The sequence below is a fragment of the Seonamhaeicola aphaedonensis genome (genome assembly GCF_003386195.1).
GTDB lineage: Bacteria > Bacteroidota > Bacteroidia > Flavobacteriales > Flavobacteriaceae > Seonamhaeicola > Seonamhaeicola aphaedonensis.
In genome coordinates this window covers 1-57,671 of record NZ_QRDX01000001.1, presented here as the reverse complement: position 1 = coordinate 57,671, position 57,671 = coordinate 1, and the positions used below count along the sequence as shown (strand labels likewise).

Below are 57,671 nucleotides of genomic sequence, written 5' to 3'. Positions count from 1 at the left end.
TGGAGTAACAATTTATGATTTATTTGCAGTTGATGGAGAGAACTTTAATACAAAGTTGGAAAGGGTTGTCTACAGTTTAAAACCAACAGATTTTTTTACATTTAATCAACAACTTGAGATTGTGTCAGGAGGTTTTGCTTTTGATCCTAGCTACAATAAAAATCAATATATAAGCTTTGGACTTTATCAAGAGGTTGATGCTATTATATATTTTCCTCAAGACTACGCTAAATTAGTTTATGAAGGCAATCAAAACAATATTAATAGACCTTTTCGCTTAGATCATTTAAATGGGACTTCAGAATTAATATCCGTCTTACATATTGGATATAACAAGGTTGTTAATGATAAATTTACTTATGGCATCAGAGGTAAAGTGTATAACAGCATTACTAATATAAATTCATTGAATAATAAAGGTACTTTCATAACAGTAAACGGAGACAATAATGTTTATGACCATATTTTTGATTTAGATTTAAGTCTTAAAACTTCCGGATTGGTTAATTTGACTACGGATTCAGATTTTGAAACGAAAGATATTACCAAGCAAATTTTATTTGGAGGTAATTTAGGCTTGGGGGTTGATTTAGGATTTTCATACCAAATTAATAAGCAGTGGTATTTAGATGGAAGTTTATTAGATATTGGATTTATAAACCATGGTAAGCATGTTGAAAATTATGAGTTAAAAGGAAACTATGTGTTTGAAGGAATCAATCCAATTTTTCCTGAAGTAGGTTCAGGACAAACAGCTGATGAATATTGGACAGAAATAGAGCAGGAGTTTGAAGACCTTTTCACTATAGATACTACAAAAACAAAATATACTACCTGGCGCCCTATAAAACTCAATACATCTCTTAATTATACCTTCGGCAAAAGAGTTAGTAAAGAGTGTGATTGCACTTTTGATGATTCAGGATATTTAAATAGAATAGGTTTACAATTATATGCTGTAAATAGGCCAAAGCTACCGCAAGTGGCACTAACAGCATATTATTACAGAAGATTATTAAACGGGTTAAGTATAAAAGCTGCTTATACATTAGATTCTTATTCGTTTTCAAACATTGGGATAGGAATGTCTGCCCAATTAGGAGGTATAAATTTTTATATAATGGCAGATAATTTTCTTAACTTTAAAAACATTTATAATGCGCAAAGTCTTTCTTTACAATTAGGCTTTAACTATATATTCACTAAAGATGAAGATTAAATTTACTTTACTAATTATTGCTTTTTCTACAGTTTTCTTTGCTTTTGCTCAAACTAATTTGAATAATTACAAATATGTCATTGTTCCAAATAGATTTGATTTTTTAAAGAAAAAAGATCAGTATCAACTAAACTCTCTAGCTGAATTTTTATTTAAAAAGCACGGTTTTAATGCTTTTTTAGAAGGCGAAGACTACCCTGAAGATTTAAAAAGAAATAGATGTTTAGCGCTTAGATCTGATGTTTCAGCAGAGTCAGGCATGTTTAAAACTAAATTAAAAATTGAGCTCAAAGATTGTAATGACCAAACTGTTTATACATCGCCGTTTGGTGAAAGTAGAGATAAAGAATATGAAAAAGCTTATAATGCGGCCCTTAGACAAGCTTTTGAAGGTTTAGGTAAATTAAATTACAATTACGTACCTAATAAAGGTGTTTCGTCTTTAAACTCAATATCAAGCACACCTCAAGAATCTGATGTTAAAAACGAAGTTTCTGAAGAAATTAAGGAGTTAAAAGCAGAAATAGAAACTCTTAAAAAGGCGAAGCAAACTGTTCAAGTTGAAGCTAAAAAAGAAGCTTTGGTTGTAATTCAAGAACCAAAGAAAGAGGTCGTTACTGCAGCACCTCCAAAGAACAATAATATTAAACCTACTAAAACTATTGAAGATAAGACCCCATCAGATGTGTTGTATGCACAACCAATTACTAATGGTTTTCAATTAGTGGATAGTTCTCCTAAAGTGGTTTATAAAATCAATAAAACAGGAATTGATAGTGTGTTTTTGGTTGAAGGGAAAAATGCCATAGTTTATAAAAAAGGGAATAGTTGGGTTATTGAGTATTATGAAGAAGACACCATGAAAACGGAAGCTTTAAATATTAAGTTTTAAGATTTTTAGACTAAATACTAGTAGTCATATTTGTCTTTCCAACGCCGTTTTAAAAAATCTTTTTGGGATTGCTCTCTAGGATTATTACCCGGGTTATAAAAAGTGGTGTTTTTTATTTCTTCAGGCAAAAATTCTTGTTCCGCAAAATTATTTTCGTAGCTGTGTGCATATTTATAATTTTCGCCATAACCAAGTTCTTTCATAAGTTTAGTGGGCGCATTTCTAATTTCTAGGGGAACACTTAAATCTCCAGTTTCACGAACCTTTTGTTGCGCTAAATTTATCGCAGTATATGCCGCATTACTTTTAGGGGAGCAAGCTAAATAGGTAGCACACTGGCTAAGTATAATTCTAGATTCTGGATATCCAATGGTTGATACGGCTTGAAATGTATTGTTGGCAATTACCAAAGCCGTTGGGTTTGCATTACCAATATCTTCGCTTGCTAATATTAATAACCTTCTGGCTATGAATTTTAGATCTTCACCACCTTCAAGCATTCTTGCCAACCAATAAACAGCACCATTTGGATCACTACCTCTAATCGATTTTATAAATGCCGAAATAATATCATAATGTTGTTCTCCAGTTTTATCATAACGTACGGTATTATTTTGAACTTTTTCAAGCACTAATTTATCAGTGATAGTAATATCACCTTCAACTGAATTCACAATAAGTTCAAAAATATTAAGTAGTTTTCGGGCATCACCCCCAGAAAGTCTTATAAGTGCGTTGGTTTCCTTTAATTTTATGTTTTTCTTCGAGATGATGTTGTCTTTTTCAATGGCACGTTTTAATAGTGTTTCTAAATCGTTTTTATCAAAAGCATTTAAAATATAAACTTGGCAACGGGATAATAAAGCCGAAATTACTTCAAAACTTGGGTTTTCAGTAGTCGCTCCAATTAATGTAATCCATCCCTTTTCAACCGCTTGTAGTAACGAATCTTGTTGAGATTTGCTAAACCTATGAATTTCATCAATAAATAAAATGGGGTTTTTAGTAGTAAATAAACCACCACTTTGTTTTGCCTTTTCAATAACATCCCTCACATCCTTCACTCCAGAATTTATTGCACTTAGTGTATAAAATGATCTGCCAGATTCTGTGGCAACAATGTTAGCTAAAGTAGTTTTACCCGTTCCTGGCGGCCCCCAAAAAATCATTGAAGGAATTAATCCCTGTTTGATACTTGGGGTTAAGGCACCTTGTTCCCCAACCAAGTGGGTTTGACTCACATAGTCCTCTAAGTTTTTTGGGCGTAATCGTTCCGCTAAGGGTTCATTCATAACTGTAAATTTACTCTAATTTTTCACATTGTCTAAGTTGGTTTCTGCCATTTTTACACAAAGCCTAAGTTTGGATAACTATTTGCTATCTTTAGTTTATGAACCAAAATGTACAGTTTAAATTCACTACAGGTGTTGTAGCATACCCTGTTTTTTTTGTGCTCATAATTTGGTCTGTACTATCCTTTGAAGTTCGTTTTAATGTAAACTTTAATGAATATGGTATATATCCATTAACATTAAAAGGATTACGAGGTATTTTTTTAAGTCCTTTTATTCATGGAAGTATAAAGCATTTATATCACAACACAGTACCATTGTTAGTACTTACCATGGCGCTTTTTTATTTTTACAGACAAATAGCATGGAGGATTATATTCTGGGGGATCATCATTTCTGGGTTTTTAACCTGGTGTATTGGCAGACCCTCATATCACATAGGAGCGAGTGGACTTATTTATGTACTGGTTAGCTTTACGTTTTTTAAAGGTATTTTTGCAAAGCATTATAGGCTAGTAGCATTATCTCTATTGGTAGTCTTTCTCTACGGAAGTATGGTGTGGTATGTTATGCCTATCAAAGATGGTGTGTCTTGGGAAGGACATTTATCTGGATTGATAACAGGTTTAATTTTTGCAATGTTATTTAAGCGACAAATTGCAAAACCCAAAAAGTTTGATTGGGAAGAGGAACATTATAACGAAGACCATGACCCTTTTCTAAAACATTTTGATGAAAATGGCAATTTTATTGAAAATATGGAGCCTGAACAAGATGAGCATGAAATTAAAATAAATTATACCTTCAAGGAAAGAAAATAATAACTTTAAATCGTCAATCTCTGTCTCACGGCTTCATATAGAAAGGCTCCGCAAGCAACAGAAACATTTAAAGATTGTATGTCACCCATGAGGGGTAATTTTGCTTTGGCATCCACTATTTTAAGTGTTGATGGGTTAATGCCTCTATCTTCAGACCCCATAATAATAGCACAAGGTTCTTTAAATGAGACATCGTATAAAGTATTCTCTGTTTTTTCAGTGGCAGCAATGACTTTGATACCCGAAGCCTGCATGTAAAAAACAGCATCTTTTATGTGATCAACCTTACAGATAGGAATTTTAAAAACGGCTCCAGAACTAGTTTTAATAGTATCCCCGTTTACGGGAGCACCACCTTTCTTCTGAATAATGATTCCATCTACTCCTGTACATTCCGCAGTACGGATAATGGCACCAAAATTACGAACATCGCTTAGCTGGTCTAACAACAAAAACAAAGGGGTTTTTCCTGATTCAATAACATTTAAAACCAAATGTTCTAAATCATGAAATGCAATAGGAGATATTTGAGCTACTGCTCCTTGATGGTTTTTTTTTGTAAGCCGGTTAAGCTTTTCAACAGGAACATAGGACGCGTTTATACCTTGTTTTCTAATTAAAGATTCTAATTCGGTAAATAGCTCGCCATGTAATCCTTTTTGTAGAAAAACTTTATCAATACTTTTACCCGCGTTAATAGCTTCAATAATGGCTCTAATTCCAAATATTTGTGTTTGGTTTTGCATGGCAGTAAAGGTATAAAAAAACCACCTTGTTAGAGGTGGTTTTTTTATTACAATACTAATTTATTAAAGTAAAGAATAAGTGGTAAAAGTTCTATTACCACTACCATCCGTTGTTTGGGTAAATCCAACTGGGTCTACATAACCAACAGCAGGATCAACAGTTCCTTCATAAATGTCCCTATTACCATCAGGAAGTGTAAGGACTAATTTATATGAGATTGGAGCAGTTACAAGCCCATTTGGATCCCAAATAGCAACTTCAACTATATAATCTCCATCAGGATAGTCTTCGTTGGCAGGATTATTAAAAAAGTCACCTTCAAATCTATCTCCACTTTCAGAGGACTCAAAAAGAGCAGTAAACGGATTGTCAAAAACATAAAGATCTAAATCATTTAAATCATAAGGTCCTTCCCAATCCAAACTTAATTTTAAAGTATTATCAGCAGGTGCCATATATAATGGACTGGCGAGATTGGTTTGAAGTAATGTTAGTATAACAGGTGCAGAAGTCATAGTATAAGGATCATCTACAGGTATGTAAGGATCAATTTTTACACCATCTTCATCTTCTCTTGGAGGTTGTTTGAGAGCAATGCCAGTAATACTTACAGAAAGAAACTCTGAAATTCCACTAAAAGGTGCTTCATTGTCAAAATTTGGCATAACAAAAGTAGCGGTGCCAGTTGTTGTACCTGCTGGAATAGTTATCTTAAATCTTTCCATATTTGGAGTCTGCGAAAAGGCATTAAAAAGCGAAGTGGCTGTTACCTCCAAAGTAGATTCTACATCGAAACTTTGGGGTAACGTATAAGTGAATTCAACATCGTCGCCATCAAAAGCTTCAGTTGCACTGATAGCAATGGAACCTACTAGTTCTACTTTAATCTCATCATCAACATAAGCTATGGAGTAGCTATCATCTTCACTGCAAGAGAATAGCCCTAAGCTTACAATCAATAATATTATATATTTTATACTGTTTTTCATATTGTTAATATTTTAGTTTTTTGTTAATACAAAGGCAAATTCTCCGTAAGTTCCTGTGAGGTCACTTGTTAGCCACTCAACATTTAAACTTATAACACCTACACATGAAAAGACTAAGCTACCTCCAGCATCAGTTGGAACTATCGGAACCCCATAGTCGTAGATTTCACTTGATGTAATATCGGTAACATTTCCAACATCATCCACTGTTACAATCATTATTACTGAGGTATTGTTAACAGCTGGGTTTGTTGTATTAAGAATGTAAAATTCATTAGGTGTCGAACCTTCTGTTACAGTAACTTGATCACCAACTTCATAATCATGCCATACGTCTAAAGTAACTGTCCAAGTTCCTGCCATTTTATCTGGTTCATGTGCAGCACAAGCTACAATGGTAGCAAACGACATAGCAGAAGTATAGCTAGCAAGATTTAAATTGGGCTCTGTGTTACCAATTCCTACAGCTTTTGTTTTAGTATCAAAAGTGGGATCGATGCCATTGAATACAACACCGTCATCTCTTGTAGCAAAACCAGTAAATTCAAAATTATCACCGTATGTAATGTCATTAACATCAATACCTATAGCATCTGCTAAGCTTTGGCTAGTATATGAAAAATTCGCAGGAAACGTAGTTGTGGTAAAATAGTTATCCTGTAAATAAACCTACCCACCTATAGTAGCTTTTAAAGCAACTGTATAACTTGCAACATTCCCCTTAGGGTCATAAATTTCACCCGAATATGAAATCCCTTGGGGATCACTAGCTGTGGCTGGAGGGCTTTGAACAAATCTAACAAAGGCACCGTTTTCTAACTCATAAAGTGCGGGGTTGGCAATAGTACTTTGATCTGTACATGAGAAGTTCATGGATGTCAGTACTAAGCATACTAAAAAATATTTTAATTTTTTCATAATTTAATTTTTTTTATTAGTCAATAAAACCTGCCGGATTGGTATCCCAAAATACCTGATCTGTGAGTTTTTTTTGATCGTCTACAGCATCTAGACTTGAATTAGTTGTTAATTCAGAGGATGGTAAAAAGAAACTTCTTGGGAATTCGCCACCACTTGCTAACACATGTGCCTGTAAATCTGGGTAACCTGTTCTTCTATACAAGTTGTAAGCCTCAATACTATTACCAAAACAAGCAATATAGTACTCTCTAGCAATAATATTCAATTTACCTTCGGCATCTGCAGCATTATATTCAGCCATAACTTCATCTACATAATCCATAATATCTGCATCATTCATTTCTTCACCACTCACTTCTTCAACTTTAGCAAAGGATAATTCCATGGCTGTTTTTAGTAGAGTAGCACTATCTCCAGTAGCTCCCATACCTTGCGGTGTAGGTAAAGCAGCCTCAGCAAGTAAGAAATGTACAAAACTAGCCGTTAAAAAGGGGCCAATACCTTCGCCACCAAGGTTAGAACTATTTGTTGTGGTAGGATTCACTGTACTTAAATGCTCTTTAATGTGCTCAGCGAGTGTTACTCCAGAAGAAGGATCGTAGTTAGCTGTAGCTATGGCAGTTTCTTCAGCTTGAGTCCCTGCGGTATCAAGGGCGCCACCACTAGGATAAATACCATAAGCCACACGTTGTTCACCATCGTTTTCAATACCTTCATCGTCACCATGGTCTCTACCATCATACCCATCGCCTAAATAGCAAAACCAACTTGCTCCGCAATGATCAACATCTTCGGTAACAGGGTCATTTAAATCTTGGCGATAAAAATAAAACGGTGTTCTGGGGTCTGGACTAGATTTAGTATTAAGTAGTAAATTCATGAAATCGTTACTTTGGAATACATTACCAGCATTGGTACCATCTGCATATTGTTGTTGAAAATTAGGATGTCTAACATCGGGGTTGGTTTCATTTGTCCCGAAGAGAACAACAAAATCATCCTTAGGGTCAGAAATAAAATTGCCAGCAGCTACTATCGCATTTAGATTTGAAACCATTTCTGGTGTTGCCACTAATTTACTCTGAACATACATTCTTAATTTTAAAGTATTAGCCAATTTTATCCATTTTTCAACATCACCATTATAGTATATATCTTCAAATAGGATAGAATTTTCCTTTTTTAAATTCACTATGGCATCGTCCAGCTGGTTGTACATGGCATCATATATAGAAGCACCATCATCAAGAATAGGGTTTGGAAATTCAGGATTAACCGCTTGGGAATAAACGGCTGTTCCAATAAAGTCAACCAAATTTACATAAGCATAAGCCTCAATAATTTGTCCTACACCAACATGTTGTGGTAATCCTTGAATGGTTGATAAATCTTCTAGGAAATTTAAATTGTTAGTGATGGCATAGGTAAATTGCCAAGGAACATCCATAGTATTAGGTGACGCACTATTAGCATAAGTACCAAACAGGTGGTTGTGCCTTACCATGGGTTCTACTATGCCTGCCAATGTAAAATGCTGCTGACCAAAAGTTCCCATTATAGAGTTTAATACAAAATTAGGATCTGCAGAACTTAATGTCAGTTCATTTGGATTATCTTGTAATTCTAGATTTGTAGTTTCACATGAAATAAATAGCATCGATATTGCCAATCCAAGTAAAACACAAAACGTTGTTATTTTTTTATATGTTTTCATTGCGTATTTTTTTAAAAGGTTAACTTGATGCTAAGTGAGTATTGTTTGTAAGACGGTGCATTTTGAAAATCTACACCAAATGTATTTCCTTGGCCAGTTAGTAACACTTCAGGATCTAAATTAAGGTACTTAGGTAAGTTAGGAGTATAATACCATAAATTATTACCAGATAAGGTGAAAGACATCGTTCCAAACGGCGTTTTCTCCAATAATTTTTCAGGCATGTTGTAACTAAGAGAAATATCTCTCAAACGTACTGTGGTGGCATCAAATACGGCATTTTCATCAACGTCCATTAGGTTTATAAAGTATAAATCATTGGCGCCAATTTGTATGTTGTTAGGTATAGGGTCTCCATTTCCATCAGTAAGAGCTTCTCCGGTTGCAGGATCTCCTAAAACACCAGGGATGATATATGACTCTTCTCTATTTTCAGTATCTCTAGTTACACCACGTCTTAATAAGTTTACAGCCGAGTTAGAATAAATGTCGCCACCATGAACATACTCCAACTGCGCACTTAAAGACCAGTTTTTATAAGTTATGGAATTTATAGTAGTGAACCTAAAGTCTTCGTTCGGATCTCCAATAATATCATTTGGAAGCCCAACATCTTCACTAAAAATGATTTTACCCGTAGTAGGATTTATCAATAAATTACCATCATCATCTTTAACGGCATAGTTTCCTCTAAACACACCAAAAGGTTCTCCATTTATGGCTGTATTCAGCGTGTTTCCATTAATACCTGCACCAGTACCTATCTCAATTAAATCTACTGGTAGATTATATACTGTTGATTCATAAGCGGTAAAGTTGTTATTTATAGACCAAATAAAATCCTCTGTTTGAATTGGCACTAAGTTCAATCCAATTTCAATACCTTTGGTCTCCACATCACCAGCGTTAATTTGGGTTAAAACAAAACCAGTAGAGTTTGGTAAGTCGGAATATAATATTTGATCTTCAATTCTCTTTGAGTATAAAGAGATATCAAAAGTTAACCGATTATTGAGAAATCTACCTTCAGTACCTAATTCATACTCCCTTAATTTCTCCGGGCCTAAATCAGGATTAGGTAAAAATGAATCTAAGGAGTTAAAAGCTACGGTAGAACCATCAAAAGGGTTTATCCACCCATTTCCTTGTGAGGTAAGTGTTGGGCGTGTTAAATAAGCAATTGGAAAACTTGCAGAGGATCCGTAACTGGCTCTAAACTTTAAATAATTTCCACCAAAGCCTTCAAAGGCAGATGATGGGATAAATGATAGTGCCACACTGGGATAAAAAACAGATTGATTGGGTTTTTCAACTGTAGAAGCCCAGTCATTTCTAGCCTGAACATTTAAATATAAATAGTTCTTATAAGCAAAGTCCATGGCTCCAAAAAGACCAATTCTGTTTTGCTCTGAAGGTGTAATAGCAAAACCATCTAATGTTGACCAAGCTGTGATAGGGGTAAATTCTCTAAAATTATCTAAATCTAAAACACCAAAAACAATTTGATCTAATCCTTGGACTCCATAAACATCTCTTATGGTGTTTTTGGTTTCAAAACCTAATTGGCCATTCATTGAGAAATCTCCTGCAAGGTCTATACTGTTTAAACCTAAAATAACGCGGTGGTTTTGAACCTTGTTGTAGTTGTCGAAACTTTGAATAAAACCTAAAGGATTTTCGTTTCCTCCTTTATTGGTATAATTAAAATTAAGCTCATTATACAAATCCAATCCATACGTATAAGTCAAATTAACTTTATCAGAAAATTGGTATTTTAAATTTGCGCTTCCTATAAAACGATCAGTATCTAAATTAAATCCTGAGTTTTTAACATTCCAAATAGGGTTTGTAATAGTAGTTCTATAATATACACTAGCACCAGTATTTGGATCTTGATAAGGCAAGTTTTGAATATCTAAGTTTCTAGGAATCCAAGTCAGTAATTGGAAAGTTGCTAAGGAAGGTCTATTTGTATCCGTATTGATGATATCCGCTTTAGCACTTAATGAGAACTTGTTACTTAGTTTAACTTCTCCACCAAATGATAAATTTAAACGTTTTAAACTACTTGATTCCACAAAACCTTGCTGATCTGCGTAACTTGCGTTAAAAGCAAACGATGCCTCCTCAGTCTTTTTAGAAACTAATACCGAAGTTGTGGTTCCTAATTCAGCATTAAAAAAGTCTGACACGTTATTTGGGATTGCTTTGTATTCCACAGTAGCACCTTGAAACTCAGGAAAAGATTCTGCAAATGCACCAATGGATAAATGATGTGGAACTATTTGACCATCAAAGGCTGCTCCCCAAGTACCAAAGAAAGTTGTATTTATGGCATTATCTGCCCCTTGCCCATATTTATTTTGATATTCGGGTAAGTTCGCTACCTCTAATAAAGAGGTGGTTTGTAAAAACTGTATTTCAAATTTTTTGTCGCGTTGTGTTGTAGAACCTGTTTTTGTAGTAATTAAAATTACACCATTTCTACCGTCTTCACCATATAGTGTGGAGGCCGCTAAACCTTTAAGTACACTTGTAGAAGCAATATTGTTAGGGTCAAGGTCAAAGGTACGATCACCTGTAATTGGAATACCATCTATAATGTATAGAGGTTGGTTATTACCAGTAATGGAGTTTTTAGAACGAATAATAACACTTGGTGATTGACCTAAAAATCCACCTGCGGTATTTACTTGAACTCCCGCAACTTTACCAGTTAACAATTTGGCAACATCGGTTTCGGGCTTGTTTTCAATGGCATCAGCATCAATGGTGGTAACAGCGTATCCAAGAGCTTTCTTTTCTCTTTTAATACCTTGTGCAGTTACAACCACTTCTTCAAGTGATGTTGCATCCTCTACCATGGTAACATTAATGGTGCTTGACGCTCCAACTGTCATCTCTTGGGTAGTGTAACCAACAAAACTAAAAACAAGTACACTACCTTGATTTACTGAGATTGTGTAATTGCCATCGAAATCGGTTGAAGTACCTGTAGTAGTACCTTTAACTAAGACAGTTGCTCCAGGTAGGGGGAGTCCGCTATTGTCGGAAACCGTACCCGAAATTGTCTTTTCTTGTGCAAAAGAAATATGCACAACAAACGCTAGTATTAGCGTTAGAATTCCACTAAACTTTGTTTTCATTTTATAATTATTTGAATTAGTCAGTGTCAAAAATCATAATAAAAAGTTAATAAAGCAATAAATAATGGTTAAAATTTGAAATTTGACTGTAAAATTCAATAAAAATAGCTTTAAAGCTTGAAAATTTATAATTCTTCAGGTTCTTAGTTAGAAAATTGTAGTTAAGCTAATATGAACTTTTGAGTTAGAAAGTTTGAACTGTTCGTTTTCTCTCTTTCCGTTAGCATAGTTGAGCTTGAATAGTCCAGACTTGGTTAGAATACCAAATCCAAAACCATAGCTAAAAAGTTTTTGACTTAAGTTGGATGTTTTATTTTCAAAATAGGCTGCATCAATTACAGAATGTAAGTAAATGGCGTTGTTTAGTTGAAATCTGTATTCTGTATTTATCAAACCGTAAAGGGAAGCGAAAAGGCTGTTTTCTTCAAAACCCCTTATAGAGTTGATGCCACCAAAGCGCAAGAGCTCATTTTCAAAGTAGGAATTTGAATTGATAACCGCACCATTGGTTCTAATGTATAAGCTGTTTTTATCGTTTAGGTTAAATATATTATAGGCATTTATTTGAAATAATGATTGCTTTTCTTTTTGAGATGTTTCTTTCCTGTTACCAAAGTTTGTTTCTAAATATACATAGGAATTGATGGGAAAAAGAGCATTGTTGTTTTGGGGTTTTATAAACTCGTAGCTAAATGAAATGAAATTCTTTTCGTAGTCTGATATTGCAGTAAAAGTGTTGTTAGTTAGTAGGTTGTTTGATTCTTCAAAAAGAAATCCAGAACTAATTTTATGTTTAGTACTTATTTGATAATGTATTTTTGCCGATTGATTAACGGTTGTAAAGGTTGAGTCCTTTTTAAATATGTTAAGTGATAAGTCTAAACCAACAGGCGACTTAAATAAATAAGGAAGTGTTAAAGAGGTTTGAAATGTTTTTTGGTCATTCTCATCACTCTTATATAGCAGAGTAAAGGATTCGCCAAAATTTAAATTGTTGGTTAGATTTAAATTTAAATAACCATCAAATTCAATTTTATTGGTTTCTTCATTAGTTCCAAAACCAAGAAAACCATCAAAAGAATTGCTTTGGATTTTTTGTAGGTATAGATAAATGGTTGTTGAATCTTTTGAAAACAAAATTTCGGGTGGTTTAACTTCAGAGGCAAATCTCAAGTTCTGTAATTGTTCTGTTTTTGTTTTTATTTTGTTTAAATCAAAAATTTGAGACGGTTTTATTTTCAAAAAATGTTTTAGATAAGCTTCAGGAAATTTTTCATAACCTTTAACTATGATTTTGTTAATAGTTCTTTTGTTGTCATTGTTTTCAATTTCAAGATGAGCCTTTAGTTTGTATTGATCCTTTATTGTAATGTTAGACAACTTTAGTTTTGAAAACGGAAATCCTCGTTCAGAAATTTTCGAGTTTATAAAGTTTAGTGCATTTTCTATTTCGATAAATTTTAGTTCAAAATAATCATCAAACAAATCTTTTGAAATTTGTTGTAAAATCGATTTAGAAACAGTCTTTTTATCATAATAAATGTGTATGGTACTAAATCTTTTTTTTAGTTGAAACTTTGTTTTGTAGATAGAGTCTTTTATATGTTGAATCGAATCTAGTCTATTCTCAATAAATCCTATTTTATAAAGTTGCTTTTGCACTTCGTCTATTTCTGTTTTTAGAGATAGGAAGTCTTTGTGATTTTTTGAATAATTTAGAGAGTCAATTATTTGGGTTTCTTTGGGAGAGCTACCGCTAATGCCTAACTTTAAGTTTTGACAAAAAACCTGTGGTGAAAAAAATACAAGAATGGTAAGGAGTTGGAATACTGTATTCTTCACTTTGAAATGGCTAAGTTTTTACTGTAAAACTAACGTAAAAACCACAGTAATAATATAGCTTTTCGGTATAAATTTAAATTACCTTGAAAATTAATGAATTAGGGTTTGAATAATTCATTTTAATTTCTACCTTTGCAGCCCTCTAATAAGAGGATTTAAAATTTTATATAATTCATATATGCCAACAATTTCGCAATTAGTAAGAACAGGAAGAGCCAAAATAACCAAGAAGAGTAAATCGGCTGCTTTAGATTCTTGTCCACAAAGACGTGGTGTATGTACTCGTGTTTACACAACAACACCTAAAAAACCTAACTCAGCAATGAGAAAGGTGGCTAGGGTTCGTTTAACAAACGGTAACGAGGTTAATGCATACATTGGTGGTGAAGGACATAATCTTCAAGAGCACTCGATAGTATTGGTTAGAGGTGGAAGGGTAAAAGATTTGCCAGGTGTTAGATATCACATTGTGCGTGGAGCTTTGGATACCGCTGGTGTACAAGGTAGAACACAACGTAGATCTAAGTATGGTGCTAAACGCCCTAAAAAGTAATTAAACACTTTAAGAAGAAGACATGAGAAAAAGACAAGCTAAAAAGAGACCTCTTTTACCAGACCCAAGGTTTAACGATCAATTGGTTACGCGTTTTGTAAACAACCTAATGTGGGATGGGAAGAAGTCTGTAGCATTCAAAGTATTCTATGATGCTATTGATATTGTAGATGCTAAAAAGACAGGTGAAGAAAAAACGGCTTTAGAGCTTTGGAAAGATGCTTTATCTAATGTGATGCCTCACGTAGAAGTACGTAGCCGTCGTGTTGGTGGTGCTACATTCCAAATTCCAATGCAAATCCGTCCAGATAGAAAAATTTCTACAGCAATGAAATGGCTAATTAGTTACGCACGTAAGCGTAATGAAAAATCAATGGCTCAAAAATTAGCTGCTGAAATTTTAGCTGCTGCTAAAGAAGAAGGTGCTGCTGTTAAGAAAAGAGTTGATACTCACAAAATGGCGGAAGCAAATAAAGCATTCTCACACTTTAGATTTTAATTAACGACATGGCAAGAGATTTAAAATATACTAGAAATATTGGTATTGCTGCTCATATTGATGCGGGTAAAACTACAACAACTGAGCGTATACTTTATTATACAGGTGTATCGCACAAAATTGGTGAAGTTCATGATGGTGCTGCGACTATGGACTGGATGGAGCAAGAGCAAGAAAGAGGTATTACTATCACTTCAGCTGCAACTACTTGTACATGGAACTTTCCATTAAAAAATGGGCAGCCAATAGATGAAACAAAACCTTACCATTTTAATATTATTGATACTCCCGGTCACGTTGATTTTACTGTAGAGGTGAACCGTTCGTTACGTGTATTAGATGGATTAGTATTCTTATTTAGTGCGGTTGATGGTGTTGAGCCACAATCTGAAACTAACTGGAGATTAGCTGATAACTATAAAGTTCCTAGAATTGGTTTCGTTAATAAAATGGACCGTCAAGGTTCAAACTTCTTAGCGGTTTGTCAGCAAGTTAAAGATATGTTGAAGTCTAATGCAGTGCCAATTGTATTGAATATTGGTGATGAAGTAGACTTTAAAGGAATTGTAGACCTTGTAAAGAATAGAGCTATTGTATGGCATGATGAAACTCAAGGGGCTACATTTGATGTAATTGATATTCCAGAAGAGTTAAAAGAAGAAGCTCAAAAATACAGAGCGTTACTTATTGAAGAAGTTGCTACTTATGATGAGAATCTTTTAGAAAAATTCATGGAAGATGAAGATTCTATTACAGAAGAAGAAGTGCACGCTGCACTTAGAGCTGCCGTAATGGATATGGCTATCATTCCTATGATTTGTGGTTCTTCATTTAAAAATAAAGGTGTACAGTTTTTATTAGACGCTGTATGTCGTTATTTACCTTCACCATTAGATAGAGATAATATTAAAGGAACAGATCCTGATACAGGTGCGGAGATTTCTCGTAAACCTGATGCTAGCGCGCCTTTTGCTGCATTAGCATTTAAAATTGCTACCGATCCTTTCGTAGGTCGTTTAGCATTCTTCAGAGCATATTCTGGTCGTTTAGATGCAGGTTCTTACGTGTTGAACAATCGTTCTGGTAAAAAAGAGCGTATTTCTCGTATCTATCAAATGCATTCTAACAAGCAAAATGCAATAGAATATATTGAAGCAGGAGATATTGGAGCAGCTGTAGGGTTTAAAGACATTAAAACAGGTGATACTTTATCTGATGAAAAAGCTCCTATTGTTCTAGAGTCTATGGATTTCCCTGATCCTGTAATTGGTATCGCTGTTGAGCCTAAAACTAAGGCAGATGTTGATAAATTAGGAATGGCTTTAGGTAAATTGGCTGAAGAAGATCCAACATTTACTGTTAGAACAGATGAAGCCTCGGGACAGACTATTATTTCTGGTATGGGTGAGCTTCACTTAGATATTATTGTTGACCGTCTTAAGCGTGAGTTTAAGGTTGAGGTAAATCAAGGTCAACCACAAGTAGAGTACAAAGAAGCCATTACCCAGCGTGCTGAACACAGAGAGGTTTATAAGAAACAATCTGGTGGTCGTGGTAAATTTGCAGATATTGTATTCACATTGGAGCCTGCTGAAGAAGGTAAACAAGGTCTAGAATTTGTTTCTGAAATTAAAGGTGGTAATGTTCCAAAAGAATTTATTCCTTCGGTTGAGAAAGGATTCAAAATGGCTATGGTTAATGGCCCTTTAGCAGGATATGAGGTAGATGCTATGAAAGTTACTTTAACAGATGGTTCTTATCACGATGTAGATTCTGATCAATTATCATTCGAATTGGCTGCAAAACTTGGATTTAAAGCTGCCGCAAAAGCTGCAAAAGCTGTAATCATGGAGCCAATCATGAAGTTAGAAGTATTGACTCCAGAAGAAAACATGGGGGATATAGTAGGTGACTTGAACAGAAGACGAGGTCAGGTAAATGACATGAGTGATAGAGCTGGATCTAAGGTTGTTAAGGCTTTGGTCCCATTATCAGAAATGTTTGGTTATGTTACTTCTTTAAGAACTTTATCATCAGGTAGAGCCACTTCTACAATGGAGTTTTCACATTACGCTGAAACTCCTTCAAATATATCTGAAGAAGTAATCAAAGCAGCTAAAGGAGTTGAAGCTTAAAATCTAAGAAAATGAGTCAAAAAATCAGAATAAAATTAAAATCATACGATCATAATTTAGTAGATAAGTCTGCTGATAAAATCGTTAAAACAGTAAAAAGTACTGGAGCTGTTGTAACTGGTCCAATTCCACTACCAACACACAAAAAGATTTTTACTGTACTACGTTCTCCACACGTAAACAAGAAATCAAGAGAACAATTTCAATTATCTTCATACAAAAGATTAATGGATATTTACTCTTCGTCATCAAAAACTATTGATGCGTTAATGAAGCTTGAATTACCAAGTGGTGTTGAAGTAGAGATTAAGGTATAGTTATAATTTCTGCTTACAGCAGAAATGAAACATGTCCCACCGATGCGGTCGCGGGAAAAACGGAAAAATACATTTCAGGGACGAAAGGTATTTTGTCCCTGAAATTTTTTAAATAAGTAATAATAAATTAATAATTAAATTATGTCTGGGTTAATTGGAAAAAAAATCGGTATGACCAGCATCTTTGATGAAAACGGGAAGAACATTCCTTGTACAGTAATCGAAGCTGGACCATGTATCGTTACCCAAGTCAGAACTGAAGAGGTTGACGGCTATAAGGCTGTTCAATTAGGTTTCGATGACGCGACAGAAAAAAGTGCTACCAAAGCAGACCTAGGTCATGCTAAGAAAGCAGGTACTTCTGTTAAACGCAAGGTCGTTGAGTTTAAAGGTTTTGACGAGGAGTACAAATTAGGAGATGCTATTACTGTTGAGCATTTTGCTGAAGGAGAATTTGTTGATATCTCTGGAACATCAAAAGGAAAAGGATTTCAAGGTGTTGTAAAACGTCACGGTTTTGGTGGTGTGGGTCAATCTACGCACGGTCAACATAACCGTTTAAGAGCGCCTGGTTCTATTGGAGCTGCATCTTATCCTGCTAGAGTTTTCAAAGGTTTGAAAATGGCCGGAAGAATGGGTGGAGAAAAAGTGAAAGTACAAAATTTAAGAGTTTTAAAAGTAGTTGCTGAAAAGAACTTACTTGTTGTTAAAGGTTGTGTGCCTGGGCATAAAAATTCTTATGTAATTATTCGTAAGTAATGAAAGTAGCAGTTTTAGACATAAACGGAAAAGACACAGGTAGACAAGCGGAGCTTTCTAACGATGTGTTTGCTATTGAACCAAATAATCATGCGGTATACTTAGACGTTAAGCAGTATTTAGCTAACCAACGTCAAGGGACTCACAAATCTAAAGAAAGAGGTGAGATTGTTGGAAGTACTCGTAAGATTAAGAAACAAAAAGGAACTGGTACTGCTAGAGCTGGTAGTATTAAGTCTGGTGTATTTAAAGGTGGTGGGCGTATGTTCGGACCTAGACCTAGAAACTACAGTTTTAAACTTAATAAAAACTTAAAGCGTTTAGCGCGTAAATCTGCATTAAGTATTAAAGCAGGAGAAAAGGCAATTACGGTTTTAGAAGACTTCAATTTTGAGGCTCCAAAAACTAAAAACTTTACTGCTGTTTTAAAGGCGTTAGACTTAGAAAACAAAAAGTCTTTGTTTGTGTTGGGTGGGTCAAATAATAACGTATATTTGTCATCGCGCAATTTAAAGGGTTCTGAGGTTATAACTAATTCAGAATTAAGCACTTATAAGATTTTAAATGCAAATCAAGTAGTGTTTTTAGAAGGCGCTTTAGAAGGAATTGAATCTAACTTAAGTAAATAAGACACAGTATGAGTATCTTAATTAAACCTATAATCACAGAAAAAGCGACTGCAGATAGTGAGTTAAATAACTGCTATACTTTCGCGGTGAATACAAAGGCGAACAAGGTGGAAATCAAAAAAGCTGTAGAGGCTACTTATGGTGTTTCTGTTGAAAAAGTTCGTACTATAAATGTCCGTCCAGATCGTAGTACCAAGTATACAAAAACTGGTATTCAACATGGTAAAACAAATGCTGTAAAAAAGGCAATTGTACAACTGGCGGAAGGTGAAATGATTGATTTATATGCTAATATGTAATTAGACAACAATGTCAGTAAGAAAATTAAAACCAATCACACCAGGACAGCGATTTAGAGTAGTAAATGGATTTGACGCCATTACTACTGATAAGCCGGAGAAAAGTTTATTGGCTCCGAAAAAACGTTCAGGTGGTAGAAACAGTCAAGGAAAAATGACCATGCGCTATAAAGGTGGAGGTCATAAGAGAAAGTATCGTGTTATTGATTTTAAACGTAACAAAACTGGTATTCCAGCGGAGGTTAAAACTATAGAATACGATCCTAACAGATCAGCTTTTATAGCCTTATTGAACTATCAAGATGGCGAGAAGCGTTACATCATTGCTCAAAATGGTTTACAGGTTGGACAAAATGTAGTGTCTGGTGAACAAGGAATTGCTCCTGAAATTGGTAATGCAATGCCTTTAAGTGAAATTCCATTAGGAACCATAATTTCTTGTGTAGAATTACGTCCTGGTCAAGGTGCTGTTATGGCACGTAGTGCTGGAGCTTTTGCACAGTTAATGGCAAGAGATGGTAAGTTTGCTACTATCAAATTACCTTCTGGTGAAACGCGTTTAGTATTAGTTACTTGTATGGCTACTATCGGCGTTGTTTCTAACTCAGATCATCAGTTGTTAGTGTCTGGTAAAGCTGGTAGAACAAGATGGTTAGGTAGAAGGCCAAGAACAAGACCAGTAGTAATGAACCCAATTGATCATCCAATGGGTGGTGGTGAAGGTCGTGCTTCAGGTGGTCACCCACGTTCTAGAAACGGTATACCTGCTAAAGGTTATAGAACCCGTTCTAAAACAAAAGCGAGTAACAAATATATTGTAGAACGTAGAAAGAAATAAGACATGGCAAGATCACTAAAAAAAGGACCTTACGTTCATTATAAATTAGAAAGAAAAGTGGCTGCAAACGTTGAAGCTAACAAAAAAACAGTTATCAAAACTTGGTCTAGAGCTAGTATGATTACACCTGATTTTGTTGGACAAACAATAGCAGTACATAATGGTCGTCAATTTGTCCCTGTTTATGTAACAGAGAATATGGTAGGTCATAAGTTAGGAGAATTTTCACCAACACGTTCATTCCGTGGACATGCAGGTGCAAAAAATAAAGGTAAAAAATAAGAGCTATGGGAAGTCGTAAAAAACAAATGGCAGACGCTATTAAGGAAAGCAAAAAGCAAGTCGCTTTTGCTAAACTTAATAACTGTCCTACGTCACCAAGAAAAATGCGTTTAGTAGCCGATTTAGTAAGAGGTGAAAAGGTAGAAAAGGCACTTAATATATTGAAATTTAGCCAAAAAGAAGCGTCTAATCGTTTAGAAAAGTTATTACTTTCAGCAATTGCTAATTGGCAAGCTAAAAACGAAGATGCAGATATCGAGTCGGCTGAATTATTTGTAAAAGAGATCAGAGTTGATGGTGGGTCTATGTTAAAGAGATTACGTCCAGCACCTCAAGGTCGTGCACACAGAATTAGAAAAAGATCCAACCACGTAACCTTAGTGCTTGGAGATAACAATAACACACAAAGCTAAGATAGAAGTATGGGACAAAAAACAAATCCAATCGGAAATCGCTTAGGAATTATCAGAGGATGGGAATCTAACTGGTACGGAGGAAACGATTATGGTGACAAGCTAGCCGAAGACGATAAGATTAGAAAATACGTTCACGCGCGTTTATCTAAAGCTAGTGTTAGTAGAGTAATTATAGAAAGAACTCTTAAGCTTGTAACCGTTACTATCACTACTGCTAGACCTGGTATTATTATCGGTAAAGGTGGTCAAGAGGTAGACAAGTTAAAAGAAGAGCTTAAAAAGATTACTGGAAAAGAAGTTCAGATTAACATCTTTGAGATTAAAAGACCTGAACTAGATGCATTTTTAGTAGCATCAAGTATTGCAAGACAAATTGAAAATAGAATTTCTTACCGTCGTGCAATAAAAATGGCTATTGCTGCTACAATGCGTATGAATGCTGAAGGAATTAAAATTCAAATTAGTGGTCGTTTAAACGGGGCTGAAATGGCACGTTCTGAGCATTACAAAGAAGGACGTATTCCTTTATCAACATTTAGAGCCGATATTGACTATGCTTTAGTTGAAGCCCACACTACTTATGGTAGATTGGGTGTTAAAGTATGGATAATGAAAGGTGAAGTATATGGTAAAAGAGAGCTTTCTCCGCTTGTTGGTTTATCTAAGAAGCAAGGAAAAGGTGGCGGACGTGGAACTAAAGCTCCTCGTCGCAGAAAGTAATTTTTTAAAGTAAAAAAACATGTTACAGCCTAAAAGAACAAAATTTCGTAAGCAACAGAAAGGACGCATGAAAGGGCTTTCTCAAAGAGGGCACCAACTTTCAAACGGAACTTTCGGTATAAAAGCATTAGACTCAACGTTTATAACAGCGCGTCAAATTGAAGCTGCTCGTATTGCTGCTACTCGTTATATGAAAAGAGAAGGGTCTCTTTGGATTAAAATATTTCCAGACAAACCTATCACAAAAAAGCCTCTTGAAGTACGTATGGGTAAAGGTAAAGGTGCCGTAGAGTATTGGGTAGCTGTTGTAAAACCAGGACGCGTTTTATTTGAGATTGGTGGAGTACCATTAGACGTAGCTAAAGAAGCATTACGTTTAGCAGCTCAAAAATTACCAGTAAAAACTAAGTTTTTAATTGCTCGCGATTACGAAGCATAATAATTTAAGATTATGAAACAATCAGAAATTAAAGAATTATCTACAGCTGAGTTACAAGAAAAACTTAGTGAGACTAAAAAAAGTTATTCAGACCTAAAATTAGCTCATGCAATATCTCCTTTAGAGAATCCAATTCAGTTACGTACTGTAAGACGTACTGTAGCCAGAATTGCAACGGAGTTAACTAAAAGAGATTTACAATAATTCTGCTGAAAGATGGAAACAAGAAATTTAAGAAAAGAACGTATAGGGGTTGTTACAAGTAACAAAATGCAGAAATCTATTGTGGTTTCTGAGGTGAAAAAAGTAAAGCACCCTATGTATGGAAAATTCGTTTTAAAAACGAAGAAGTACGTTGCACACGACGAGAAGAACGACTGCAACGAAGGAGATACTGTTAGGATCATGGAAACAAGACCTATGAGTAAATCTAAGTGTTGGAGATTAGTTGAAATAATTGAAAGAGCTAAGTAATTATGGTACAACAAGAATCAAGACTTAAGGTAGCAGATAACACCGGAGCAAAAGAAGTTTTAACTATTCGCGTTCTAGGTGGTACTAAAAGAAGATATGCATCAGTTGGAGACAAAATAGTAGTTTCTGTTAAAGATGCAACTCCTAACGGCAACATTAAAAAAGGAGCTGTTTCAACAGCTGTTGTTGTTCGTACTGTAAAGGAAGTAAGAAGACCAGACGGATCTTATATTAGATTTGATGATAACGCATGTGTATTACTAAATCCGCAAGGAGAAATGAGAGGTACACGTGTATTTGGTCCTGTTGCAAGAGAACTTCGTGATAAGCAATTCATGAAGATTGTATCATTAGCACCAGAGGTGCTTTAATACATTATTATGATGACAAAGCTTAAAATTAAAACAGGAGATACTGTAAAAGTAATTGCCGGAGACCATAAAGGAGCAGAAGGTAAAGTACAAAAAGTATTGATAGATAAGAACAAAGCGATTGTAGAGGGAGTTAACATGGTTAAGAAACATACAAAACCAAGTGCACAAAACCCTCAAGGAGGAATCGTAGAGAAAGAAGCGCCAATTCATATTTCAAACTTATCGTTGTTAACTGCAAATGGTGAAACAACAAGAGTAGGTTTTAGAATGGAAGGCGATAAGAAAGTGAGATTTTCAGTAAAATCTAATGAAGTAATATAGTTATGGCATATTCACCAAGACTTAAGCAAGAGTATAAAAGCAGAGTAATTGCAGCTCTTACAGATGAATTTGGATACAAAAATGTAATGCAAGTTCCTAAACTAGAAAAGATAGTGATATCTAAAGGTGTTGGAGCCGCTGTTGCAGATAAAAAGTTAATTGACCATGCTGTAGAAGAGTTAACTACTATATCTGGTCAAAAAGCTGTAGCAACCATATCAAAAAAAGACGTTGCTTCTTTTAAATTACGTAAAGGTATGCCAATAGGCGCTAAAGTAACATTACGTGGCGAAAGAATGTATGAGTTCTTAGATAGACTAGTGACTTCTGCATTGCCACGTGTTAGAGATTTTAATGGAATTAAAGCAACTGGTTTTGATGGAAGAGGTAATTACAATTTAGGTGTTACTGAGCAAATTATTTTCCCAGAGATAAACATTGATAAAGTAAATAAAATCTCTGGTATGGATATTACATTTGTAACTTCTGCAGAAACAGATAAAGAAGCAAAATCATTATTAACTGAATTAGGGTTACCTTTTAAAAAGAACTAAGTTATGGCTAAAGAATCAATGAAAGCCCGCGAGGTAAAAAGAGCTAAAACAGTAGCTAAATATGCTGCAAAACGCAAAGCTTTGAAAGAAGCTGGAGATTATGAAGCATTACAAAAGTTACCAAAAAATGCTTCCCCTATTCGCATGCATAATAGATGTAAATTAACAGGAAGACCTAAAGGTTATATGAGAGATTTTGGAATTTCTCGTGTAACTTTTAGAGAAATGGCTAACCAAGGCCTTATTCCTGGTGTTAGAAAAGCTAGTTGGTAATATTATTTAAAGTAATCAGATTTAAGGTTCGGTAGCCAACACTGAAAACCAAAATCGCAAAATCAATTAATTATGTACACAGATCCAATTGCGGATTATTTAACAAGAATTAGAAACGCAGTGCGTGCTGGCCACAGAGTGGTTGAAATTCCTGCTTCTAATTTAAAGAAAGACATAACTAAAATATTATTCGAACAAGGATATATTTTAAGTTACAAATTTGATGATTCTACAGCACAGGGTACTATTAAAATTGCACTTAAATACAACAGTGTAACTAAAGAGCCTGTTATTAAGAAAATTCAAAGAATAAGTAAACCAGGTTTACGTAAGTATGCCGGTGCTAAAGAATTACCTAGAATTCTTAATGGTCTTGGTGTTGCTATTGTTTCTACTTCTCATGGAGTAATGACAGGTAAACAAGCCAAAAGAGATAACGTAGGTGGTGAAGTATTGTGTTACGTTTACTAAAAAGGGAGAAAGCGATGAGTAGAATAGGAAATAACCCAATAGCAATTCCAGAAGGAGTTACTGTAGAAGTAAAAGATAACGTAATTGCCGTAAAAGGTAAACTAGGAGAGTTAACTCAAGAGTTTGATACTGTTAATGTTAAAGTTGAAGAAGGTAACGTGGTTGTATCACGTTCAGATGATTCTAAAGACTTTAAAGCAAAGCATGGTCTTTACAGGTCACTTGTAAACAATATGATTGAAGGTGTATCTAAAGGATTTACTAAAGAATTAGAGTTGGTAGGTGTAGGTTACAGAGCCAGTAATCAAGGTCAAAAACTTGATTTGGCTTTAGGTTTTTCACATAATATTATTTTAGACTTAGCTCCTGAAGTTAAGGTTGAAACCGTAAGTGAAAAAGGTAAAAACCCTATAGTAAAGTTAACTTCTCATGATAAACAACTTGTTGGTCAAGTAGCTGCAAAGATTCGTGGTTTTAGAAAACCAGAACCATACAAAGGTAAGGGTATCAAGTTTGTTGGTGAAGAAATTAGAAGAAAAGCAGGTAAATCAGCTTAATAATTAAGTTATGGCATTAACAAAGAACCAAAGAAGACAAAGAATAAAAAACAGAATCCGTAAGGTAGTTTCTGGTACAGAGGTAAAACCTAGATTAGCTGTTTTTAGAAGTAATAAAGAAATTTACGCTCAAATTATAGATGACGTTTCTGGTAAAACTATTAGCGCTGCATCTTCAAGAGATAAAGATATAGATTCTGCTAAAGTAAACAAGACCGAGGCTGCTAAATTGGTAGGCAAGGCTGTTGCAGAAAAAGCTTTAAAAGCAGGTGTTGAGACCATTGCTTTTGATAGAGGTGGCTATTTATATCATGGTAGAGTTAAATCATTAGCTGAAGGTGCTAGAGAAGCTGGATTAAAATTTTAAGAAATTATGTATCAAAATTATAAAAGCGCAGAATTAGTAAAACCAGGTGGATTAGATCTAAAAGATCGTTTAGTTGGTGTGCAAAGGGTTACAAAAGTAACTAAAGGAGGTAGAGCTTTTGGTTTCTCAGCTATCGTTGTAGTTGGAGATGAGGCTGGTGTTGTAGGGCAAGGTTTAGGAAAATCTAAAGACGTTGCTAGCGCCATTGCTAAAGCCGTTGAAGATGCTAAGAAAAACCTAGTACGTATTCCTATTAGAAAAGGAACATTACCGCATGAGCAAAAAGGTAAATATGGTGGAGCTAGAGTAAACATTATTCCTGCTGCTCCTGGTACAGGGGTTATAGCAGGTGGTGCAGTAAGAACTGTTCTTGAGGCTGTTGGAGTACACGATGTACTTTCAAAATCTCAAGGATCTTCAAACCCTCACAATGTTGTAAAAGCTACATTTGATGCTTTATTGCAATTAAGAGATGCTAACACTATTGCTAAAGATAGAGGTATTTCACTTGAAAAAGTTTTTAACGCTTAATATAGACAGAAATGGCAAAGATTAAAGTAACAAAAGTTAAAAGCGCAATCAATCGTACGCAAAGACAAAAAAGAATTCTTGAGTCTTTAGGTCTTAAAAAGATTGGTCAAGTAAAAGAGCATGAAGCTACACCAAACATTTTGGGTATGGTAGCTAAAGTTTCACATTTAGTTTCTGTTGAGGAAGCTTAAAAATATAAACTGAAATGGATTTAAGTAATTTACAACCTGCAGAAGGTTCAGTAAAAAACCAAGGAAAACGTGTAGGTCGCGGACAAGGTTCTGGTAAAGGAGGTACTGCTACACGTGGTCACAAAGGAGCCAAGTCGCGTTCTGGTTATTCTAAAAAATTAGGATTTGAAGGAGGTCAAATGCCACTTCAAAGACGTGTTCCTAAATTTGGTTTTAAAAACATCAATCGCGTTGAATATCAAGGTATTAATTTAGATACGTTGCAGCAATTGGTTGATGATAAGAAGATTAAAGATACAGTAGATTTAGACGTTATTTTATCTAACAGATTAGCTGGTAAAAACGATTTAGTTAAGATTTTAGGTAGAGGTGAATTAAAGGCTAAATTAAAAGTATCTGCTCACAAGTTTACTGCTTCAGCAAAAGCTGCTATAGAAGCTGCTGGAGGAGAAGCTGTAACATTATAAGACCTTATTAACAGTATGAAATTTATAGAATCAATAAAAAATGTTTGGAAAATAGAGGAGCTGAGAAACAGAATCGTCTTAACGTTGGGTCTGTTATTAGTTTATCGTTTTGGTACCGTTGTTACATTACCTGGTATTGATCCTGATCAATTACAAGGGTTGGCTGATAGTACTGATGAAGGTATCCTAGGATTACTTGCTGCTTTTACAGGTGGTGCGCTATCCAGAGCATCGGTATTTGCATTAGGTATCATGCCCTACATTTCTGCTTCTATTGTTGTACAATTAATGGGTATTGCAATTCCTTATTTGCAAAAACTGCAAAAAGAAGGTGCTAGTGGTCAAAAGAAAATCACTCAAATTACGCGTTGGTTAACCATAGCTATTTGTTTGTTCCAATCGCCAGCCTATTTAGCTAGTTTACCTAGTTTAGGAGTGCCTCAAAGTGCATATTTATTGTCAGGGCCAATTTTCTATTTTTCATCTATAAGTATATTGGTTACAGGCTGTATTTTTGCTATGTGGCTTGGTGAAAAAATAACAGATAAAGGAATAGGTAATGGTATTTCATTATTAATTATGGTAGGTATCATTGCTACCTTACCTCAGTCTTTTGTGCAAAATGCAGCAACAAGAATGGAAGGCAACAATGTTATGCTTATTCTTTTTGAACTTGTAATTTGGTTTGTAATCATTTTAGCGTCTATTATGTTGGTAATGGCCGTTAGGAAGATTGCAGTACAATACGCGAGAAGAACGGCTTCTGGTGGTTATGAAAGAGCTGCCGCAGGTGGATCTAGACAATACATACCATTAAAGCTTAATGCTTCAGGGGTAATGCCAATTATATTTGCACAAGCTATCATGTTTGTTCCAGGAGTTATTGGTGGTTCTTCATGGTTAAAAGATACAGGAGCTGGGGCTTGGTTACAAACTAATTTTTCAGATATTTTCGGATTTTGGTATAACTTGGTGTTTGCTCTGTTAATTATTGTATTCACCTATTTCTATACAGCTATCACGGTACCTACAAATAAAATGGCCGATGATTTAAAGCGAAGTGGTGGTTTTATTCCTGGAATTCGTCCAGGTTCTGAAACAGCAGAGTATTTAGATAAAATAATGTCTCAAATAACATTACCTGGTTCTGTTTTCTTAGCTTTAATAGCTGTATTTCCAGCATTTATTGTTAAGCTTATGGATGTAGGTCAAGGTTGGGCATTATTTTTTGGAGGAACATCACTATTGATTATGGTAGGAGTTGCAATTGATACTATGCAGCAGATAAATGCTTACTTGCTGAACAGACATTATGATGGCTTGATGAAAACGGGTAAAAATAGAAAAGCAATAGCTTAATTATTATACTATGGCAAAACAAGCAGCAATAGAGCAAGACGGAACAATTATAGAAGCATTATCTAATGCCATGTTTCGTGTTGAATTAGAAAATGGTCACGTTGTGACAGCACATATTTCTGGTAAAATGCGTATGCATTATATAAAGCTGTTACCAGGAGATAAAGTAAAATTAGAAATGAGTCCTTATGATTTAACTAAGGCTCGTATAACTTATAGATATTAAAAACTTAGTTAAAAGTTAAGAGTTAAAAGTTAAAAGTTTTCAACTTTTTGCTTAAGGCTTAAAGCTTAAAGCTTAAAACTATAAAAGATGAAAGTAAGAGCATCAGTTAAAAAAAGAAGCGCAGATTGTAAAATTGTGCGTAGAAAAGGAAGACTTTACGTTATAAACAAAAAGAATCCTAGATTTAAACAAAGACAAGGTTAATTAAAAGTCATTAGTTTTTTAGACGTTAGATGAATCTGTTTGAAATAGCAATGTTTAGGATTCTAACAACTAAAAGCTAACAACTAGAAACTAAAAACAATATGGCAAGAATTGCAGGTGTAGACATACCAAAACACAAAAGAGGAGTAATTGCTTTAACGTATATCTACGGAGTAGGTAAAAGTAGAGCGCAAGAAATTTTAGCAACTGCTAAGGTTGACGAAGACATCAAAGTTCAAGATTGGGACGATGATCAAATTAGCGGTATTCGTGAAGCTATAGCAGCTTACACTATCGAAGGCGAGTTACGTTCTGAAACTCAATTAAACATTAAACGTTTAATGGATATTGGATGTTTTAGAGGTATTCGTCACAGAGCTGGTTTACCATTAAGAGGACAACGTACAAAAAACAACTCTAGAACCAGAAAAGGTAGAAGAAAAACAGTTGCTAACAAGAAAAAAGCGTAATTAATAACAAGATATTAGTCATTAGTATTTAGACGTTAGATGAATCTGTTTGAAATAGCAATGTTTAGGATTCTAACAACTAAAAGCTAACAGCTAGAAACTAAAGAAATATGGCAAAGACAAAAACAAGTACAAAAAAACGTAAAGTTATTGTTGACTCTATAGGAGAAGCACACATTACAGCTTCTTTCAATAACATTATTATATCTCTTACCAACAAAAAAGGTGATGTTATTTCATGGTCATCTGCTGGTAAAATGGGTTTTAGAGGATCTAAGAAAAACACACCTTATGCGGCTCAATTGGCTGCTGAAGATGCTGCTAATGTAGCACAAGAAGCAGGATTAAAAAAAGTAAAAGTATATGTGAAAGGTCCCGGTAATGGTAGAGAGTCTGCTATTCGTTCTATTCATAATGCAGGTATTGAGGTGACTGAAATTATTGATGTTACTCCATTGCCGCACAATGGATGTAGACCTCCTAAAAGAAGAAGAGTTTAATCACTAAAAAGTGATTTTTATAAGTTAAAATTAATATTATCTGATTGTCAGATGATATTAATTTTTTGCATAAATTTGCAAACTGAAAAAATTTAATTAAAACAAGTATCAACAAGAGATAAAACGGTTATCGAAGGATAAGATTAAGACCTTAATTCATAACCACTCTTAAAACAATTTAAAATGGCAAGATATACTGGTCCTAAAACTAAAATAGCTAGAAAATTTGGTGAAGCTATTTTTGGAGAAGATAAGTCTTTTGAAAAAAGAAATTATCCTCCAGGTCAACACGGAAACAACAGACGCCGTGGTAAAAAGTCTGAGTACGCAATTCAATTAGCTGAAAAACAAAAAGCTAAATATACTTATGGTATATTGGAGCGTCAGTTTAGAGGATTGTTCAAAAAAGCAAGAGCTGCTCAAGGTATTACCGGTGAGGTGTTGTTGCAGTTATGTGAGTCTCGCTTAGATAACGTAGTTTATAGAATGGGAATGGCACCTTCGAGAAGTGGCGCACGACAATTGGTTTCTCACAGACACATTACTGTAAATGGAGATGTGGTTAACATTCCTTCTTACCAACTAAAGGCTGGAGACGTTGTAGGTGTAAGAGAAAAATCTAAATCTTTAGAAGTTATTCAAAATTCACTTTCAAACACATCTCAAGTTTATGAGTGGATTACTTGGAATAATGAAACTAAAGAAGGAACTTATGTGTCTGTTCCTGCTAGAATTCAAATTCCAGAAAATATCAACGAGCAATTCATCGTCGAATTATACTCTAAATAATAAATTAACAACATTGGTATTTAGCCAAAGGGTTTATTTGTCCTTCTTCAAACTCATAGACCGCGCAACTAAATAACAATTAAAACGAAGAAAAAATATGGCAGTTTTTAGTTTTCAAAAGCCCGACAAAGTAATCATGATTGATTCCACAGATTTTGAAGGGAAATTCGAATTTCGTCCTTTAGAACCTGGTTACGGATTAACAGTCGGTAATGCTCTTAGGAGAGTATTACTTTCTTCCTTAGAGGGTTTTGCAATTACTTCTGTAAGAATTGAAGGCGTAGACCACGAGTTTTCTACAATTCCTGGTGTAGTTGAAGATGTTACAGAAATTATTTTAAATTTAAAACAAGTACGTTTTAAAAGGCAAATAGACGATATTGATAACGAGTCTGTTTCAATTTCAATTTCTGGTCAAGAGAGAATTACCGCTGGAGATTTCCAAAAGTTTATTTCTGGTTTTCAGGTTTTAAACACAGAGTTGGTAATCTGTAACTTAGATCCTAAAGTAAATTTCAACTTAGAAATTACAATTGAAAAGGGTAGAGGTTACGTGCCTGCAGAAGAAAATAAAAAGGCTGCGGCTCCAGTAGGAACTATTTTTACAGATTCTGTTTATACACCAATCAAAAATGTTAAGTATAGCATTGAAAATTATCGTGTTGAGCAAAAAACAGATTACGAAAAATTAGTTTTTGAAATCTTGACCGATGGTTCTATCACACCTCAAGATGCTTTAACAGAGGCTGCAAAAACGTTAATTCATCACTTTATGTTGTTCTCTGATGAAAGAATAACTTTGGAGGCTGATGAAATTGCACAAACTGAAACATACGATGAAGAGTCTTTACACATGCGTCAGTTGCTTAAAACTAAGTTAATCGATATGGATTTATCTGTACGTGCGCTCAACTGTTTAAAGGCTGCAGAAGTAGATACGTTAGGAGACTTGGTATCATTCAATAAAAATGACTTAATGAAATTCAGAAACTTTGGTAAAAAGTCTTTAACAGAGTTGGAAGAGCTTGTAAACGTTAAAGGGCTGAGTTTTGGAATGGATTTAAGCAAATATAAATTAGACAAAGATTAGAAATAGTTGGTTTTTGTCATTCCTGCGAAGGTAGGAGTCTATTTTTAAACTATATTAATTAATCATATTTTGCTCCCACGTTTATGTGGTTTGGTAGCAAGATGATAAAACAAAAGTCATGAGACACGGAAAAAAAATCAACCATTTAGGTAGAAAAACTGCTCACAGAAAATCAATGTTAGCTAATATGGCTTGTTCTTTAATAGAACACAAGCGTATTAATACTACGGTTGCAAAAGCTAAAGCTTTAAAACAATTTGTTGAACCATTAGTAACTAAATCTAAAGAAGATACTACTCATAACAGACGTATTGTTTTTAGTAAGTTAAGACAAAAAGATGCAGTAACAGAGTTATTTAGAGAAGTAGCTGTTAAAGTTGGTGACAGACCAGGTGGTTATACTAGAATCATTAAGCTAGGTAATCGTTTAGGAGATAATGCTGATATGGCAATGATTGAGTTAGTAGATTACAACGAAATTTATAATGCAGATAAGCCTAAGAAGAAATCTACAAGAAGAAGTAGAAGAGGTGGTAGCAAACCGGCTGCAGCGGCTCCTGTAGTTGAAGATACAGCAACTAAAGAAGAGGAAGAATAAATGTTAATAAGCATTTAATATATTAAGGATAAACTATTTTTAGTTTATCCTTTTTTTTTGAATTTTTGTAAAACTTTTTCCCGCTAGGGGAATCTCATAAAAATTAAGATGAAATATCAAAAAAAACAAGATGCCGTAGTTATTTTAGCAGACGGTACCATTTTTTATGGAAAAGCAGTAGGTAATAAACAAGGAACAGCATTTGGAGAAGTATGTTTTAATACCGGAATGACAGGTTATCAGGAGATTTTCACCGATCCATCATATTTTGGTCAGTTAATGGTAGCTACCAATGCACATATTGGTAATTATGGAACTAATGAAGATGAAGTAGAATCAGATTCAATAAAAATTGCTGGCTTAATTGTTAAAAACTTCAGTTATGATTACTCACGTGATGCCGCTGATAGCTCACTGGAGGAATTTTTAAATAAAAACAATCTATTTGCAGTTTCAGATGTTGATACCAGAGCTCTTGTAAGTTATATAAGAGAACATGGTGCAATGAATGCGGTTATAAGCACTGAAGTTAATGATATTGAAGGTTTAAAAAAGCAATTGGCAGAAGTACCAAGCATGGAAGGTTTGGAGTTAGCCTCGAAAGTATCAACAAAAGAGCCTTACTATTTTGGAAATAAGAATGCAACTTACAAAGTAGCCGCCTTAGACATAGGTATAAAGAAAAATATTTTAAGAAACATAGCCAGCAGAGATTGTTATATAAAGGTTTTTCCATATAACTCTACGTTTGAAGATTTAGAAGCCTTTAATCCAGATGGTTATTTCTTATCAAACGGACCAGGAGATCCGGAGCCTTTAGTTGAAGCCCAAACGGTGGCTAGAGAAGTTATAAAACGAAACTTACCGTTGTTTGGTATTTGTTTAGGGCATCAAGTAATTGCTATTGCTAATGGTGTGTCTACTTACAAAATGTATAATGGACATAGAGGGATCAATCATCCTGTAAAGAATCTAATAACTGGTAAAGGCGAAATTACTTCTCAAAATCATGGATTTGCTGTAAACCGAGACGAAGCAGAAGCTCATCCAGATTTAGAAGTGACACATGTTCACTTAAATGACAATACCTTAGCAGGATTAGCAATGAAGAATAAAAATGTATTCTCTGTACAGTATCATCCAGAGGCAAGTCCTGGACCTCATGATTCATCATATTTGTTCGATCAATTTATTGAAAACATTAAAAAGTAAAACATCGATATTTAGTCTGTAACTAATTGATATTAAAGGTAAATATTTTACTAAAACGTTATAGATATTATTTTGCTAAATTCTTTCAAAACATCTCAATAAAAACAAGATTTAGCCGTAAATTTGAAGTATTAAAAGTTTAAAAATTAACCAATTATGAGTATAATAATTAATGTCCACGCAAGACAAATTCTTGATTCAAGAGGTAACCCTACCGTTGAAGTAGATGTGGTAACTGAAAATAATATATTAGGAAGAGCTGCTGTTCCCTCTGGAGCATCAACTGGTGAGCATGAAGCAGTTGAGTTGCGCGATGGTGGAAATACGTACATGGGTAAAGGTGTTTTAAAGGCAGTAGAAAATGTAAATACTATAATTGCTGAAGAATTAATTGGTGTTTCTGTTTTTGAACAAAACCTTATTGATAAAATAATGATTGATTTAGATGGCACTCCAAACAAATCTAAATTAGGAGCTAACGCTATTTTAGGAGTGTCTTTGGCTGTTGCAAAAGCTGCTGCCAATGAATTGAATATGCCACTTTATAGATATGTAGGTGGTGTTTCAGCAAACACGTTGCCAGTGCCAATGATGAACATCATAAATGGAGGATCTCACAGTGATGCTCCAATAGCGTTCCAAGAGTTTATGATAATGCCTGTAAAAGCAAAAACATTTACACATGCAATGCAAATGGGTACAGAAATTTTTCATCATTTAAAGAAAGTGTTACATGACAGAGGCTTGAGTACAGCAGTTGGTGACGAAGGTGGATTTGCTCCAACTTTAGATGGTACTGAAGATGCAATTGAAACAATAGGTAAGGCCGTTGAAAATGCAGGATATAAGTTTGGTGATGAAGTAAAGATTGCATTAGATTGTGCATCCGCAGAGTTCTATAAAGATGGTAAATACGATTACACACTCTTTGAAGGAGAAAAAGGGATGGTGAGAACATCAGAGGAGCAAGCAGAGTACTTAGCAGAATTATGTGCTAAATATCCAATTATTTCCATAGAAGATGGTATGGATGAGAATGATTGGGATGGCTGGAAATCATTAACGGAGAAAGTGGGAGACAAAGTACAATTAGTTGGTGATGATTTATATGTAACTAATGTGGAGCGTTTATCTCGCGGAATTGAAAATGGTATTGCAAATTCAATCTTAATTAAGGTAAACCAAATAGGTTCTTTAACAGAAACTATCGCGGCGGTTAATATGGCCAAAAATGCTGGTTATACTTCTGTAATGTCTCATAGATCTGGAGAGACAGAAGATAACACTATTGCCGATTTAGCTGTTGCCCTTAACTGTGGACAAATAAAAACTGGTTCTGCATCGCGTTCAGACCGAATGGCTAAATATAATCAATTATTACGTATTGAAGAAGAGCTAGGAGACGTTGCTTATTTCCCTCAGGAAAATGCTTTTAAAGTGAAATAAACTTAGTTTTTAATAATAAGGAAAGGCCAAATTCAAATCTTGAATTTGGCCTTTTTGTTTTCTTATAGGTCATTTTTAATTTTTTATTAATTAACAATAAATACTTTGTTTTGTGATAATTATCATATTTTATATGTTAAAAATATGATAATTTTATAAGGTATCTCTGTTGAATAATTTAACATCACAATATGTCATGAGCAAGTTAAAGGATACCTTATATCAAAAGATTCTGGATCATAGAAAACGCACCACTAAGCTTTTAAAGAAAAGTGGAGATACAGTTATTGATCAGGTTACAGTATCTCAAATAATTGGTGGTATGAGAGGGATAAAGAGCCTAGTAACTGATATATCATATTTAGATCCTTATGAAGGTATTCGTTACAGAGGGTACACCCTTCAGGAAGTGTTAAGTAAATTACCAAAGGCTGAAGGAGCAGAAATGCCATATGTAGAAGGGCTTTATTACCTGTTATTAACAGGAGAAATGCCTTCAAAAGAAGAAGTTGAAGAGCTTATGGTGACCTTTAGGAATCGCCGAATTGTACCGCGTTATGTATGGGATGTTATAGACTCTTTTCCTAGTGAAAGCCACCCTATGGCAATTCTTTCTGCAGCCGTTATGAGTTTAGAAAGAGAGTCTCATTTCAATGTGAAATATAAGCAAGGTCTGAGTAAAATGGATTATTGGGATAGTACATTTGAAGATGCTACAAACCTAATAGCCAAAATGCCTTTAATAGGAGCTTATATTTATAACAAATTGTATCAAAAAGGGAAAGGGCATCGTTACCCTGACCCATCTATGGATTTAGGAGCAAATTTTGCTTATATGATGGGAAAGGATAAACCATATGATGATGTGTCTCGTATGTATTTTATTATTCATGCAGATCATGAAAGCGGTAATGTTAGTGCTCATACTGGGCATTTAGTAGCCAGTACTTTGTCTGATGTGTATTACTCAATATCAGCAATGATTAATGGTTTAGCAGGACCTTTGCATGGACTGGCAAACCAAGAAGTTTTAAGATGGTTACAAGGCTTGAGAAATCAAATGGATGGTAAATTACCAAGTGAGGATGAAATGAAGCAATATGTGTGGGACACCTTAAATAAAGGGCAAGTCATTCCAGGTTACGGACATGCTGTTTTAAGAAAAACAGACCCCAGATATACAGTCCAAAGAGAGTTTTGTTTAAAACATATGCCTGAAGATGAATTGTTTAAGTATGTAGATGCTTTATACAAAGTTGTTCCGGGTATTTTACGAGAACAGGGTAAAGCAAAAAACCCATGGCCTAACGTTGATGCTCAATCTGGAGTTGTGCAATGGCATTATGGCATTACTGAATACGATTTTTATACAGTTTTATTTGCCATTGGAAGATCTATTGGTGTTTTATCAAATATTATTTGGGATAGAGCATTAGGTTACCCTTTGGAAAGACCAAAATCTGTAACTACAGATATGTTAGAAAAAATGGTTAGGTCTACCAAAGAGTTTGTAAACACAAATTAGTTTATATTGTTTTTTTGAAAAAACAAAAAAGTGATTATTTTTTTAATAATCACTTTATTTATTTGCTGACAATTTTCAATATGCCTAATTTGAGTAACATCCTTATTGATAAACTTTAATAATAGAGCCTTTTTTTGTAATTTAGCGCTCCGCTTAAACAAAATAAATTTACTTGAACTTATGGCAAAAACTGCAACCTTAGAAATAGAAGGTAAAAAATATGAATTTCCTTTGGTCGAAGGGACGGAAAATGAAGTTGCAATAGATATTAAAAACCTTAGAGCTTCAACAAATGGTTATATCACTTTAGATTCTGGGTATAAAAATACAGGATCTTGCGAAAGTGCTATTACTTTTCTGGATGGAGAACAAGGAATATTAAGGTACAGAGGTTATGCAATTGAAGAATTAGCGGAAAAAGCAGATTTCTTAGAGGTAGCATATTTATTGATTTTTGGTGAGTTGCCTACAAAAGAACAGAGTGATAAGTTTCATAATGATATTAAGAAAGAGTCTGCCGTAGATGAAGATGTAAAGAAAATTTTAGATGCTTTCCCCAAAGCAGCGCATCCTATGGGTGTTATATCTTCTTTAACAAGTGCCCTAACGGCTTTTAACCCTTCCTCTGTTAATGTGAATTCTGAGGAAGATATGTACAAATCTGTAGTACGTATTTTGGGTAAAATGCCTGTATTAGTAGCATGGACTATGCGCAAAAAGCAAGGGTTGCCCTTAGATTATGGAGACAATTCATTGGGGTATGTTGAAAACCTTTTAAAAATGATGTTTTCAAGACCAAATAGCTGCTACGTTCAAAACCCTGTTCTAGTGAATGCCATGGATAAGTTATTGATTTTACATGCAGACCATGAGCAAAACTGTTCAACCTCTACGGTTAGAATAGTTGGGTCTTCGCATGCAGGTTTGTTTGCTTCTATTTCAGCCGGAATTTCTGCCTTATGGGGACCATTACACGGAGGAGCTAACCAAGCTGTTTTAGAAATGCTCAAGGCAATAGAGGCAGATGGAGGAGATACAAAAAAATACATGGCTAAAGCAAAGGATAAATCGGATCCTTTCCGTTTAATGGGATTTGGACATCGAGTTTATAAAAACTTCGACCCTAGAGCTAGAATTATAAAAAAAGCTGCTGATCAAGTATTACATGATTTAGGAATTGAAGACCCTATTTTAGAAATTGCTAAAGGGTTGGAAAAAGAAGCCTTAGAAGATCAATATTTTGTTGATAGAAAATTATATCCTAACGTAGATTTTTATTCGGGTATCATATACAGAGCTATGGAGATACCTGTTGAAATGTTTACCGTTATGTTTGCTATTGGTCGTTTACCTGGTTGGATTGCCCAGTGGAGGGAAATGCGTTTGCGTAAAGAACCAATTGGTAGACCAAGACAACTGTATATTGGGGAAACAAAAAGATCTTTTGTGCCAATAGAGGAAAGATAAAGTTTAAATTTTTATAAATATATATTAAGCTTCATAGTTTTTCTATGAAGCTTTTTGTTTTTAGTTGGTTCTTATTAAGAATAATTCAAAAATCAACTTTTTTATCATTAGTTTTGAAACTGTAAATTCTAAAAGTTTTCCAGCTGTTTATGAAACTTAACATTCAAAACGAAACGTCTAGGTTAAGAGCTGTGGTATTAGGGACTGCGGAAAGTTGTGGGCCAACCCCAAAAGTTGAAGAGTGTTATGACCCTAAAAGTATTCAGCACGTATTAGCAGGAACATATCCTAGGGAAGAAGATATGATTTTAGAAATGGAAGCGGTTGCTCAAATTTTAAAAAAATACGATGTTACAGTTTACAGACCTGATGTTTTGAAAGATTGTAACCAGATTTTTTCTAGAGATATTGCTTTTGTTATTGAAGACAAGATCATTAAAGCTAACATACTACCTAATAGAGATAAAGAAATTGAAGCTATTAGATATGTTTGGAATAAGATAGAAAAAAAGAACAGGATTATTCTGCCAAAGGAGTGCCATGTTGAAGGAGGTGATGTCATGCCATGTAACGATTATATATTTATTGGTACTTACACAGGTAATGATTACCCAGACATAATAACTGCAAGGACTAATATACAGGCAGTTCATGCTATTCAAGAATTATTTCCTCATAAAAAAATAAAAGCTTTTGAATTACGTAAGTCTAATACGAATCCTAAAGAAAATGCATTACATTTAGATTGTTGTTTTCAGCCTATAGGAAAGGGTAAAGCAATCATTCATAAAAATGGTTTTTTAAATGAAAGTGACTATAAATGGTTGGTTAATTTTTTCGGGAAGGAAAATATGTTTGAAATTACTCAAGGTGAAATGTGTGATATGTATAGTAACATTTTTTCTATTTCTGAGGATGTTATTATTTCAGAGCAGAATTTTATCCGACTAAATAAATGGTTGCGTGAGCAAGGTTTTACAGTAGAAGAAGTCCCGTATGCAGAAATAGGCAAACAAGAAGGTTTGCTTCGTTGTACAACTATGCCTTTAATTAGAGATTAAACTTAATACTTTTCAGGAATAAACGTTTGATAATCTAACGGTGGGCGGACATAAGCATCTTTATTTGAGAGCTCTGGTAGCTCAATAGGTTCAACATCCATCTTTTTGTAAGGAATCATACTTAAAACATGGCTAATGCAGTTTAATCGAGCTCGTTTTTTGTTGTCTGAGTTAACCACGTACCATGGCACTTGTTTGGTGTCTGTATGAGCAAACATTTCATCTTTAGCTTTAGAGTATTCTAGCCATCTAGAACGAGACTCTAAGTCCATGGGGCTAAACTTCCAGCGTTTTAACGGGTTGTTAATACGGTTTTTAAAACGCTTTTCCTGTTCTTCATCACTTACTGAAAACCAATATTTCAAAAGAATAATTCCAGAGCGTACCAGCATACGTTCAAACTCTGGGCATGAACGTAAAAACTCTTCATATTCGTCCTGAGTACAAAACCCCATAACTTTTTCAACACCAGCTCTATTGTACCAACTTCTGTCAAACAAAACAATTTGCCCAGCATGAGGTAAATGATAGATGTAACGTTGAAAATACCATTGCGTTTTTTCTTTCTCTGTAGGAACACCTAAGGCAACTACTTTACAAATACGCGGATTTAAAGGTTCTGTAAAACGCTTAATGGTGCCTCCTTTGCCAGATGCATCTCTACCTTCAAATACAACCACAACTTTTAACCCTTCTTTTTTAACCCATTCTTGTAAATGAACTAACTCTGTATGGAGTTTTTTTAATGCAGCATTATATTTTCTGGTTGAGATGGTATTTGACATATTTTAAGGTTTAGGTACTCAAATGTAATATTTAATTGGTAAACACTTAGTTTTCGGCATTAAAAAATACTTTGTAATAGTGCATTTTTTTAGTTTCATCATATCCTCTCTCCAAATATTCAGCAGAAGCATCTGGGGCATCAATATCGAGTTTTATTTGAATATTGGTGTCTAACGTAATGTCGGTTTTTATTTTTTTCTTTTCCTTGTTCACCACACGTTCGGCAACATCAAACTGATTTCTAAGAACAATATTTTGTTCGGTTTCAAAACTTTTCTTGTATTGTTCAAATTCTGTTTTATGCTTGTCTTCCTCAAAAAGTTCGTCTTTAAACCGTTCTATATTGACAACTTCATTTTCTTTAAAAAAGTCTATAGTTTTTGCTAAAAACGTATTCTTTTCTTGAATACCATAGCTGGTTTTTATAATATCTGAAGAAAAATCTTTACATAGTTCAATGTATTGTTGGGTGTGGCTATTGGAGTCATCAGCATATTTTATGTTTAAAAATTGGTTTAGCCAATATTGGGCATCATAATTATTATTGTCTACACTAAAAATGATATTACCTTCTGTATCGGTTTGATTTAGAATTAAACAGCCTTTATCAACTTTTTTAGAGTTAATACCTTTTTGTACCAATATATCGTAACTGTTATTATCTAGATATGTCTGAAAGAAATTAACCTTATTTTCAATTTTAAAGATGCCAAGGGCGTTGGTGGTAATATCATTAAATTCTATACCTTCAAAAAGTACCACTAAAACATCGCCAGTTTTAATATTGGCTGACGTTGACTGTTCGTATAAATGCGTAACAATGTGTTTAGAAACTTCAATAAAAGTTTCCTCATCTTTAAAAATTTGTGAACTATAACTGTTTATTTCATTTAGGTTTATATTGGCGTGATGGTTAAACCTATAGCTTTGAACTACACTACTAAAGGGTCTTAGCAAAAAAGGGAGTATTAAATCATAACTAGCTTCATCAAAATCAACTATTTTTTCAGAAAATGCATTTTTTGTATCATTAAATTTGTTGCCAACCTTATGGATTATAAATTTTGAAATTGAGACATTTTTCCTTGATATCATAATATTTACTTTGGTTATGCAATAGTAATAATTTCAATAAATAAAACCATAAAAAAAGCGCCAAAGCAAAAATGCTTTGACGCCTGAGATTTGAGGACTTAGGATTATATATACTTTTATAATGACTAATACTTAAAAGCTACTAAAAAGACAAAGCAGCCAAAAATTAAAATTTTTGGTATGAATAGTTGGAAATATCTGGTTAATAGCTATGTTAAAGATAAAAATTAGTTTTCTTTACGCAATACTTTAACTCAGATATATTTTACGGACTTAAAAAAGGACTAATTTATCTGATACAAAATCAAAGAGTTATTCTCACCTTTGGTTATAAATTCAAGGTTTCGGTCTCCATCAATATCATCTAATGCTATCAATGAATTTCCATAAACTGGGAAGTTCGGAATCATTTTAGATAAACTATCAAACAAATAAACTTTATGTGATTGTTTATCGGTTACCGTTACATAAATTTTATCATTTATATAAAAAATGCATGGTTCCGTATAATCACCAAAATCTAGCTCTGTAGTCTTGCCTTTAATTGTAAGTTTATTTTCGTTTAAAGTCACTAATGTTTTGCTAGTACTATTTAAATAATGGTTTTCAGAAAGACCAATATTTTTTAATGACACATCACCATTAATTTTTACTGAATATAGATTGCCATTTATAGTTGAGGTTGTGAACTGATTATCATGTAAGAAAACGGATTGATTTGAAAAGCTGGCATTTGTTTTAGGGATTACCCGAGAACGCCCTGTTCTGTCTAAAATGTATAGCTTGCTTTTAGTCTTAAAAGTCAAATAATCTTTACTACCTATTCTAAAATGTTTTGGTTGTGAAATAATATTATCATTGGCAGATTTAAATGTGAATCCATTAACAAGTTTTGCTCTTACATCATACATTAGTAGGTATTTACCTTGAGTAACTAATAGCCTATAATTTTTCTTTTTGTCATAGTCAAAAACAGATAGAGGTTGGGTGATTTTATCATTAAATTTACCAGGGAAAGGTGCTACATCTTTTCCGTTTCTGTCAATTACATAAAGCCTATTAGGTGTTGCAAAGCATAATTGCAATCTACCATTTTTATAAATGTCTATTTGATTGATATTACCTAAAACAGGACCTTGCAGTTTCTTTTTCCAAATAATTTTTCCTTCATTAGAAATTAAATATAAGTTATTATTTATGTCCTGTACCACTATTTCCTTTTGCTGGGTGATGTGATTTGTAAAAAACTGAGGCCGATTTAAAATATCGGTATCTAGTTTAATGCTTAATTCTTCTGAGACTGAATTTATTGAAGCACTTGATTTACTCTTTTTAATGACACCGTTTACATGGGCAAAATTATAGTCGTAAATAAATTGAATAGCTGATGTGTGATATTTATCTAGTTTGAGATCTAAATCATCTTCTAAGTTTTTATTTATAACTTTATTTAAAGTTGAAGGGCTATAAAGACACAATATGGACGATTCATCACTTAAATATTCTTTAACATTTTTAAAGTAATAACGCTCGTTCAAGGTGGTTTTATTTTGGTAGTTTGTAATGATATTTTGAAGTAATTCAATGGAATCTGCAAACACAAAAAAACTGTCAATTACACAATACATATTAGCATTGTTGAAAGAAACCAAAGGTGTAAAGGTTTTAGAGAATACCAATGGGTTGTCAAAATTAAAAATATCAACTTCGCGATAAGAGTCTATAATGTTTTCGTTTCCTGCCAGAGCATCCTTAGTCGCAATGTTGTCTATAGAATTTAAAACAATAGCTCGTTCTTTACCTTGATAAATAACACCTACCTCAATAATATCTCTAAATAAACTAGGACTTACGTAGGTGGAGTCTTTTTTATTAAAAATTAGCAAGTTGCTTTCTATAGTTTTAAAATTATCAAATGTAAAGCTCATAAAACCATCACTGTTTGAGGGGGTTATGTTTTGTGTTTGATTTTCTTGTGGAATGGTGTTTTTAAAAAGATTAATGGCGCTTTTAAGAGAATCATCAGCTTTGGTTATGCCGTTTAATATGATTTCGTTTTGGTTTGCTTCAACATCAAAAGCAATATAATTAGTGAAATTCTTAAGCTGAAGATTCTCCTCACTAGTAAAAGTATTTATGAAGCTAGAATTTGATTTAACAATAACAGAACAGGTCTTGTTATCATTAAATGTGCTGTATACTTTTTTTAAATCGGTATTAATTTCACTTTTTGTAAAAACGTTATCTAAAATTTCTTTTGAAGACGAAGCAAAAAAGGTGCTGTCAATAATCGTACTATAAAACGGCTGGTTGTTTAATGTAGATTTTAAAACTATTTTGTTCTTGTATTTTAAGGTCTCTTCACTGTAATTTTTTAAGGAATCAGTTTTTAATAATCCAGAATAATATTTAGTAATAACGGTAAACTGAAGGCTATCTTTTGCATCTTTAGAAAAGCATATTAAAATATTATCTAGGGGTTTTACAAGGGAGGTGTTTTCTAAAACGTGTTCCAGTTTTTGGTAGTTGGTGCTATTTGAAAGTTTTTTTAAAAAATCACTGTTAGTTATAGTGTTTTTTAAACTCTCAAAATTTGAAGTCTTTACAATTATCGATGCGTTTTCGGGGGCAAAGTCAATGAGTTCGTTGCGTTTGGTTTTGGGGTTTGAACAACTTAAAAGAGAAAATAAAAAAGAGAGAGTTAAGAGATAGGGTTTCATTAACAGATTAATTTTCTGTAAAGATAAATAACTTATTTAAAGGTTACTTATAAATCCAGTTTTAGCTGTTCTGGTAATAATTTAAATGATTTCCGGTGATACTTTGTAATACCAAATTTCTTAATGGCTGCTCTATGTTCTTTTGTTGGGTAGCCTTTGTTTTGCTTCCAATTATACATTGGAAATTCTTCATGAATTTTATTCATATATTCATCTCTGTAAGTCTTAGCTAATACAGAAGCGGCAGCAATACTCATGTATTTACCATCACCTTTTATTATGGTTTCAAAGGGAATTCCATTATACGGTTTAAATTTATTGCCGTCAACTATGATGAATTCAGGTTGTATCTTCAACTCTGCAATAGATTTATGCATAGCCAAAATTGAAGCATTTAAAATATTAATGTTGTCAATTTCTCTTTGAAATACATGAGCTACTCCAAAAGTTAGACAATCAGATTCAACAACAGATTTAAGTGAGTGACGCTTCTTTTCTGTTAACTGTTTGGAATCGTTCAAAACAGCATTTTCAAAATCTTCTGGCAGAATAACAGCAGCCGCAGTAACAGGGCCCGCAAGACACCCACGTCCAGCTTCATCAGTGCCACATTCTAATATAAAATCTGTATGATTATTTAGTAACATTTATCTTCTTAATTGTTCAAAGCTATGATATTTCAGAATTTGATTATTACAGAACTAAAGTAATTTTGGTTTTTTTGGTGTGATTTTTATGATTAATTCAAAGTGTTTATGGTTTTTGTAATAAAAACAAAAGTAATTATTTGAAACAGTGTTTTTTTTGTTAATTATATAAATTTAATGCCTTATAAATACTTATTTTTTTCATTTTTTTTTATCATAATTTTTGGTTTTTATTAATAATATCATCAAGTTTGTGTGGACTAACTCAAAGTAGATATTCTTGTTTATATTTACAAAGAAAGCCAGCTTAAAATGCTGGCTTTCTTTATTTAAAATAATTAGAGACACTTTACGTTCAAATAATTACTTTTGCTTCTTGAAAAAAGTAATTAACACTCAAAAAACTATCTTTAATATCCCATATGTTTAACATGCCAAAAACTTTTCAATTAGGTAAAAGCCATAAAATGATAAAAGGAGTCCTGGCGTGTTTATTCTTATGTTTATGTACTTTCTCAAATGCACAGAGAAGAAATCCTGGGGATTTTGGTGCCCCAGGTGGTGTGGGTTCTCCAATAAACAAAACAGCAGCCCCAAGTAAATCTAAGAAAACACAAGACAGTGAAAATCAAGAGAAAGCCAATATTAAGGATTATATAATTATTTCTCATCAAAACGACACTACTTATGTAGATACGACACTAACCATACAAAAGGAGTATAAATTCAATTATTTAAGAAGGGATAATTTTGGTCTAATGCCATTTTCAAACTTAGGTCAAACCTACAATACACAAACCTTTAATTTTCAAAATATGGGTTTAATGCCAAATTTTGGAGCAAGGGCAAGACATTTTAATTACTTTGAGGTTGAAGATATTAATTACTACAGGGTGCCAACTCCTTTAACAGAATTGTTTTTTAAAACGGCTTTTGAACAAGGTCAATTAGTCGATTCATTCATCACCATTAATACATCGCCTGAATTTAATTTTTCTATTGCCTACAAAGGATTACGGTCTTTGGGTAAATATCAACATATTCTAACAAGTACAGGAAATTTTAGATTTACTTCAAACTATCATACCAAAAACAATAGGTATAATTTTAGGGGACATATAGTTACACAAGATTTATTGAATCAAGAAAATGGAGGATTGAGAGATTCTGAATTAGATTTTTTTGAATCTGGTGCGCCTGAATATATTGATAGGTCTATTTTTAACCCAGCTTTTGAGAATGCAGAAAGTATCCTTTTAGGAAAGCGATTTCATTTAGAGCATGATTATGAGCTTATTAAAAAGGACTCACTTTCAAAAAATGCTATTAAGTTGGGGCACATTATGTCTTTTGAAGACAAATATTTTCAGTTTGATCAAACTTCAAGCGCAACAAGTTACTTTGGAGATGCATTTGTGACTTCAAGAATTAAAGACAGAGCTACCTTAGAGAACTTCTATAATAAGGTTTATGTTAGTTACAGTAATAATCTTTTAGGTGATTTGCAATTTAGTCTAAGTAGTAACAATTATAATTACGGTTATAATCAAGTGGTTATTCTTCAAGACAATACCATAATAACAAACAGGTTAAAAGGAAATATCTTATCTGCTGAGGGTAAATATCGAAAACAATATAAAGGTTTTGAATTAGATGGTGAGTTTGGTTTAAATATTTCAGGTGACTTTGAAGGGAACTTTATCAATGCTAAGGCCACTTTTAATTTAAACGAAGATATTGCAGCTTCGGCATCTTTAAATCACAGTTCAAGAGCACCAAATTATAATACTTTATTGTATCAAAGCAACTATAAACTTTATAACTGGCAAAATAACTTCAATAATATAGAAACCCAACAATTAGCATTTCAGTTAAGGTACAAGCAGTTGGCAAACATTACTGTAGATTTAAATACCATAAGCGATTATGTGTACTTTAAAGAAGACCAAACTAGTGTTGAGCCTTATCAAATAAGGCCTTTTCAAAACAGCGGAACCATAACATACCTAAGGGCGAAGTTAGAAAACGAAATTAGACTGGGTAAATTTGCACTTAACAATACGGTTATGTATCAAAATGTGCAAGATGATAACAACAGTATTAACGTACCAGAACTCATTACCAGAAACACATTTTACTTTTCTAGTCATTTGTTCAAAAAAGCTATGTATTTGCAAACAGGTGTGACTCTCAATTATTTCACAGAATATTATATGAATGCCTACAATCCTTTATTGGCAGAATTCTATGTGCAGAACGATGAAGAATTTGGTGGTTTTCCGCGCCTTGACTTTTTTATCAATGCTAAAATTAGGCAAACTCGCCTATTTTTAAAAGCAGAACATTTCAATTCGGCTTTTACGGGGTATAATTATTATTCTGCTCCTAATTACCCATACAGAGATTTTGTGGTTCGTTTTGGGGTCGTTTGGAATTTCTTTATGTAAACTTATATCTTTTTATTAATTCTAAAGTTACTTATTTAACCGTATTCAAGGTTTAACTTTGGGTTAAAGTTTAAACACATTGTTTGGTTTCGAAAAATAGAATATATAAACATTTACTGGGTAAGTATATTTTGTTTTTTTGTTGCTATGGTTCCTTCTACAGTGTTTGACATTCAAAAGAGCTTGTTCAACGAAATTCGTTGATTTTTAGGAAATAATCTTCCTTAATTTGTTTTGAAATAAACTGGTATGCCTTAATAATAGAGTGCTATTTCTCTTTTTTAATTTTAGGCTATGGAATAATATGGTGTTCTTGCTTTGTATTGATTTGTCCAAAAGCAGAGCTCATTGAAATATATATTCAGGTTGAAATATTCATGTAATCGCTGTGATTGTCTTTTCCTATCCAAGATTATCCGCCTTAGACAATCTTGGACACGTTCTATAACTTAAATGGTTATTTTAGAAATATGATTGAAGAATTATTAAATAAAAGAAAAAAGTATGAAACGTAGCATTCTAGTCCTTATAAGCATATTGTTTTCAATGAATTTGTTGGGTCAGAATCAAGGTGGAGTAAGTTTTTCTGCACCAGATAAAAACAGTTCATTGATGGATTTGGCAAAAATATTATTTCTTCCTGAAAAGGAATTTTCATTCAACATTTCAACTAAAGATACTAAACAAAGTTATGCCGAAATAGAGAGTATTAAAGTTAAGGATGAAAAATATTTAAATCAGCTTATAGGTGAGTTGAAAAAGGATAGCTTAAATCCATTTTACCTAAAGGACATAGCTGATTATTACACAGAGGTTAATCAAACTAAATTGGCAAAACAATACTATTCCAAGGCGTATAAAAACTTAAATACCAAATTCCGTAAACCTATAAAAGATATGAGTAAGGATAGTGCCTCTTATTATTCTTTCCGAGGGCTCTTAAAATTAAAATTAAGTGACACAACAACAGCTCTGAGTGATTTTAAAAAGGCTGTTCAATTAAAGCCAACAGATTCCATCGCTCTAATCTTTTATCCTATCTTATTGATTGAAAAAGGTAAGCTTAAAGAAGCAGATTCTTATATTAAGCGTTTGATCGCCAATTCAGAATGTGCAACCGTTCCCTATATTTGGTTAATAATAAATGAAACCTTTAATAAGCTTCCTGAACTTGCAAAATTAAAGGAGAAGGAGAGTATAAGCAAATCCTTTAAAGAAAGAAGCTATGATGAAATATTAGACTTCAAAATATTAGATTCCTACGCCTCTAAATGTAAAGCTAATCAAGAAATTCAAAATGCCCGAGTCATGGCAGATATTCTTGGTCTTTTCGCAAAACTAGCTTCAAGTGGTGCCCCTGATAATTCTGAAATCACTAATTATAATGATTTTAAATATCAACAATGGAAGAATCTTGAAACTATATTTTTGAATATTAACGATTATGAAATGAACAAGCTTCATGAAATAATTAAAATATTGGCACTTTTAGAAACAGATAAAAAACTAAATGACTATTCACTTTTTAAATGTTATGGTTTTGTCTATTTTATGTTAAGAGATTGGGAAAAGACTATCTTTTATTTTAACGAGGCGATTAGGGTTTTTCCAACAGAAAAAGGGTCAAAGGATTTTAACTTGAATGAGTGTTACGGCAATTTAGGACTTATTTACTTGCAAAAGTCCGATACTTTAAATTTTAGAAAATTAATTCATGAAAAAATAGCCAATGAATCCGATATTAAAAATACATTGGATGACCAAATAAAATTGGCAAACGATTATTATTTAAATGGCGATATACACAAAGCCGAAGGCTATTGCAGAAAAGTTAGGGAAATAAACCCTGATCATTTTGATGCATTACGGTTATTAGCGCATATCAACATCCTAAAAGGCTCTAAGTTACCACCTATTTTTCAGTTAGATAAGGCCAGAAGATATGTTAATAGCAATACCGACGCCTATAATTTACTAATGCAATACGCTATTTATCAAATCTACAATGGAGATATCAAAACAGCCAAAGGCAATATTGAAAAAGCTAGGGAAATAAATGGAGGAGGCGATTGTGCTTTATGCGACAAATTATTGGCAGATTATTGTAATGATAAATAATAAAGATTTACTTTTAATTTATTTGATATGAAAAAAGTTACATGTTGTTTTTTACTTATGTTTTTTCTTTCGGCACAAAGCTATTCCCAAACCAAGCTTGGCAAAGCAGAAGGTAGTTTAAAGGATAATGATCAAAAGGTGTCCAGGTCGTCAAACAACCATCATGACAGTGATTACGATGATTCTTTCGTAGCGGTCATAGCTTATTACGCCGCCGAAGCTGTTTTGTCCGTAAGTTACTATACGCTTATCGAATCACCTTTTGAATATGGAAACCATGCCAGTACAGCTGGTATTACAAAACGCCCGTATTACACCTTAAATAAAGGCAATTATAACTTTTCTCCCAATGAGGAAGAAATCAATTTTTTTAGAGCCGATCTATCTGGTTATTATATATCCGAAAACAATAATCTAAAGGGCATGCACCTAAATTTGGATATGCGTTTTCTTAAACGCATGGGTGCCGAACTAGACTATTTGCAACTATGGGAAAACAACCCCAATTTTGGCAAGGACCATTTGGCATTGTACAGCTTACTAGCCAAATACTACCGCGTTCGAACAGAAAAATTTGACTTGTATTGGGGCCTTGGAACAACTTATGTTGATGGTAGTGTTGATGAATTTGGATTTACCTATGGTTTGGGAGCCGAATTGTTTTTTGCGAAACCCATGAGTTTAGAAGTTAATTTTAGCCAAACGTATATAAACTCACAAACCATTAATAAATTTAATGGCCTTTTAAATTACCATGTAAAACAATACAAAGTTATGGGAGGTTATGAGCATCTTAAGATTGGTTCGCAAGATTTTTCCATGATCACATTAGGCATAGGAGTGTTTTTTTAAACATTGGCTTTGATGGATTTTATCATTATTGGCCGTTCTGTGGACCTTGTTTTATGATCTAATTACCCAAAGCAGTGCCATTTATAAGACGCTTGAGCGTTGAAAATATCAATTAAAAACGTGGCCAAAGATGTTCAATATCTTTTAGTGTTTGACCCCCAGCGAACCTTGTTTGTCGAAATTTATTATTTCACAAGAGTATTAATCTTACTTTCATTATGATAAATCATAATTTAAATCACTAACTTAAAATTAATTAACATGAAAAAAATTATCCTAACAACAGTACTTTTAATTAGTATCATGAGTTTATATGCCCAAAATTTTGGAATGAGGGCAGGTGCAGATTTCGCAACCGCCAAAGCAGAATTTGATGGATTTAGTATAAGCGAAAATGAAACCGGGGTTTATATTGGGCTTTTTGCAAGATTAAACATCTCGGAAAGTTTTAAAATTAGGCCAGAAACTAATTACATTAACATAAATGATTTAGATCAAATCCAAATTCCAATTTTAGCTGAAATAGGACTTTCAGACAAGTTTAATGCCTTGGCAGGCCCAAGCTTTGGGTTTTTATTGGATACAGAGGAAGGTTCAAAATCGTTTAATTTTGGTCTTGACTTTGGGCTTTCTTATGATATTACCAAAAAGTTTTTGGTTGAGGCTAGATATTCACTAGGGCTCTCTAATTTGGCCGGAGATGATTTCTTTGATGCTTCTCTTAAATTACATGGATTGTTTGTGGGGGTTGGCTACATGTTTTAACACCATCATACCTATTGTAATAATTTCAAATACTTGTTATAATTGGCCCTTGGTAGATTGTATAATTAATGGTTATAATCATGAAAAAAATAACTTTTTTTAAATCTACCAGAGGCCTTGCCTCTTATCAATTAATTGCTGGTTTCATAATATTAAATCTATGCTTAGGTTGTGCCTCTTTTCCCAAAACGCAAACACCTTCAATTTGCCATATCAACCTTAATAACATAAATTTAATAGAAGGCACTTATGCCATGAAACATTGTTATCCTGATTCAAAAGATAGTATTATTTATAAGAGTGTTTTCAATGAGGATTTAAATAGATACCCTACGCTATTTGAAGAAATCAATAATGGTATATTGGTAAAGCGCTTAAAAATGAATTCTGAAAAAGAATATACATTTTCCTTAAAAATTTTAAACTTAAAGCGTATTGAAATTGATTATCTTGAAGATAATCTTGTTGTTAGAAAAAATAGTGTTAGATACAAACTAAAGGAAGATGGTTTTGTGCATATAAAACACAGGAACTTTAAAATAATAGGCATTCCCTATGTTTTAGGTGGAATTAATAAAAAAAGAACCCGCTTGGCACTATTTGAAGATAATAATTTGCTTTTAGAGGCATCCGAATTCGAATCGGGAGGGGTGTTTTATCCTGGGTTTATAATACCCGCCATTAATTTTGCCTCAAAGTCGAAATATAAAAAAATATATCAGCGAATAAATTAAATCCTGTGTTTGACGACCTTCAGTCAGTATTGGACGAAATTTGTTGATTTTGAAGCTGTTTTGGTTTTGTTTTGACTTCAATTAACTTAAATTTAGTATTATGAAAACAATTCAATCCTTTTCAGTATTTATAGTTTTTGCACTATTTTTGACCTCATGCATCGTAAATTCTTTGCATCCATTTTATACTAATAATGTGCTTCATTACGAACCAAAATTTGAAGGCAATTGGGTAGATCAGGGTAATGGCGTTTGGAATGTAAAATCATTTCAGCAAGTTTTTAAGGAAGTAGAACGAGATCTCGATAAGGAATCGCACAAAAAGTATAGTAAGTATAACAACATAAGCTACTATGTAAATTATGAAAAAGACAGTTCCAAAGCCGCTTTTCTTGTAGTGCCCTTTAAAATTAAGAATCAGCTATTTCTAGATTTTACCCCAGTAGATGATAACGAAAGTCTCAAACATATAAATGATGTCTACAAAATGCATTTAATCGGCTCCCATGCCTTGGTTAAGTTAGACATGGATTCCAAAGAAAACATAAGTATTAAATGGCTTGACTCAGATAAATTGGAAGCCCTTTTAAAAGCAAATAAAATCAATATTAAGCACGAAAAAATTGGATTAGACGAAGACATTGTTTTAACCGCTTCTTCAGAAGAATTGGTAAAATTCGTTGAAAAATATATCGCTTCTGAAGATATAGACAAATGGAAAACGGATGTTGAATTTATCCTTAAAAGAAAATAAGTTAGTTACCATTGCTTAATATATGACTAAATTGGGTGTGACTGAGATACATAAAATTGTTTACCTCCTAAATCAATGTGTTTGACGAATTTGCTTGAAAAGGTATGGTTTTTCTTCTTAAATTGTAAATAATAAGTTGAGGTCTTATGAAAAGAATCAAATTTTGGTTGGCAATTATAGGTGCAACATTGTTTTTCAACTCATGTTCAAATATTGTTATATCCTATAACCCATTTTACACAAAAGACGTAGTTTATTTTGAACCAAGACTGATAGGCAACTGGATGGAACCTGAACTTGTAAATGATGATGAAGATTATGAAATTCCAAGGGGCAGTTGGGAGGTACAAAAATTTAAAGATTTTCTTTTTAACTATCATGTAAATCCATACGTGCCCCTCGAACATAATAAGGATAATTTTAAAAATATTGAAGGATTAGATGATGTGTTATTTAGATACAAAAAAGATTTAGAAGAGCATGAACATTATAAGAATGCATATGCCATAATTCATAGGAAAGGTGAAACAAGCACCATATTTATTGGCACCCCTTTTAATATTGAAAACCAATTGTTTATTGATTTAATGCCCATATACCAACGTGATTGCAGTAACAACAATTACAGTGAAGATAAACCTGATAGCAATCTTTTTTTTAAAGCCCACATAGTTGCTACTCATTCACTAATAAGACTGAAAATTAAATCTAATAACATGGTTTATTTAAATTTTATTGATGAACGACAGCTTAGTGACCTTATTGATGCCCATAAAATAAAAATAAGCCACCAAAAAGCGACCAATGCTTATGATTATGTAAATGCTACCACTTCCTTTGGTATGGGGTACGAGGATTATTTATTATTAACAGCGAGATCGGAGGAGTTGGTAAAGTTTATAAAAAAATATGCCAAGGATGATGATAAATGGATTAAATACAGTGAAAAGGAAGATTTTTGGGGAATACTTCATTATCTATATCTAACAAGAGATTAAAAGATAACTAAGATTTCTCTTTGACACATTAGTGATTAAAAAACTAAAAACATGAACAATTTTGCTACACGAGCTGCCAGTATGTCTTTAAGAGATAATATACTATTTAATTTGGTATTATGGGCATGCTTATTTGTTGTGTTCCTTTTTGTTTTTGCAGAAAGTCTACATCCTTATCCGATCGATGTCATTTACACAGTTGGTTTTTTATTAACAGCCCTAGCACCGGTACTCATTAATTTTTTCATCTTGATTCCGAAGTTATTAAAATCCGAAAAATACCTGTTGTATCTTATCACTTTCGTCATTAACCTTTTAGTATTTTCTAAGTTAAGTACTTTGTATTTTGAACGCTCCCTCGACTACCTTTTTCCAGATTATTACTTTATAAGTTACCACTCCAACACCACTTTATTTACTATTTACAGCTTGTTGTTGGGTGGTACTACCTTAATAAAGCTCTCGGTAGATTGGTTCTATTTTAACCGCCAAGAAAACCGTGAACTAAAAATGAAAAATAAACAAATACAGACTCAGCTTTCTTTGTTAAGATCGCAAATAAATCCGCATTTTTTGTTCAATTCGCTTAATGTGATTTACGCCTTGGCCATCGAAAAAAAGATAGAGACTAAGGATGCCATTGTACAGCTTTCTGATATTTTACGGTATGTGATTTACGACTCGAACACGCCACGCGTAGCTTTAAAGGATGAAATAACCCTATTAAAAAATTATATCGAATTTCAGAAGTTTAGGCAAAAGGAAACAGGAAATATCAAATTTAATTGTAAGGTCGATAACGAAAATTACCAAATCTATCCTATGCTATTAATACCTTTAGTAGAAAACAGTTTTAAATATGGGATTAAGGGGGATATAAATAATAACTTTCTTAATATTGATTTATCACTGCAAAATGACGAATTCATGTTTCACATTGAGAATAATTACTCGCCGGACCAATTGAAACCCAACCAACATTCGGGTGTTGGATTGGAGAATATCAAGAAAAATCTTGAGATTATTTATGCTAAAACCCATGAATTTAAAATAGTGAAAACCAAGGATACTTTTGGAGTGATTTTAAAACTGCATAAGCATGAAATGAGCTACCACAAATCTTGATACCCTCCAAGATGGTTGTGAGGTGAATGGCATCTGACCATTAAAAAAAATAAAACATACAGATGAAAATTAATTGCTTAATAATAGACGATGAGCCGGCTTCTCAAACTGTTCTGAAAAAATTTATAGAAGATGTTGATTTTTTAGAATTGAGAGCTGTTTGCGATAATGCCATTGAAGCTATTGAAAAACTAAAAGAACTCAATGATATCGACCTGCTATTTTTGGATGTAAACATGCCCAAAATTTCAGGATTAACCTTTTACAAATCATTACAAAACCCGCCTCATGTTATCTTTACAACTGCTTATCCGCAATATGCCGTAGATGGGTTTGAGGTAAACGCCATCGATTTTTTGTTGAAGCCATTTTCATTTGAACGGTTTTTTACGGCAGTGAATAAAGTACTTGAAAAAAGATTCTCTAATGGCAAACAAACAAATGGAAACCAATCGGAAGACGAGCGATTCATATTCATTAAATCGAACAAAACCCTTCATAAAATCAACTTTGAAGATATTTTGTTTGTAGAAGCTTATGGTGATTATGTAAAAGCACATTTAGATGATAAATACATATTAACTAATGCAACGTTTACATCAGTTTTAGATTCCCTACCAAAGAAAATGTTTATCAGAACCCACAAATCGTTTGCTATTAATTTCAAAAAAATGACAAGCATTAGTGGCAATCAAATTACCATACAAAAACATAAAATCCCCATAGGGCTAAAATTTAAAGAAGAGTTTATGAAAATCGTAAATGACACAAATCAATAAAACAGGAGGTTAAAATGAAAATAAGGTGTAAAAAATTTTAAAAAAATACCTGGGGCCTGGTTTTGATCCTTTCATAGGAATTAATACACTAAAAAATGGTTTTAAAAATGAGATATTTGTCTTGGCTTAAGTTAACGGCTTTGTTCTTATGTGTACTTTCATGTAATACCGATAGCCATAATCCAGCATTTCAAATTACCGACCCCTGTGAAAGTAGTAGTCCAACGCCAGATAGTCTACAATATACACCTGTTTATGTAAAGCCCGTTATAACGTCTCCTGATAATAATTCAATTATCCCCATAATTTATGGGGATGAAGTCGTTGAAATTAAGTGGAAAGCGCCAAAAGATGCGAATTATTTCGAGTTGAAATATTTTCAATTAGACCATCCTTACAATTGTTTGGATTATGAAAAATTCCATCGATTGGGTGTTGTCAGGGAAAATGGTGTTATAATTAATCAAGGTACAACAGGCTTTTATCGCACTAATAGGCGTTATTATTGGTTAATCAATGGGATTAATCATCCTTTCTATAAACATTTTTCTGATTCTCTAAAAATTACACAAGACACTGTTTATGTGGCCTATAGAATGCGGTCAAAAATATTTGACAGGGTTAATCTTTCTGAAAAATTTAGCTTATGGAGTGATGTAAAAACGTTTGCTATGGTGCCTCTTTTCAATTTAAAGAAGGATATTATCGAGGTGACCTATAATTTTAATTTTATTGCAGAAGAAACGAACGAATACTATTTTTCAGGGATGGCTAAAGCGAATAATTATCGACTTAATAACATTGCTTCAGATAATCATTTAAATTTTGAAAAAATCAAATCCATCAGACCAGTAAAATTTGTAACCAATTTTTTAAGAGGGTATGAGAACATTAAAAATCCATTTCCATGGATAGTGATAGGATTCAATGAAGATTATGAATTTAAAAAAGTGTTTTGCCCTTTTGAGGTGCTTGGAAGTGTTTCCCCAGATTTAGAACAAGGAAGTCGTTCTATAGAAGGGCAGTTTTTGCAAACTTTCTCAAATAATTTTCTTTCTCAAATGATCGATTACGATTTAAAATTAGCCTATAAATTACATGATAACCCTGGCACTGAACATGAGATAGGAATAACTTTAACCTATGAGGTTTTTAGTGATTATTAAATTATTTTCATTGTTCAAGTTTAAAGTTGAATAATATATTATAATTTAAGTGTTCGTCATTCAGATATTTGTGTTTGACGAAAAAAAAATAATTAATCACATTTCTTTTTAATCTTTGATTTACACTTTCTAAGCTTATAATTAAAAACTGACCGATGAAAAAGGTATTAATTCTACTGTTCCTAATTCCACTTATTAACATCGGCCAGGAGAAAGAAATTATTGATTTTAATGATATCAATAAAATTGGGGAGCTTTTTGTTTCAAAAAAAGACTCGACCATAATTTCAGGGAAAATCAAATATTTTCATGAGAATGGACAATTAAAGGAAGAATTAACCATCAAGAATGGTAAATTAAATGGTATTAGCAAAAAATGGTATGAAAATGGGCAGTTAAGTTATGAAGTAACTTATAATAATGGAATAGCCAATGGTGTCATCAAAAAGTGGTATGAAAATGGTCAGTTAATGAGACAAACACCAAAAAAAAATGATAAAATTGAAGGTGTTGCAAAAGAGTGGTATGAAAATGGGCAATTAAAACGAGAACAAACAAATAGGGATGGTAAAATAGAAGGGTTTGACAAAGAGTGGTATGAAAATGGGCAGTTAAGTTTTGAGGGCACTTATATAGAAAATAAAGCAGAAGGCGTTTTGCTTGAATGGCATGAGAATGGTCAATTAAAATCCAAAGGAACAAAGAAGAAAGATTTAATGGAAGGCCTTGTGGAATGGTGGTATGAGAACGGACAGTTAAGAGAGAAAGCAACCTTCAAGAACGATAAAAAAGAAGGCCTTGCACAATGGTGGTATGAGAATGGAAAGTTAAAAGAGGAAGTAACATTTTTAGACGGACAAGAAAATGGATTATTAAGAGCATGGCACCAAAATGGACAACTAATGGGCAAAGGAATGACGAATAATGGAAGACAAGAAGGTCTGTGGCAACATTGGTTCGACAATGGGCAGATGGAATACGAATCGTCATTTAAAAGTGGAAAACCAAATGGAGTTTGGAAGTTATGGGATAGGGATGGGAAACTACTCAAGGAGCAAACGTATAAAAAAGGAAAATTAATCTCAGAGAAAAGTTATTAAAATCGATTTTTTTTCAATTATTTACACTGAATATTAAATTATGAAGAATATCGTTTTTCTAATCACAACCTTATTGGTTATTGAATGTCGGGGTCAACAAGGTTTTTCATTCTCCTATTCTACAAACAACACTTTGGGAATAGATGTTTTAGCAAGAGAAGGCAACAATAGGCTTCATTTTGGATATTCACATCAATTTAATGGACAGGGGCTGAATACTGAGAACAAAAAAAAGGAAGGGTTTACGGAGACTAAAAGCGGGAAATATTTTTGGGCATGTGACTTTGGATATAGCAGGATATTTTTTAATCACCTTGCCGTTCATTCTGAAGTGAGTATTGGAGCATCAAAGAAGTTTGCCAATTTTAAAGACGATATGGGTGAACTTAATGATTATTCACTTATAACTTGTAGAAACTTGGCGGCTGGTATTGGGTTAAAATTAGGTTACTTATTTAAATTTGGTTTTGAACCTTTTATTGGAATTCATACGCTCAAAAAAGTGGAGTTTGGACTTAGAATTTTCTAGTATAAATTATTTCATTTTTTGAAGTATTCTCTAACTTTTGGAAAACATACAATTACTTTATATTTAAAAAATTAAACCCAGTACTCGCTTTAAATAACCTAACAACCATTTTAATACATGCCTTTATGATAAAAACATCAATTTTAATTTTTAGTTTGCTGGTCATTAATAGTCTGGTTGCACAGACAATAGGACTTAAAATTTATAACAAGCAAAATGATCAAGAAGTTTTAATTAAGGAAAATAAGAGGATTCGTATTAAAACTTTTGATGGCCTAAAATTAACCGGGAGGTTTAAAATAATAGACGATGAAACTATTTCCATAAAGAAAAAGGAAATAAAACTTAGTCAAATTGAAAAGATTAAAAAGCATCCCCTAGTTATGTCTATTTTAATAAATGGGTCACTTTATTATTTAGCGGCCGGGTTTATCATTGGTGGGGTTGAACTAGCAATTTTGGCGTTTTCTAGCGGGGATGCCTCTGCTATACTTCTTACTCCTGTCGTTGTACTTATAATGGCACCAGCTCCATTTTTAATCAAAGGAGCAATTAAATCACCAAATATTCTTAAAAGCTATAAAAGTTCGGAGCAGTGGCAGTATGAGGTAATAGAATAATAGTTGTGTAATGTTAATAGATGGTTTTTTAAATGACTTATTCCAACTTTATAGAAATGAATAAGTTCCGTTTTAACACGATGAATAAATGGAATTTCTTTCCTTGAGAACATTGCTCCAGATAACCATTTAAATTTGGTTATGAACCTTTTGTTAGAGTTTATAAGCTCAAAAAAGTGGATTTTGGTGCATGGGTGATTTGATTTTTTGCATGGTGTCCTAAAAAAGGGAAGCCTACACTGCCTTTTGGCGTTTTTTGCCTTGTCCTAACGTACTGTGGTCTATATGGTTGCGATTTTTTTAAAAAAGGTTTAAAAAAATGCAAAAAAAGTTCTTGTGGAATGGGAAATAGGTATTATGTTTGCACCCGCAAAACGGGGGATTGTTTTTCGGTTTTGCGTTGTTCACGATAGGTATTTAGGAATAAAGAAAAGTATTAA

General features: G+C 33.4%; 65 protein-coding genes (1 of these 65 running past the window's edge). 53 read left to right on the top strand and 12 right to left on the bottom strand.

The features are described from left to right. Together DFQ02_RS00325 and DFQ02_RS00320 are read left to right on the top strand one after the other, a co-directional pair. Positions 1–1,219, top strand: the 3' portion of a protein-coding gene (locus DFQ02_RS00325; protein ID WP_116039006.1) for a DUF5723 family protein. The gene continues 185 nt to the left of window position 1, outside the view; only the last 1,219 of its 1,404 coding nucleotides appear in the window; its start codon lies beyond the left edge, outside the window; it ends in the stop codon at positions 1,217–1,219. Continuing rightward, positions 1,209–2,111, top strand: coding sequence for a hypothetical protein (locus tag DFQ02_RS00320; RefSeq protein WP_116039005.1), 903 nt, complete (start codon positions 1,209–1,211; stop codon positions 2,109–2,111). The genes DFQ02_RS00325 and DFQ02_RS00320 overlap by 11 nt, the downstream gene beginning before the upstream one ends. 17 nt (positions 2,112–2,128) lie before the next feature. Here DFQ02_RS00320 and DFQ02_RS00315 read toward each other — a convergent pair whose 3' ends face one another. Next, positions 2,129–3,403: a replication-associated recombination protein A gene (locus tag DFQ02_RS00315; protein WP_116039004.1), complete on the bottom strand. Its 1,275-nt coding sequence runs from the start codon at positions 3,401–3,403 to the stop codon at positions 2,129–2,131. Between the two features lie 98 nt (positions 3,404–3,501). On the opposite strand from DFQ02_RS00315, the gene DFQ02_RS00310 reads away from it, so the two are divergent. After that, a complete protein-coding gene (locus DFQ02_RS00310; RefSeq protein ID WP_116039003.1) occupies positions 3,502–4,224 on the top strand; it encodes a rhomboid family intramembrane serine protease in 723 nt (240 codons plus the stop codon). Positions 4,225–4,229: 5 nt separating this feature from the next. Here the strand turns inward: DFQ02_RS00310 and rlmB are convergent, their stop codons facing one another. From rlmB to DFQ02_RS00275, 7 genes are all read right to left on the bottom strand, one after another. Beyond that, positions 4,230–4,970, bottom strand: coding sequence for a 23S rRNA (guanosine(2251)-2'-O)-methyltransferase RlmB (gene rlmB / locus DFQ02_RS00305; RefSeq protein ID WP_116039002.1), 741 nt, complete (start codon positions 4,968–4,970; stop codon positions 4,230–4,232). A 63-nt stretch (positions 4,971–5,033) separates the two neighbouring features. Further along, positions 5,034–5,960: a hypothetical protein gene (locus DFQ02_RS00300; protein ID WP_116039001.1), complete on the bottom strand. Its 927-nt coding sequence runs from the start codon at positions 5,958–5,960 to the stop codon at positions 5,034–5,036. Positions 5,961–5,972: 12 nt separating this feature from the next. Further along, positions 5,973–6,371: a hypothetical protein gene (locus DFQ02_RS00295; RefSeq protein ID WP_116039000.1), complete on the bottom strand. Its 399-nt coding sequence runs from the start codon at positions 6,369–6,371 to the stop codon at positions 5,973–5,975. A gap of 258 nt (positions 6,372–6,629) precedes the next feature. Continuing rightward, a complete protein-coding gene (locus DFQ02_RS00290; RefSeq protein ID WP_116038999.1) occupies positions 6,630–6,833 on the bottom strand; it encodes a hypothetical protein in 204 nt (67 codons plus the stop codon). A 61-nt stretch (positions 6,834–6,894) separates the two neighbouring features. Continuing rightward, positions 6,895–8,595: a SusD/RagB family nutrient-binding outer membrane lipoprotein gene (locus tag DFQ02_RS00285; RefSeq protein WP_116038998.1), complete on the bottom strand. Its 1,701-nt coding sequence runs from the start codon at positions 8,593–8,595 to the stop codon at positions 6,895–6,897. A gap of 11 nt (positions 8,596–8,606) precedes the next feature. Next, entirely contained in the window at positions 8,607–11,741 is a 3,135-nt protein-coding gene (locus tag DFQ02_RS00280; RefSeq protein WP_116038997.1) for a SusC/RagA family TonB-linked outer membrane protein, read from the bottom strand. A gap of 147 nt (positions 11,742–11,888) precedes the next feature. Then, positions 11,889–13,583, bottom strand: a complete 1,695-nt coding sequence (locus DFQ02_RS00275) for a POTRA domain-containing protein (RefSeq protein ID WP_116038996.1) — start codon at positions 13,581–13,583, stop codon at positions 11,889–11,891. Between the two features lie 178 nt (positions 13,584–13,761). Between DFQ02_RS00275 and rpsL the strand changes: the two genes are divergently transcribed. From rpsL to DFQ02_RS00090, 37 genes are all read left to right on the top strand, one after another. Beyond that, the gene (gene rpsL / locus DFQ02_RS00270) at positions 13,762–14,136 is read left to right on the top strand and encodes a 30S ribosomal protein S12 (protein WP_116038995.1); all 375 of its coding nucleotides are present in this window, start codon (positions 13,762–13,764) and stop codon (positions 14,134–14,136) included. Positions 14,137–14,158: 22 nt separating this feature from the next. Then, positions 14,159–14,635, top strand: coding sequence for a 30S ribosomal protein S7 (gene rpsG, locus DFQ02_RS00265; protein WP_116038994.1), 477 nt, complete (start codon positions 14,159–14,161; stop codon positions 14,633–14,635). Between the two features lie 8 nt (positions 14,636–14,643). Then, positions 14,644–16,770 (top strand): elongation factor G, encoded by a 2,127-nt coding sequence (gene fusA / locus DFQ02_RS00260; RefSeq protein ID WP_116038993.1) that lies wholly within the window; start codon positions 14,644–14,646, stop codon positions 16,768–16,770. An 11-nt stretch (positions 16,771–16,781) separates the two neighbouring features. Further along, a complete protein-coding gene (rpsJ, locus tag DFQ02_RS00255; protein ID WP_076698044.1) occupies positions 16,782–17,087 on the top strand; it encodes a 30S ribosomal protein S10 in 306 nt (101 codons plus the stop codon). Between the two features lie 141 nt (positions 17,088–17,228). Beyond that, positions 17,229–17,846, top strand: a complete 618-nt coding sequence (gene rplC, locus DFQ02_RS00250; RefSeq protein ID WP_116038992.1) for a 50S ribosomal protein L3 — start codon at positions 17,229–17,231, stop codon at positions 17,844–17,846. Then, the gene (rplD, locus tag DFQ02_RS00245; protein WP_116038991.1) at positions 17,846–18,475 is read left to right on the top strand and encodes a 50S ribosomal protein L4; all 630 of its coding nucleotides are present in this window, start codon (positions 17,846–17,848) and stop codon (positions 18,473–18,475) included. Before rplC ends, rplD begins: the two co-directional genes overlap by 1 nt. 8 nt (positions 18,476–18,483) lie before the next feature. Next, entirely contained in the window at positions 18,484–18,774 is a 291-nt protein-coding gene (gene rplW / locus DFQ02_RS00240; RefSeq protein WP_116038990.1) for a 50S ribosomal protein L23, read from the top strand. Between the two features lie 10 nt (positions 18,775–18,784). Further along, positions 18,785–19,612, top strand: coding sequence for a 50S ribosomal protein L2 (gene rplB, locus DFQ02_RS00235; protein WP_116038989.1), 828 nt, complete (start codon positions 18,785–18,787; stop codon positions 19,610–19,612). Between the two features lie 3 nt (positions 19,613–19,615). Beyond that, positions 19,616–19,894: a 30S ribosomal protein S19 gene (gene rpsS / locus DFQ02_RS00230; RefSeq protein WP_013869040.1), complete on the top strand. Its 279-nt coding sequence runs from the start codon at positions 19,616–19,618 to the stop codon at positions 19,892–19,894. Between the two features lie 5 nt (positions 19,895–19,899). Then, positions 19,900–20,307, top strand: a complete 408-nt coding sequence (gene rplV, locus DFQ02_RS00225; RefSeq protein ID WP_116038988.1) for a 50S ribosomal protein L22 — start codon at positions 19,900–19,902, stop codon at positions 20,305–20,307. A 9-nt stretch (positions 20,308–20,316) separates the two neighbouring features. Beyond that, positions 20,317–21,030 carry a 30S ribosomal protein S3 gene (gene rpsC, locus DFQ02_RS00220; RefSeq protein WP_116038987.1) on the top strand — a complete coding sequence of 238 codons (714 nt, stop codon included), beginning with the start codon at positions 20,317–20,319 and terminating at the stop codon, positions 21,028–21,030. Between the two features lie 19 nt (positions 21,031–21,049). Continuing rightward, a complete protein-coding gene (gene rplP, locus DFQ02_RS00215) occupies positions 21,050–21,469 on the top strand; it encodes a 50S ribosomal protein L16 (RefSeq protein WP_116038986.1) in 420 nt (139 codons plus the stop codon). Positions 21,470–21,481: 12 nt separating this feature from the next. Next, positions 21,482–21,673, top strand: a complete 192-nt coding sequence (gene rpmC / locus DFQ02_RS00210; protein ID WP_116038985.1) for a 50S ribosomal protein L29 — start codon at positions 21,482–21,484, stop codon at positions 21,671–21,673. A 12-nt stretch (positions 21,674–21,685) separates the two neighbouring features. After that, positions 21,686–21,943: a 30S ribosomal protein S17 gene (gene rpsQ / locus DFQ02_RS00205; protein ID WP_042245209.1), complete on the top strand. Its 258-nt coding sequence runs from the start codon at positions 21,686–21,688 to the stop codon at positions 21,941–21,943. Between the two features lie 2 nt (positions 21,944–21,945). Next, the gene (gene rplN / locus DFQ02_RS00200) at positions 21,946–22,314 is read left to right on the top strand and encodes a 50S ribosomal protein L14 (protein WP_116038984.1); all 369 of its coding nucleotides are present in this window, start codon (positions 21,946–21,948) and stop codon (positions 22,312–22,314) included. Positions 22,315–22,326: 12 nt separating this feature from the next. After that, complete coding sequence (gene rplX / locus DFQ02_RS00195; RefSeq protein WP_116038983.1) at positions 22,327–22,638, top strand: 50S ribosomal protein L24; 312 nt, start codon at positions 22,327–22,329, stop codon at positions 22,636–22,638. 2 nt (positions 22,639–22,640) lie between these two features. Further along, positions 22,641–23,192, top strand: coding sequence for a 50S ribosomal protein L5 (rplE, locus tag DFQ02_RS00190; RefSeq protein WP_116038982.1), 552 nt, complete (start codon positions 22,641–22,643; stop codon positions 23,190–23,192). A 3-nt stretch (positions 23,193–23,195) separates the two neighbouring features. After that, positions 23,196–23,465: a 30S ribosomal protein S14 gene (rpsN, locus tag DFQ02_RS00185; RefSeq protein WP_116038981.1), complete on the top strand. Its 270-nt coding sequence runs from the start codon at positions 23,196–23,198 to the stop codon at positions 23,463–23,465. Between the two features lie 72 nt (positions 23,466–23,537). Further along, entirely contained in the window at positions 23,538–23,936 is a 399-nt protein-coding gene (gene rpsH, locus DFQ02_RS00180) for a 30S ribosomal protein S8 (protein ID WP_116038980.1), read from the top strand. A 14-nt stretch (positions 23,937–23,950) separates the two neighbouring features. Next, positions 23,951–24,493 carry a 50S ribosomal protein L6 gene (rplF, locus tag DFQ02_RS00175; protein ID WP_116038979.1) on the top strand — a complete coding sequence of 181 codons (543 nt, stop codon included), beginning with the start codon at positions 23,951–23,953 and terminating at the stop codon, positions 24,491–24,493. A gap of 10 nt (positions 24,494–24,503) precedes the next feature. After that, the gene (gene rplR, locus DFQ02_RS00170; protein WP_116038978.1) at positions 24,504–24,860 is read left to right on the top strand and encodes a 50S ribosomal protein L18; all 357 of its coding nucleotides are present in this window, start codon (positions 24,504–24,506) and stop codon (positions 24,858–24,860) included. Between the two features lie 6 nt (positions 24,861–24,866). Next, positions 24,867–25,391, top strand: a complete 525-nt coding sequence (rpsE, locus tag DFQ02_RS00165; RefSeq protein ID WP_116038977.1) for a 30S ribosomal protein S5 — start codon at positions 24,867–24,869, stop codon at positions 25,389–25,391. An 11-nt stretch (positions 25,392–25,402) separates the two neighbouring features. After that, entirely contained in the window at positions 25,403–25,582 is a 180-nt protein-coding gene (gene rpmD, locus DFQ02_RS00160; protein WP_116038976.1) for a 50S ribosomal protein L30, read from the top strand. 14 nt (positions 25,583–25,596) lie between these two features. After that, positions 25,597–26,049, top strand: a complete 453-nt coding sequence (rplO, locus tag DFQ02_RS00155; protein ID WP_116038975.1) for a 50S ribosomal protein L15 — start codon at positions 25,597–25,599, stop codon at positions 26,047–26,049. Positions 26,050–26,064: 15 nt separating this feature from the next. Further along, positions 26,065–27,408 carry a preprotein translocase subunit SecY gene (secY, locus tag DFQ02_RS00150; RefSeq protein ID WP_116038974.1) on the top strand — a complete coding sequence of 448 codons (1,344 nt, stop codon included), beginning with the start codon at positions 26,065–26,067 and terminating at the stop codon, positions 27,406–27,408. Between the two features lie 10 nt (positions 27,409–27,418). Further along, the gene (gene infA, locus DFQ02_RS00145; RefSeq protein ID WP_011710675.1) at positions 27,419–27,634 is read left to right on the top strand and encodes a translation initiation factor IF-1; all 216 of its coding nucleotides are present in this window, start codon (positions 27,419–27,421) and stop codon (positions 27,632–27,634) included. Between the two features lie 87 nt (positions 27,635–27,721). Next, a complete protein-coding gene (gene ykgO, locus DFQ02_RS00140) occupies positions 27,722–27,838 on the top strand; it encodes a type B 50S ribosomal protein L36 (protein ID WP_013305171.1) in 117 nt (38 codons plus the stop codon). Between the two features lie 101 nt (positions 27,839–27,939). Beyond that, positions 27,940–28,308, top strand: a complete 369-nt coding sequence (gene rpsM / locus DFQ02_RS00135; RefSeq protein WP_116038973.1) for a 30S ribosomal protein S13 — start codon at positions 27,940–27,942, stop codon at positions 28,306–28,308. A 110-nt stretch (positions 28,309–28,418) separates the two neighbouring features. After that, complete coding sequence (gene rpsK, locus DFQ02_RS00130) at positions 28,419–28,808, top strand: 30S ribosomal protein S11 (RefSeq protein WP_116038972.1); 390 nt, start codon at positions 28,419–28,421, stop codon at positions 28,806–28,808. A gap of 183 nt (positions 28,809–28,991) precedes the next feature. Then, the gene (gene rpsD, locus DFQ02_RS00125; RefSeq protein WP_116038971.1) at positions 28,992–29,597 is read left to right on the top strand and encodes a 30S ribosomal protein S4; all 606 of its coding nucleotides are present in this window, start codon (positions 28,992–28,994) and stop codon (positions 29,595–29,597) included. Between the two features lie 97 nt (positions 29,598–29,694). Beyond that, a complete protein-coding gene (locus DFQ02_RS00120; protein WP_116038970.1) occupies positions 29,695–30,687 on the top strand; it encodes a DNA-directed RNA polymerase subunit alpha in 993 nt (330 codons plus the stop codon). Between the two features lie 118 nt (positions 30,688–30,805). After that, positions 30,806–31,285: a 50S ribosomal protein L17 gene (gene rplQ, locus DFQ02_RS00115; protein ID WP_116038969.1), complete on the top strand. Its 480-nt coding sequence runs from the start codon at positions 30,806–30,808 to the stop codon at positions 31,283–31,285. A gap of 108 nt (positions 31,286–31,393) precedes the next feature. Next, positions 31,394–32,497: a glutamine-hydrolyzing carbamoyl-phosphate synthase small subunit gene (gene carA, locus DFQ02_RS00110; protein WP_116038968.1), complete on the top strand. Its 1,104-nt coding sequence runs from the start codon at positions 31,394–31,396 to the stop codon at positions 32,495–32,497. Between the two features lie 156 nt (positions 32,498–32,653). Then, positions 32,654–33,943, top strand: coding sequence for a phosphopyruvate hydratase (gene eno / locus DFQ02_RS00105; RefSeq protein ID WP_116038967.1), 1,290 nt, complete (start codon positions 32,654–32,656; stop codon positions 33,941–33,943). Positions 33,944–34,139: 196 nt separating this feature from the next. Next, positions 34,140–35,468, top strand: coding sequence for a citrate (Si)-synthase (locus tag DFQ02_RS00100; protein ID WP_116038966.1), 1,329 nt, complete (start codon positions 34,140–34,142; stop codon positions 35,466–35,468). Positions 35,469–35,648: 180 nt separating this feature from the next. Then, positions 35,649–36,935, top strand: a complete 1,287-nt coding sequence (locus tag DFQ02_RS00095; RefSeq protein WP_116038965.1) for a citrate synthase — start codon at positions 35,649–35,651, stop codon at positions 36,933–36,935. 149 nt (positions 36,936–37,084) lie between these two features. Beyond that, positions 37,085–37,996 carry a dimethylarginine dimethylaminohydrolase family protein gene (locus DFQ02_RS00090; protein WP_116038964.1) on the top strand — a complete coding sequence of 304 codons (912 nt, stop codon included), beginning with the start codon at positions 37,085–37,087 and terminating at the stop codon, positions 37,994–37,996. Between the two features lie 2 nt (positions 37,997–37,998). Here DFQ02_RS00090 and ppk2 read toward each other — a convergent pair whose 3' ends face one another. From ppk2 to DFQ02_RS00070, 4 genes are all read right to left on the bottom strand, one after another. Beyond that, a complete protein-coding gene (gene ppk2, locus DFQ02_RS00085; RefSeq protein ID WP_116038963.1) occupies positions 37,999–38,781 on the bottom strand; it encodes a polyphosphate kinase 2 in 783 nt (260 codons plus the stop codon). 46 nt (positions 38,782–38,827) lie between these two features. Beyond that, positions 38,828–39,877: a nucleoid-associated protein gene (locus tag DFQ02_RS00080; protein ID WP_116038962.1), complete on the bottom strand. Its 1,050-nt coding sequence runs from the start codon at positions 39,875–39,877 to the stop codon at positions 38,828–38,830. A 284-nt stretch (positions 39,878–40,161) separates the two neighbouring features. After that, the gene (locus tag DFQ02_RS00075; RefSeq protein WP_116038961.1) at positions 40,162–42,597 is read right to left on the bottom strand and encodes a ribonuclease HII; all 2,436 of its coding nucleotides are present in this window, start codon (positions 42,595–42,597) and stop codon (positions 40,162–40,164) included. Between the two features lie 47 nt (positions 42,598–42,644). Further along, the gene (locus DFQ02_RS00070; RefSeq protein ID WP_116038960.1) at positions 42,645–43,244 is read right to left on the bottom strand and encodes a ribonuclease HII; all 600 of its coding nucleotides are present in this window, start codon (positions 43,242–43,244) and stop codon (positions 42,645–42,647) included. A 431-nt stretch (positions 43,245–43,675) separates the two neighbouring features. Here DFQ02_RS00070 and DFQ02_RS00065 point away from each other — a divergent pair, with 431 nt between their 5' ends. The 13 genes from DFQ02_RS00065 (at position 43,676) to DFQ02_RS00005 (ending at position 57,231) form a co-directional block, all read left to right on the top strand. Continuing rightward, positions 43,676–45,691: a putative porin gene (locus DFQ02_RS00065; protein ID WP_245940185.1), complete on the top strand. Its 2,016-nt coding sequence runs from the start codon at positions 43,676–43,678 to the stop codon at positions 45,689–45,691. A 504-nt stretch (positions 45,692–46,195) separates the two neighbouring features. After that, positions 46,196–47,809 (top strand): tetratricopeptide repeat protein, encoded by a 1,614-nt coding sequence (locus DFQ02_RS00060; RefSeq protein WP_147297715.1) that lies wholly within the window; start codon positions 46,196–46,198, stop codon positions 47,807–47,809. Between the two features lie 27 nt (positions 47,810–47,836). After that, positions 47,837–48,661, top strand: a complete 825-nt coding sequence (locus tag DFQ02_RS00055) for an outer membrane beta-barrel protein (protein WP_147297714.1) — start codon at positions 47,837–47,839, stop codon at positions 48,659–48,661. A 261-nt stretch (positions 48,662–48,922) separates the two neighbouring features. Continuing rightward, complete coding sequence (locus tag DFQ02_RS00050) at positions 48,923–49,426, top strand: porin family protein (RefSeq protein WP_116038957.1); 504 nt, start codon at positions 48,923–48,925, stop codon at positions 49,424–49,426. 80 nt (positions 49,427–49,506) lie between these two features. Beyond that, on the top strand, positions 49,507–50,160 hold the full coding sequence (locus DFQ02_RS00045) for a hypothetical protein (RefSeq protein ID WP_116038956.1): 654 nt from the start codon (positions 49,507–49,509) through the stop codon (positions 50,158–50,160). Positions 50,161–50,260: 100 nt separating this feature from the next. Then, on the top strand, positions 50,261–50,914 hold the full coding sequence (locus DFQ02_RS00040) for a hypothetical protein (protein WP_116038955.1): 654 nt from the start codon (positions 50,261–50,263) through the stop codon (positions 50,912–50,914). Between the two features lie 146 nt (positions 50,915–51,060). Further along, entirely contained in the window at positions 51,061–51,912 is an 852-nt protein-coding gene (locus DFQ02_RS00035) for a hypothetical protein (RefSeq protein ID WP_116038954.1), read from the top strand. A 51-nt stretch (positions 51,913–51,963) separates the two neighbouring features. Then, positions 51,964–53,037: a sensor histidine kinase gene (locus DFQ02_RS00030; protein WP_116038953.1), complete on the top strand. Its 1,074-nt coding sequence runs from the start codon at positions 51,964–51,966 to the stop codon at positions 53,035–53,037. A gap of 62 nt (positions 53,038–53,099) precedes the next feature. Beyond that, on the top strand, positions 53,100–53,816 hold the full coding sequence (locus DFQ02_RS00025; protein ID WP_116038952.1) for a LytR/AlgR family response regulator transcription factor: 717 nt from the start codon (positions 53,100–53,102) through the stop codon (positions 53,814–53,816). 107 nt (positions 53,817–53,923) lie between these two features. Then, positions 53,924–54,982, top strand: coding sequence for a hypothetical protein (locus DFQ02_RS00020; RefSeq protein WP_147297713.1), 1,059 nt, complete (start codon positions 53,924–53,926; stop codon positions 54,980–54,982). A 155-nt stretch (positions 54,983–55,137) separates the two neighbouring features. Further along, the gene (locus DFQ02_RS00015; RefSeq protein WP_116038950.1) at positions 55,138–56,082 is read left to right on the top strand and encodes a toxin-antitoxin system YwqK family antitoxin; all 945 of its coding nucleotides are present in this window, start codon (positions 55,138–55,140) and stop codon (positions 56,080–56,082) included. Between the two features lie 40 nt (positions 56,083–56,122). Next, positions 56,123–56,611, top strand: a complete 489-nt coding sequence (locus tag DFQ02_RS00010) for a hypothetical protein (RefSeq protein ID WP_116038949.1) — start codon at positions 56,123–56,125, stop codon at positions 56,609–56,611. 125 nt (positions 56,612–56,736) lie between these two features. Further along, positions 56,737–57,231, top strand: coding sequence for a hypothetical protein (locus tag DFQ02_RS00005; protein ID WP_116038948.1), 495 nt, complete (start codon positions 56,737–56,739; stop codon positions 57,229–57,231). The last annotated feature ends 440 nt before the right edge of the window (positions 57,232–57,671 follow it).

Bases quoted from the DNA above. Each gene is read 5' to 3' on its own strand.
- rpsS (WP_013869040.1), top strand. From the start codon at position 19,616: ATGGCAAGATCACTAAAAAAAGGACCTTACGTTCATTATAAATTAGAA.
- fusA (WP_116038993.1), top strand. From the start codon at position 14,644: ATGGCAAGAGATTTAAAATATACTAGAAATATTGGTATTGCTGCTCAT.
- DFQ02_RS00015 (WP_116038950.1), top strand. From the start codon at position 55,138: ATGAAAAAGGTATTAATTCTACTGTTCCTAATTCCACTTATTAACATC.
- rplQ (WP_116038969.1), top strand. From the start codon at position 30,806: ATGAGACACGGAAAAAAAATCAACCATTTAGGTAGAAAAACTGCTCAC.
- rpsN (WP_116038981.1), top strand. From the start codon at position 23,196: ATGGCTAAAGAATCAATGAAAGCCCGCGAGGTAAAAAGAGCTAAAACA.
- DFQ02_RS00035 (WP_116038954.1), top strand. From the start codon at position 51,061: ATGAAAAGAATCAAATTTTGGTTGGCAATTATAGGTGCAACATTGTTT.
- rpmC (WP_116038985.1), top strand. From the start codon at position 21,482: ATGAAACAATCAGAAATTAAAGAATTATCTACAGCTGAGTTACAAGAA.
- rplW (WP_116038990.1), top strand. From the start codon at position 18,484: ATGAGTATCTTAATTAAACCTATAATCACAGAAAAAGCGACTGCAGAT.
- DFQ02_RS00040 (WP_116038955.1), top strand. From the start codon at position 50,261: ATGAAAACAATTCAATCCTTTTCAGTATTTATAGTTTTTGCACTATTT.
- rpsE (WP_116038977.1), top strand. From the start codon at position 24,867: ATGTATCAAAATTATAAAAGCGCAGAATTAGTAAAACCAGGTGGATTA.
- rlmB (WP_116039002.1), bottom strand. From the start codon at position 4,970: ATGCAAAACCAAACACAAATATTTGGAATTAGAGCCATTATTGAAGCT.
- DFQ02_RS00315 (WP_116039004.1), bottom strand. From the start codon at position 3,403: ATGAATGAACCCTTAGCGGAACGATTACGCCCAAAAAACTTAGAGGAC.
- rplB (WP_116038989.1), top strand. From the start codon at position 18,785: ATGTCAGTAAGAAAATTAAAACCAATCACACCAGGACAGCGATTTAGA.
- rpsK (WP_116038972.1), top strand. From the start codon at position 28,419: ATGGCAAAGACAAAAACAAGTACAAAAAAACGTAAAGTTATTGTTGAC.
- rplO (WP_116038975.1), top strand. From the start codon at position 25,597: ATGGATTTAAGTAATTTACAACCTGCAGAAGGTTCAGTAAAAAACCAA.
- carA (WP_116038968.1), top strand. From the start codon at position 31,394: ATGAAATATCAAAAAAAACAAGATGCCGTAGTTATTTTAGCAGACGGT.
- DFQ02_RS00045 (WP_116038956.1), top strand. From the start codon at position 49,507: ATGAAAAAAATAACTTTTTTTAAATCTACCAGAGGCCTTGCCTCTTAT.
- DFQ02_RS00100 (WP_116038966.1), top strand. From the start codon at position 34,140: ATGAGCAAGTTAAAGGATACCTTATATCAAAAGATTCTGGATCATAGA.
- infA (WP_011710675.1), top strand. From the start codon at position 27,419: ATGGCAAAACAAGCAGCAATAGAGCAAGACGGAACAATTATAGAAGCA.
- rpmD (WP_116038976.1), top strand. From the start codon at position 25,403: ATGGCAAAGATTAAAGTAACAAAAGTTAAAAGCGCAATCAATCGTACG.
- rpsD (WP_116038971.1), top strand. From the start codon at position 28,992: ATGGCAAGATATACTGGTCCTAAAACTAAAATAGCTAGAAAATTTGGT.
- DFQ02_RS00020 (WP_147297713.1), top strand. From the start codon at position 53,924: ATGAGATATTTGTCTTGGCTTAAGTTAACGGCTTTGTTCTTATGTGTA.
- secY (WP_116038974.1), top strand. From the start codon at position 26,065: ATGAAATTTATAGAATCAATAAAAAATGTTTGGAAAATAGAGGAGCTG.
- rpsL (WP_116038995.1), top strand. From the start codon at position 13,762: ATGCCAACAATTTCGCAATTAGTAAGAACAGGAAGAGCCAAAATAACC.
- rplV (WP_116038988.1), top strand. From the start codon at position 19,900: ATGGGAAGTCGTAAAAAACAAATGGCAGACGCTATTAAGGAAAGCAAA.
- ppk2 (WP_116038963.1), bottom strand. From the start codon at position 38,781: ATGTCAAATACCATCTCAACCAGAAAATATAATGCTGCATTAAAAAAA.
- rplE (WP_116038982.1), top strand. From the start codon at position 22,641: ATGGCATATTCACCAAGACTTAAGCAAGAGTATAAAAGCAGAGTAATT.
- DFQ02_RS00095 (WP_116038965.1), top strand. From the start codon at position 35,649: ATGGCAAAAACTGCAACCTTAGAAATAGAAGGTAAAAAATATGAATTT.
- DFQ02_RS00295 (WP_116039000.1), bottom strand. From the start codon at position 6,371: ATGTCGTTTGCTACCATTGTAGCTTGTGCTGCACATGAACCAGATAAA.
- rplN (WP_116038984.1), top strand. From the start codon at position 21,946: ATGGTACAACAAGAATCAAGACTTAAGGTAGCAGATAACACCGGAGCA.
- DFQ02_RS00005 (WP_116038948.1), top strand. From the start codon at position 56,737: ATGATAAAAACATCAATTTTAATTTTTAGTTTGCTGGTCATTAATAGT.
- rpsM (WP_116038973.1), top strand. From the start codon at position 27,940: ATGGCAAGAATTGCAGGTGTAGACATACCAAAACACAAAAGAGGAGTA.
- rpsH (WP_116038980.1), top strand. From the start codon at position 23,538: ATGTACACAGATCCAATTGCGGATTATTTAACAAGAATTAGAAACGCA.
- rplX (WP_116038983.1), top strand. From the start codon at position 22,327: ATGACAAAGCTTAAAATTAAAACAGGAGATACTGTAAAAGTAATTGCC.
- DFQ02_RS00090 (WP_116038964.1), top strand. From the start codon at position 37,085: ATGAAACTTAACATTCAAAACGAAACGTCTAGGTTAAGAGCTGTGGTA.
- DFQ02_RS00050 (WP_116038957.1), top strand. From the start codon at position 48,923: ATGAAAAAAATTATCCTAACAACAGTACTTTTAATTAGTATCATGAGT.
- eno (WP_116038967.1), top strand. From the start codon at position 32,654: ATGAGTATAATAATTAATGTCCACGCAAGACAAATTCTTGATTCAAGA.
- DFQ02_RS00030 (WP_116038953.1), top strand. From the start codon at position 51,964: ATGAACAATTTTGCTACACGAGCTGCCAGTATGTCTTTAAGAGATAAT.
- DFQ02_RS00010 (WP_116038949.1), top strand. From the start codon at position 56,123: ATGAAGAATATCGTTTTTCTAATCACAACCTTATTGGTTATTGAATGT.
- DFQ02_RS00070 (WP_116038960.1), bottom strand. From the start codon at position 43,244: ATGTTACTAAATAATCATACAGATTTTATATTAGAATGTGGCACTGAT.
- DFQ02_RS00075 (WP_116038961.1), bottom strand. From the start codon at position 42,597: ATGAAACCCTATCTCTTAACTCTCTCTTTTTTATTTTCTCTTTTAAGT.
- DFQ02_RS00060 (WP_147297715.1), top strand. From the start codon at position 46,196: ATGAAACGTAGCATTCTAGTCCTTATAAGCATATTGTTTTCAATGAAT.
- rpsJ (WP_076698044.1), top strand. From the start codon at position 16,782: ATGAGTCAAAAAATCAGAATAAAATTAAAATCATACGATCATAATTTA.
- rpsC (WP_116038987.1), top strand. From the start codon at position 20,317: ATGGGACAAAAAACAAATCCAATCGGAAATCGCTTAGGAATTATCAGA.
- rpsG (WP_116038994.1), top strand. From the start codon at position 14,159: ATGAGAAAAAGACAAGCTAAAAAGAGACCTCTTTTACCAGACCCAAGG.
- DFQ02_RS00300 (WP_116039001.1), bottom strand. From the start codon at position 5,960: ATGAAAAACAGTATAAAATATATAATATTATTGATTGTAAGCTTAGGG.
- DFQ02_RS00055 (WP_147297714.1), top strand. From the start codon at position 47,837: ATGAAAAAAGTTACATGTTGTTTTTTACTTATGTTTTTTCTTTCGGCA.
- rplR (WP_116038978.1), top strand. From the start codon at position 24,504: ATGGCATTAACAAAGAACCAAAGAAGACAAAGAATAAAAAACAGAATC.
- DFQ02_RS00285 (WP_116038998.1), bottom strand. From the start codon at position 8,595: ATGAAAACATATAAAAAAATAACAACGTTTTGTGTTTTACTTGGATTG.
- DFQ02_RS00310 (WP_116039003.1), top strand. From the start codon at position 3,502: ATGAACCAAAATGTACAGTTTAAATTCACTACAGGTGTTGTAGCATAC.
- DFQ02_RS00120 (WP_116038970.1), top strand. From the start codon at position 29,695: ATGGCAGTTTTTAGTTTTCAAAAGCCCGACAAAGTAATCATGATTGAT.
- DFQ02_RS00080 (WP_116038962.1), bottom strand. From the start codon at position 39,877: ATGATATCAAGGAAAAATGTCTCAATTTCAAAATTTATAATCCATAAG.
- rplD (WP_116038991.1), top strand. From the start codon at position 17,846: ATGAAAGTAGCAGTTTTAGACATAAACGGAAAAGACACAGGTAGACAA.
- rplP (WP_116038986.1), top strand. From the start codon at position 21,050: ATGTTACAGCCTAAAAGAACAAAATTTCGTAAGCAACAGAAAGGACGC.
- DFQ02_RS00065 (WP_245940185.1), top strand. From the start codon at position 43,676: ATGCCAAAAACTTTTCAATTAGGTAAAAGCCATAAAATGATAAAAGGA.
- DFQ02_RS00290 (WP_116038999.1), bottom strand. From the start codon at position 6,833: ATGAACTTCTCATGTACAGATCAAAGTACTATTGCCAACCCCGCACTT.
- DFQ02_RS00025 (WP_116038952.1), top strand. From the start codon at position 53,100: ATGAAAATTAATTGCTTAATAATAGACGATGAGCCGGCTTCTCAAACT.
- rplF (WP_116038979.1), top strand. From the start codon at position 23,951: ATGAGTAGAATAGGAAATAACCCAATAGCAATTCCAGAAGGAGTTACT.
- DFQ02_RS00320 (WP_116039005.1), top strand. From the start codon at position 1,209: ATGAAGATTAAATTTACTTTACTAATTATTGCTTTTTCTACAGTTTTC.
- rpsQ (WP_042245209.1), top strand. From the start codon at position 21,686: ATGGAAACAAGAAATTTAAGAAAAGAACGTATAGGGGTTGTTACAAGT.
- DFQ02_RS00280 (WP_116038997.1), bottom strand. From the start codon at position 11,741: ATGAAAACAAAGTTTAGTGGAATTCTAACGCTAATACTAGCGTTTGTT.
- ykgO (WP_013305171.1), top strand. From the start codon at position 27,722: ATGAAAGTAAGAGCATCAGTTAAAAAAAGAAGCGCAGATTGTAAAATT.
- rplC (WP_116038992.1), top strand. From the start codon at position 17,229: ATGTCTGGGTTAATTGGAAAAAAAATCGGTATGACCAGCATCTTTGAT.